This window comes from Pseudomonas sp. R45(2017), from assembly GCF_002112305.1.
Lineage (GTDB): Bacteria > Pseudomonadota > Gammaproteobacteria > Pseudomonadales > Pseudomonadaceae > Aquipseudomonas > Aquipseudomonas paraglycinae.
In genome coordinates this window covers 337,883-382,247 of sequence record NZ_NEHH01000007.1, presented here as the reverse complement: position 1 = coordinate 382,247, position 44,365 = coordinate 337,883, and the positions used below count along the sequence as shown (strand labels likewise).

48 protein-coding genes, 1 tRNA gene and 1 riboswitch (1 of these 50 only partly in view) are annotated in these 44,365 nt (G+C 60.9%); of the genes, 21 read left to right on the top strand and 28 right to left on the bottom strand.

Going from position 1 to position 44,365, the window contains the following annotated elements; translation table 11 throughout:
- The first annotated feature begins 139 nt into the window (after window positions 1-139).
- A complete protein-coding gene (locus CAF74_RS18630) occupies window positions 140-757 on the top strand; it encodes a TPM domain-containing protein (RefSeq protein WP_085605448.1) in 618 nt (205 codons plus the stop codon).
- 90 nt (window positions 758-847) lie between these two features.
- Complete coding sequence (locus CAF74_RS18625; RefSeq protein WP_085747261.1) at window positions 848-2,080, top strand: SAM-dependent methyltransferase; 1,233 nt, start codon at window positions 848-850, stop codon at window positions 2,078-2,080.
- Here the strand turns inward: CAF74_RS18625 and CAF74_RS18620 are convergent.
- A complete protein-coding gene (locus tag CAF74_RS18620) occupies window positions 2,070-2,984 on the bottom strand; it encodes a DMT family transporter (protein ID WP_085747260.1) in 915 nt (304 codons plus the stop codon). The genes CAF74_RS18625 and CAF74_RS18620 overlap by 11 nt on opposite strands.
- Before the next feature lie 169 nt (window positions 2,985-3,153).
- Between CAF74_RS18620 and CAF74_RS18615 the strand changes: the two genes are divergently transcribed.
- A complete protein-coding gene (locus CAF74_RS18615) occupies window positions 3,154-3,735 on the top strand; it encodes a DJ-1/PfpI family protein (protein ID WP_007957909.1) in 582 nt (193 codons plus the stop codon).
- A gap of 22 nt (window positions 3,736-3,757) precedes the next feature.
- Window positions 3,758-4,102, top strand: a complete 345-nt coding sequence (locus CAF74_RS18610) for a YegP family protein (RefSeq protein ID WP_085747259.1) — start codon at window positions 3,758-3,760, stop codon at window positions 4,100-4,102.
- Window positions 4,103-4,163: 61 nt separating this feature from the next.
- Here CAF74_RS18610 and CAF74_RS18605 read toward each other — a convergent pair whose 3' ends face one another.
- Both CAF74_RS18605 and CAF74_RS18600 read right to left on the bottom strand, forming a co-directional pair.
- Window positions 4,164-5,045 (bottom strand): dihydrodipicolinate synthase family protein, encoded by an 882-nt coding sequence (locus CAF74_RS18605; RefSeq protein WP_085747258.1) that lies wholly within the window; start codon window positions 5,043-5,045, stop codon window positions 4,164-4,166.
- A 26-nt stretch (window positions 5,046-5,071) separates the two neighbouring features.
- A complete protein-coding gene (locus CAF74_RS18600; protein WP_085747257.1) occupies window positions 5,072-5,854 on the bottom strand; it encodes an aldolase in 783 nt (260 codons plus the stop codon).
- Between the two features lie 108 nt (window positions 5,855-5,962).
- Between CAF74_RS18600 and CAF74_RS18595 the strand changes: the two genes are divergently transcribed.
- Window positions 5,963-6,505, top strand: a complete 543-nt coding sequence (locus tag CAF74_RS18595; protein WP_085747256.1) for a helix-turn-helix domain-containing protein — start codon at window positions 5,963-5,965, stop codon at window positions 6,503-6,505.
- Here CAF74_RS18595 and CAF74_RS18590 read toward each other — a convergent pair whose 3' ends face one another.
- Window positions 6,506-7,525: a DUF4917 family protein gene (locus CAF74_RS18590; RefSeq protein WP_085747255.1), complete on the bottom strand. Its 1,020-nt coding sequence runs from the start codon at window positions 7,523-7,525 to the stop codon at window positions 6,506-6,508. It lies immediately after the preceding gene.
- Between the two features lie 155 nt (window positions 7,526-7,680).
- On the opposite strand from CAF74_RS18590, the gene yiaY reads away from it, so the two are divergent.
- The gene (gene yiaY, locus CAF74_RS18585; protein WP_085747254.1) at window positions 7,681-8,829 is read left to right on the top strand and encodes an L-threonine dehydrogenase; all 1,149 of its coding nucleotides are present in this window, start codon (window positions 7,681-7,683) and stop codon (window positions 8,827-8,829) included.
- Here the strand turns inward: yiaY and CAF74_RS18580 are convergent.
- The 3 genes from CAF74_RS18580 to CAF74_RS18570 all read right to left on the bottom strand — a co-directional run bounded on the left by CAF74_RS18580 (window position 8,826) and on the right by CAF74_RS18570 (window position 11,943).
- Window positions 8,826-9,992, bottom strand: a complete 1,167-nt coding sequence (locus CAF74_RS18580) for an MFS transporter (protein ID WP_085747253.1) — start codon at window positions 9,990-9,992, stop codon at window positions 8,826-8,828. The two genes, yiaY and CAF74_RS18580, sit on opposite strands and share 4 nt — an antisense overlap.
- A gap of 17 nt (window positions 9,993-10,009) precedes the next feature.
- Window positions 10,010-11,245, bottom strand: a complete 1,236-nt coding sequence (locus tag CAF74_RS18575; RefSeq protein ID WP_085747252.1) for an aminotransferase class I/II-fold pyridoxal phosphate-dependent enzyme — start codon at window positions 11,243-11,245, stop codon at window positions 10,010-10,012.
- 209 nt (window positions 11,246-11,454) lie between these two features.
- Entirely contained in the window at window positions 11,455-11,943 is a 489-nt protein-coding gene (locus tag CAF74_RS18570; protein WP_085747251.1) for a DMT family transporter, read from the bottom strand.
- Window positions 11,944-12,021: 78 nt separating this feature from the next.
- Between CAF74_RS18570 and CAF74_RS18565 the strand changes: the two genes are divergently transcribed.
- The 8 genes from CAF74_RS18565 (at window position 12,022) to CAF74_RS18530 (ending at window position 17,847) form a co-directional block, all read left to right on the top strand.
- On the top strand, window positions 12,022-12,933 hold the full coding sequence (locus tag CAF74_RS18565) for a LysR family transcriptional regulator (protein WP_176240489.1): 912 nt from the start codon (window positions 12,022-12,024) through the stop codon (window positions 12,931-12,933).
- A gap of 21 nt (window positions 12,934-12,954) precedes the next feature.
- On the top strand, window positions 12,955-13,689 hold the full coding sequence (locus CAF74_RS18560; RefSeq protein ID WP_085747249.1) for a hypothetical protein: 735 nt from the start codon (window positions 12,955-12,957) through the stop codon (window positions 13,687-13,689).
- Between the two features lie 35 nt (window positions 13,690-13,724).
- Entirely contained in the window at window positions 13,725-14,447 is a 723-nt protein-coding gene (locus CAF74_RS18555) for a hypothetical protein (protein ID WP_085747248.1), read from the top strand.
- A 4-nt stretch (window positions 14,448-14,451) separates the two neighbouring features.
- Window positions 14,452-14,868: a fosfomycin resistance glutathione transferase gene (gene fos / locus CAF74_RS18550; RefSeq protein WP_085747247.1), complete on the top strand. Its 417-nt coding sequence runs from the start codon at window positions 14,452-14,454 to the stop codon at window positions 14,866-14,868.
- A 60-nt stretch (window positions 14,869-14,928) separates the two neighbouring features.
- On the top strand, window positions 14,929-15,567 hold the full coding sequence (locus CAF74_RS18545; protein ID WP_085747246.1) for a LysE family translocator: 639 nt from the start codon (window positions 14,929-14,931) through the stop codon (window positions 15,565-15,567).
- A gap of 77 nt (window positions 15,568-15,644) precedes the next feature.
- Window positions 15,645-16,994, top strand: coding sequence for a bifunctional diguanylate cyclase/phosphodiesterase (locus CAF74_RS18540; RefSeq protein ID WP_085747245.1), 1,350 nt, complete (start codon window positions 15,645-15,647; stop codon window positions 16,992-16,994).
- A gap of 118 nt (window positions 16,995-17,112) precedes the next feature.
- A complete protein-coding gene (locus CAF74_RS18535) occupies window positions 17,113-17,268 on the top strand; it encodes a KGG domain-containing protein (RefSeq protein WP_077045875.1) in 156 nt (51 codons plus the stop codon).
- A 75-nt stretch (window positions 17,269-17,343) separates the two neighbouring features.
- Window positions 17,344-17,847, top strand: coding sequence for a DUF4142 domain-containing protein (locus CAF74_RS18530; RefSeq protein ID WP_064594055.1), 504 nt, complete (start codon window positions 17,344-17,346; stop codon window positions 17,845-17,847).
- A gap of 49 nt (window positions 17,848-17,896) precedes the next feature.
- Here CAF74_RS18530 and CAF74_RS18525 read toward each other — a convergent pair whose 3' ends face one another.
- Window positions 17,897-18,307, bottom strand: coding sequence for a low affinity iron permease family protein (locus CAF74_RS18525; protein ID WP_011332870.1), 411 nt, complete (start codon window positions 18,305-18,307; stop codon window positions 17,897-17,899).
- Between the two features lie 223 nt (window positions 18,308-18,530).
- On the opposite strand from CAF74_RS18525, the gene CAF74_RS18520 reads away from it, so the two are divergent.
- Window positions 18,531-19,616, top strand: coding sequence for a type I restriction endonuclease (locus CAF74_RS18520; protein ID WP_085747244.1), 1,086 nt, complete (start codon window positions 18,531-18,533; stop codon window positions 19,614-19,616).
- A gap of 161 nt (window positions 19,617-19,777) precedes the next feature.
- On the top strand, window positions 19,778-20,548 hold the full coding sequence (gene tam, locus CAF74_RS18515; protein ID WP_085747243.1) for a trans-aconitate 2-methyltransferase: 771 nt from the start codon (window positions 19,778-19,780) through the stop codon (window positions 20,546-20,548).
- 40 nt (window positions 20,549-20,588) lie between these two features.
- Here tam and CAF74_RS18510 read toward each other — a convergent pair whose 3' ends face one another.
- Window positions 20,589-21,317: a bifunctional 2-polyprenyl-6-hydroxyphenol methylase/3-demethylubiquinol 3-O-methyltransferase UbiG gene (locus tag CAF74_RS18510; protein WP_085747242.1), complete on the bottom strand. Its 729-nt coding sequence runs from the start codon at window positions 21,315-21,317 to the stop codon at window positions 20,589-20,591.
- A 529-nt stretch (window positions 21,318-21,846) separates the two neighbouring features.
- Here CAF74_RS18510 and CAF74_RS18505 point away from each other — a divergent pair.
- Window positions 21,847-22,215 carry a DUF6124 family protein gene (locus CAF74_RS18505; RefSeq protein ID WP_085747241.1) on the top strand — a complete coding sequence of 123 codons (369 nt, stop codon included), beginning with the start codon at window positions 21,847-21,849 and terminating at the stop codon, window positions 22,213-22,215.
- A gap of 221 nt (window positions 22,216-22,436) precedes the next feature.
- Here CAF74_RS18505 and CAF74_RS18500 read toward each other — a convergent pair whose 3' ends face one another.
- From CAF74_RS18500 to CAF74_RS18430, 15 genes are all read right to left on the bottom strand, one after another.
- A complete protein-coding gene (locus tag CAF74_RS18500; RefSeq protein ID WP_007957951.1) occupies window positions 22,437-22,844 on the bottom strand; it encodes a type II toxin-antitoxin system HicB family antitoxin in 408 nt (135 codons plus the stop codon).
- Between the two features lie 34 nt (window positions 22,845-22,878).
- A complete protein-coding gene (locus CAF74_RS18495; RefSeq protein WP_007957952.1) occupies window positions 22,879-23,058 on the bottom strand; it encodes a type II toxin-antitoxin system HicA family toxin in 180 nt (59 codons plus the stop codon).
- Window positions 23,059-23,281: 223 nt separating this feature from the next.
- The gene (locus CAF74_RS18490) at window positions 23,282-23,692 is read right to left on the bottom strand and encodes a PaaI family thioesterase (RefSeq protein ID WP_039772722.1); all 411 of its coding nucleotides are present in this window, start codon (window positions 23,690-23,692) and stop codon (window positions 23,282-23,284) included.
- 288 nt (window positions 23,693-23,980) lie between these two features.
- A tRNA-Gly gene (locus CAF74_RS18485) sits at window positions 23,981-24,054 on the bottom strand.
- Between the two features lie 170 nt (window positions 24,055-24,224).
- Complete coding sequence (locus CAF74_RS18480) at window positions 24,225-25,109, bottom strand: alpha/beta fold hydrolase (RefSeq protein ID WP_085747240.1); 885 nt, start codon at window positions 25,107-25,109, stop codon at window positions 24,225-24,227.
- A gap of 316 nt (window positions 25,110-25,425) precedes the next feature.
- Window positions 25,426-26,118 (bottom strand): pseudouridine synthase, encoded by a 693-nt coding sequence (locus CAF74_RS18475; RefSeq protein WP_085747239.1) that lies wholly within the window; start codon window positions 26,116-26,118, stop codon window positions 25,426-25,428.
- A 33-nt stretch (window positions 26,119-26,151) separates the two neighbouring features.
- Window positions 26,152-26,370 carry a cysteine-rich CWC family protein gene (locus tag CAF74_RS18470; protein ID WP_085747238.1) on the bottom strand — a complete coding sequence of 73 codons (219 nt, stop codon included), beginning with the start codon at window positions 26,368-26,370 and terminating at the stop codon, window positions 26,152-26,154.
- 5 nt (window positions 26,371-26,375) lie between these two features.
- Window positions 26,376-27,863 (bottom strand): sensor domain-containing diguanylate cyclase, encoded by a 1,488-nt coding sequence (locus tag CAF74_RS18465; RefSeq protein WP_085747237.1) that lies wholly within the window; start codon window positions 27,861-27,863, stop codon window positions 26,376-26,378.
- A gap of 168 nt (window positions 27,864-28,031) precedes the next feature.
- Window positions 28,032-29,804: an allophanate hydrolase gene (gene atzF, locus CAF74_RS18460; protein ID WP_085747236.1), complete on the bottom strand. Its 1,773-nt coding sequence runs from the start codon at window positions 29,802-29,804 to the stop codon at window positions 28,032-28,034.
- A gap of 24 nt (window positions 29,805-29,828) precedes the next feature.
- On the bottom strand, window positions 29,829-33,461 hold the full coding sequence (gene uca, locus CAF74_RS18455; protein WP_085747235.1) for an urea carboxylase: 3,633 nt from the start codon (window positions 33,459-33,461) through the stop codon (window positions 29,829-29,831).
- 279 nt (window positions 33,462-33,740) lie between these two features.
- Window positions 33,741-34,382, bottom strand: a complete 642-nt coding sequence (locus tag CAF74_RS18450; RefSeq protein WP_085747234.1) for an urea amidolyase associated protein UAAP2 — start codon at window positions 34,380-34,382, stop codon at window positions 33,741-33,743.
- 11 nt (window positions 34,383-34,393) lie between these two features.
- Window positions 34,394-35,119, bottom strand: a complete 726-nt coding sequence (locus tag CAF74_RS18445; RefSeq protein ID WP_085747233.1) for an urea amidolyase associated protein UAAP1 — start codon at window positions 35,117-35,119, stop codon at window positions 34,394-34,396.
- A 13-nt stretch (window positions 35,120-35,132) separates the two neighbouring features.
- Window positions 35,133-35,921, bottom strand: coding sequence for an ABC transporter ATP-binding protein (locus CAF74_RS18440; protein WP_085747232.1), 789 nt, complete (start codon window positions 35,919-35,921; stop codon window positions 35,133-35,135).
- Window positions 35,918-36,733, bottom strand: coding sequence for an ABC transporter permease (locus tag CAF74_RS18435; RefSeq protein ID WP_085747231.1), 816 nt, complete (start codon window positions 36,731-36,733; stop codon window positions 35,918-35,920). The genes CAF74_RS18440 and CAF74_RS18435 overlap by 4 nt, the downstream gene beginning before the upstream one ends.
- An 18-nt stretch (window positions 36,734-36,751) precedes the next feature.
- Window positions 36,752-37,819: a putative urea ABC transporter substrate-binding protein gene (locus CAF74_RS18430; RefSeq protein WP_085747230.1), complete on the bottom strand. Its 1,068-nt coding sequence runs from the start codon at window positions 37,817-37,819 to the stop codon at window positions 36,752-36,754.
- A 63-nt stretch (window positions 37,820-37,882) separates the two neighbouring features.
- Window positions 37,883-37,983: riboswitch (guanidine-I (ykkC/yxkD leader) on the bottom strand.
- A 282-nt stretch (window positions 37,984-38,265) separates the two neighbouring features.
- Here CAF74_RS18430 and CAF74_RS18425 point away from each other — a divergent pair.
- Together CAF74_RS18425 and CAF74_RS18420 are read left to right on the top strand one after the other, a co-directional pair.
- Window positions 38,266-38,529, top strand: coding sequence for a hypothetical protein (locus CAF74_RS18425; RefSeq protein ID WP_064383076.1), 264 nt, complete (start codon window positions 38,266-38,268; stop codon window positions 38,527-38,529).
- Window positions 38,530-38,707: 178 nt separating this feature from the next.
- The gene (locus CAF74_RS18420) at window positions 38,708-39,109 is read left to right on the top strand and encodes a hypothetical protein (protein ID WP_074691080.1); all 402 of its coding nucleotides are present in this window, start codon (window positions 38,708-38,710) and stop codon (window positions 39,107-39,109) included.
- 53 nt (window positions 39,110-39,162) lie between these two features.
- Here the strand turns inward: CAF74_RS18420 and CAF74_RS18415 are convergent, their stop codons facing one another.
- Entirely contained in the window at window positions 39,163-40,275 is a 1,113-nt protein-coding gene (locus tag CAF74_RS18415; protein ID WP_085747229.1) for an enoyl-CoA hydratase/isomerase family protein, read from the bottom strand.
- Window positions 40,276-40,407: 132 nt separating this feature from the next.
- Between CAF74_RS18415 and ung the strand changes: the two genes are divergently transcribed.
- A complete protein-coding gene (gene ung, locus CAF74_RS18410) occupies window positions 40,408-41,103 on the top strand; it encodes a uracil-DNA glycosylase (RefSeq protein WP_085605867.1) in 696 nt (231 codons plus the stop codon).
- A 159-nt stretch (window positions 41,104-41,262) separates the two neighbouring features.
- Window positions 41,263-41,700 (top strand): hypothetical protein, encoded by a 438-nt coding sequence (locus tag CAF74_RS18405; protein WP_085747228.1) that lies wholly within the window; start codon window positions 41,263-41,265, stop codon window positions 41,698-41,700.
- Between the two features lie 66 nt (window positions 41,701-41,766).
- On the opposite strand, the gene CAF74_RS18400 is transcribed toward CAF74_RS18405, so the two are convergent.
- The 3 genes in view from CAF74_RS18400 to CAF74_RS18390 are tightly spaced (at most 1 nt apart) and all read right to left on the bottom strand, a layout consistent with a single transcriptional unit that may run on beyond the window.
- Window positions 41,767-42,807, bottom strand: a complete 1,041-nt coding sequence (locus tag CAF74_RS18400) for an AbrB family transcriptional regulator (RefSeq protein ID WP_085747227.1) — start codon at window positions 42,805-42,807, stop codon at window positions 41,767-41,769.
- A complete protein-coding gene (locus tag CAF74_RS18395; RefSeq protein WP_085747226.1) occupies window positions 42,800-44,314 on the bottom strand; it encodes a tripartite tricarboxylate transporter permease in 1,515 nt (504 codons plus the stop codon). Before CAF74_RS18395 ends, CAF74_RS18400 begins: the two co-directional genes overlap by 8 nt.
- A 1-nt stretch (window position 44,315) precedes the next feature.
- Window positions 44,316-44,365, bottom strand: the final stretch of a protein-coding gene (locus CAF74_RS18390; RefSeq protein WP_039772692.1) for a tripartite tricarboxylate transporter TctB family protein. 409 nt of this gene lie beyond the right edge of the window; 50 of the gene's 459 nt are visible here — the last part of the coding sequence; the start codon falls outside the window, past its right edge; the stop codon is at window positions 44,316-44,318.

Here is a 44,365-nt window from a genome sequence, read left to right as displayed (position 1 = left end):
TCAAACCTGGGGGGCGGCGCCGGCGAGGTGACCTGGAACGAAACCTTCGCGCCGACAGCCAACGTCAACGTGCCGACCAACCTGATCCTGCTCGACACCGGCGGCTGGTGATAACAATAATGAGCAGGCACAACACGACATGGCATTACTGACTGAACACGAACAACGCAAGGTCGCCGAGGCCATCGCCCGGGTCGAGCGCGACACCGACGCCGAACTGGTGACGGTGCTCGCGGCCCGCGCCGACGACTACGCGTACATCCCGCTGCTGTGGGCCAGTCTGCTGGCGCTGGTGGTGCCGGGGATCGTGCATTACCTGACGGGCTGGCTGACGATGCACAGCCTGTTGCTGGTGCAGTGGGTCAGTTTTGTCGTGCTGTGCCTGGTGTTTCGCCTGCCCAAGGTCACCACTCATCTGATCCCGCGCCACGTTCGGCACTGGCGCGCCTCGAACCTGGCGCGTCGGCAGTTTCTCGAACAGAACCTGCATCACACGGTGGGCAGCACCGGCATGCTGATTTTTGTCTGCGAGGCGGAGCGGTATGTGGAAATTCTGGTGGATGAGGGGATTTCCAAGAAGCTGGATAACAAGAGCTGGGACTCGATTGTCGCGGCGTTTACCGAGCAGGTACGGCAGGGGCAGACGTTGCAGGGGTTTGTCACGTGTATCGAGGCGTGCGGCGAGTTACTCAAGGTGCATGTGCCGGTGACGCAGGTGAGGAATGAGTTGCCGAATCGGTTGGTGGTGTTGGGATAAGCCGTTCGGGAAATTAGCCGTGCCCTCGAACGCCATCCCCCCTAAACTAGCGTCCATTCCCGATTTGCCCGTCCGAGGCCGCTTTTTCCCATGTCCGTTACCGCTCCTTCCGCATCTGCCAAACCGGCGCCCGATCACCACGCCCGGTTCATCGAGCTGCTGCAAACCAGCCTCGAACAGAACGGCTTCATCAAACTGGTGCTGGCCAAGTACGTCGGCGAAGAAGCGGATCTGCAGCGGATCATCATCAAGCCTGTGACGGTCAAGGCGCAGCCGTGCCTGTCGTTCGTTTATCGCTACAAGACCCGCGACATCACCAAGAACCTGCCGCTGGACGAAGCGGTGACGATGATTGCCGGATTGCTGCCGGCGGCGTTCAAAAATGCGCATTTGCTGGCGCTGACGGACGAAGCCCAGCTCGAATACAGCAAAAAGGGCAAGAGCTCGCTGTTCATGAGCAAACCCCAGCAATTGCGCGAAGTGCCGTCCGCCGAGCACAACCGCGAGAAAAACCGCTTCCTCGATCTGAACCGGCCGTTCCTCAAGGATCTGGGCGTGACCAACGCCCAGCACGAGCTGATCCCGGCGATGTCGCGCAAGTGGAAGCAAATCAACAAGTTCATCGAAGTGTTCAGCCACGCATTGACCTCGTCACCGCTGGCGCTGGATAAACCGGTGCGGGTGGCGGATTTCGGTTCGGGCAAGGGTTACCTGACGTTCGCCATTCATGACTATCTGCGCAACACCCTGAAGGCCGAGGGCGAAGTCACCGGCGTCGAACTGCGCGAAGAAATGGTCAACCTGTGCAACACCGCCGCCGCGAAGCTGGAACACCCGGGGCTGGTGTTCAAATGCGGTGATGTGCGCAGCGTGGCGCCGAGCGAGCTGGACGTGATGATCGCCCTGCATGCCTGCGACATCGCCACCGACTACGCGATCCACACCGGCATCCGCTCCGGCGCCTCGATCATCATGTGCTCGCCGTGCTGTCACAAACAGATCCGCTTGCAGATCCAGAGCCCGGCTCTGCTCAAGCCGATGTTGCAATACGGCCTGCACCTGGGCCAGCAGGCGGAAATGGTCACCGACAGCTTGCGTGCGCTGTTCCTTGAAGCCTGCGGTTACGAGACCAAGGTGTTCGAGTTCATCTCGCTGGACCACACCAACAAGAACAAGATGATCCTCGCCGTGAAGCGCGCCGAGCCGGTGGACCCGACTCAGCTGCTGGTGAAGATTCAGGAATTGAAAGCGTTCTACCAGATCAGCGAGCACTGCCTCGAAACCCTGCTGCTCGCCGATGGCCTGCTGAAGCTCAAGGCTTGAGCTGAACCCCCGCCGGTAACGTGCCTGGTTGAGCCGGGCGCACCGCGGTCTTGCGCCCGAGCATCACCGTCGCGATCACGCCGCAGGCGAACAGCCAGGTGATCGGCTCCACGTGTTCGCCGAAGAACAGCGCGGAAAACGCGATGGTGAAGAAGATCTGCAGCAACTGGATCTGACTGACCCGGGCAATGCCACCCATGGCCAGCCCGGCGTACCAGGCGAAGAACCCCAGGAACTGCGAAAACAGCGCGACGTAGCCGAAGGCCCACCAGGTTTTCGCCGACACCGCGCCCTGATGCTGGAAAGCCAGATACAGCACCGGGCCGATCAGCAGCGGCGTCGACAGCACCAGCGCCCAGCAGATCACTTGCCAGCCGCCCATCTGGCGGGCAAGACGCCCGCCCTCGGCATAACCCAGACCGCCTACCGCGATCGCACCCAACATCAACAAATCCCCGGCCTGAATGCTGCCGGCGCCGGTGTACAACGCATAACCCAGCACCAGCGCACTGCCCAACGCGGCGCAGGCCCAGAAGGCTTTCGACGGGCGTTCATGGGACAGCCACGCGGCGTACAGCGCCACGCACAGCGGCTGCAAACCGTTGACCAGCGCGCCATGGGACGCCGGCAAGGTCTGCATGGCCCACGCCGACAGCACCGGGAAACCGAGAATCACCCCGGCGATCACCAGACTCAGGCCTTTGACTTGCTTCCAGGTCGGCCACTTTTCCCGTCGCCACAACAACAGCGCCGCTGCCGGAATCGCCGCGAACAACGCGCGACCGAGGCCGTTGAGCAGCGGGTGCAGTTCCTGCACCACGATGCGGGTGAAGGGCAGGGTAAGGCTGAAAATCACCACGCCGAGCAGGCCGAGGGCCATGCCGGTGTTTTCGCGCGAAGACATGAGGGCAACCAGATTCGAGGGTGGCAGGGAGGTGTATTCATCTAGCCACAAACCACGGCAATCGGGCTGTTACAGCTGAGCGCAGAGTTATCCATACAGTTTGCGAACGCCATCGCGGTCCTTGGGCTACTGTGAATACTCCTGCGCATTCACCAGAGGAGTCCTGTCCATGGCCGCGAAAAAGATTCTGATGCTGGTCGGCGATTACGTCGAAGACTACGAAGTGATGGTGCCGTTCCAGGCTCTGCAAATGGTCGGGCACACCGTGCATGCCGTGTGCCCGGATAAAGCTGCCGGCAAGACCGTGCGCACCGCGATCCACGATTTCGAAGGCGACCAGACCTACAGCGAAAAGCCCGGTCACCAGTTCGCCCTGAACTTCGATTTCGCCAAGGTCGATGCCAAGGATTACGACGCACTGCTGGTGCCCGGTGGACGCGCTCCGGAATACCTGCGGCTGAACGAAAAAGTCCTCGAACTGGTGCGAGCTTTCGACAAGGCCGGCAAGCCAATTGCCGCTGTCTGTCACGGCGCGCAACTGCTGGCGGCGGCGGGGATTCTCGAAGGTCGCGAGTGCAGCGCCTATCCGGCCTGCGCCCCGGAAGTGCGGCTGGCCGGCGGCACCTACATCGACATCCCGGTCACGGACGGCCATGTCCAAGGCAACCTGGCCACCGCGCCCGCCTGGCCGGCGCACCCGAAATGGCTGGCCGGTTTCCTTGGTTTGCTTGGGACTAAAATCACCCTGTGACACATCGATAAGGAGAAACACCATGTCCGGATGGTATGAGTTGAGCAAAAGCAGCAGCGGTCAGTACAGGTTCGTGCTGAAAGCGGCGAATGCCGAAACCATTCTGACCAGCGAGCTGTACACCACACGCACGGCCGCCGAACACGGCATTGCCTCGGTGCAGACCAACAGCCCGCTGGATGACCGCTACGAGAAAAAATCGACGAAGGACGGCCACCCCTACTTCAACCTCAAGGCGGCCAATCACCAGATCATCGGCAGCAGCGAATCCTATTCATCGGACGCGGCGTGTGCCAAAGGCATCGCCAGCGTCAAGACCAACGGGCCGTCCAAAGTGATCAAGGACAAGACACTGCCGGTGCTTTGAATCCAACACAAAACCCTGTGGGAGCAAGCTCGCTTCCACAGGGTTGGTGTGTACCTTGAAATCAGTTCAGGCTTTTGAGAATGGCCTGCAACTGATTACGCCCGGCCTCGCTCAGCGGGAACACCGGCAAGCGTGGATCGCCGACTTCCAGGTCGGTGAGTCGCAGACCGGCCTTGATCGTCGCCGGCAAACCGCCCTTGAGGATGAAGTCCAGCAGCGGCAACTGGCGGTAGAACAGCTCCCGCGCCTTGCCGAGATCCCCTGCCAGTGTGGCTTCGTACAAATCCAGGTTGAGCTGCGGGATCAGGTTCGGTGCCGCCGTGCACCAGCCTTTGGCCCCAGCAGCGAAGGCTTCCAGCGCCAGCGGGTTGCAGCCGTTGTAGAACGGCACCCGGCCTTCGCCCAGCAGTTGCAGCTTGTGCATGCGCTGGATGTCGCCGGTGCTCTCCTTGACCATGGTCACGTTTTCCACGCCGTTGACGATGCGCAGGATCAGCTCCACCGACATGTCGGTGCCGCTGGTGGCCGGGTTGTTGTAGAGCATGATCGGCACGCCGATGCTGTCGCCGATGGCGCGGTAGTGGGCGAGGATTTCCGCCTCGGTCAGCTTCCAGTAGGACGTCGGCAGCACCATCACTACGTCGGCGCCATGGGCTTCGGCGAAACGGGCGCGGCGTACCGCTTTGGCGGTGGTCAGGTCGGACACGCTGACCACGGTCGGCACGCGTTTGGCGACGTGCTTGATGCTGAATTCGGCGACCTGGTCCCACTCCGCATCGCTCAGGTAGGCGCCTTCGCCGGTGCTGCCCAGTGGCGCAATGGCGTGGACGCCGCCGGCGATCAGACGGTCGATGGAGCGGCCGAGGGCCGGCAGGTCAACGCCTTCGCCGTTGGCGCCGAACGGGGTGATGGTGTAGCCGATGATGCCGTGAATATTGGACATAAGAGTGCTCCGCAAGGATGAGGTGTTCAGTTCAGGCAATCGGCGTGCTGACGCAGGTTCTGCCGGGCGTAGTAGTTGAAGGCTGCGGCGTGGCGCTTGGGTTTCGACACCCAGTCATGCGCCTCGCGACCCAGCTCGGGGATGATCGGCTTGATCGTCCCGGCGGCCATTGCCAGCAATTGCAGTTTGGCGGCGCGTTCGATCAGTTGCGCGATGACACAGGCTTCCTCGATGGTCGTGCCGGTCGACAGCTGCCCGTGGTGGGAAAGCAGGATCGCCCGTTTGTCGCCCAAGGCCCCGGCAATCAACTCGCCTTCTTCGTTGCCCACCGGCACACCCGGCCAGCCTTCAAGGAACGCGCAATCGTCGTACAGCGGGCACAGGTCCATGTGGGAAATCTGCAGCGGCACTTCCAGCATCGACAGCGCGGCAATGTGCGTCGGGTGAGTGTGGATGATGCAGTTCACGTCCAGCCGGGCGCGGTACACCCAGCTGTGGAAACGGTTGGCCGGGTTGGCCATGCCGTGGCCTTCGAGCACTTCCAGGTCTTCGTTGACCAGCAGCAGATTGCTCGCGGTGATTTCGTCGAAACCCAGGCCCAGTTGCTGAGTGTAGTAAGTGCCCGGCTGCGGGCCACGGGCGGTGATCTGCCCGGCGAGGCCCGAATCGTGGCCGTTCTCGAACAGGATCCGGCAGGTCAGGGCCAGCTTTTGCCGGTCTGTCCACGTATTATCCGCCAGGCTTTTTTGCATCTGGGTCAGCGCTTGCTTGACCAGTTCGTCTTTGGGTAGTGCTAATGTCTTCGCCATATCCGTGTCCTGTGGTGGTTGCCATGGATGACACTTAAGAGGCTATATGACACTTTGTGTCATTGGCAAGGACAAATCGTCTTTCCTTTGCTGGATTAATCGCTTCGCATGTCTATCCGTTTGAAATTATTGAGAAAAAAACTTGGCGTAACCCTTGAGGCGCTGGCCGAGAAATCCGGCATGACCAAGAGTTACCTGTCGAAGGTCGAGCGCGGGTTGAACACGCCGTCGATTGCCGCCGCGCTGAAACTGGCCAAGGCGCTGAACGTGAAAGTCGAAGAGCTGTTCTCCGAAGACAACGTCAGCCTCGACAGCTACAGCCTGGTGCGCAGCCACGAACGCCAGTCGCTGGCGGCCAACGACCACAGCCCAGGCTACGCGGTGCTGGCTCATCAGGTCAGCGAGCGCAGCCTGCTGCCGTTCATCATTTACCCGCCGAGCGAATTCACTGACAAAACCTTCAAGGAACACTTGGGCGAGGAGTTTCTGTTCGTCCACGAAGGTCGAGTCGAAGTGGACTTCGTGAACGAACGGGTGCTGCTGGAGCGGGGCGATGCGCTGCACTTCAATGCGCAGAAACCCCATCGCATCCGCTCAGTGGGCGAGGTGCAGGCACAGTTGCTGGTGGTGGTGCACAGCAGCGAGGAGTGATCAGACCTCGACCGGCACCGACAGCTTCGGATTCCCCAGCGCATGGCTCTTGGAATCAAAGAACCGCAACTCGACGCCCGTGCCCTCGAACAGCTTCGCGTAGTGCCGCTTCTGGTGCTGGATGAACGCCGCGCTGCGCGGGTAGATCGAGATCGCCACGGTCTTCGGTTTCGCCAGACGCAGGGCGCGCACGAGGTGACTGTCCTGTTCGGCGAGGGCGTGGCCGAAGATGCACAGGTTGTCGCCGTGACCGAGTAACTGGTCGTAGCAGAACGACAGGTAATCGGAACTGCGGATGGTCTTGAGCTTGTCGGCGCTCGGCCCTTCGTTGACGAACAGCGGCACGTCGTCGAGTGTCTTGATCGTGTTGTTGATCGCGAAACTGCCGAGCAGCGTGCCCTCGGTGGCGGTCAGTTTGCGCGCGGTGCCGTCCTGATTGCGCACCAGATGCAGACCGCCGTGCAGGTACAGCAGACGCGGTTTTTCCGTGCTGCTTTCGCACAAATCGAAACTCGCATCGGGGCCGTTGAACAGGTCGTCGATCACCTCGCCCTGATGTTGCAGGGCCCAGTAATTGAGCAGGTCGTAGTTGGTGGTGAACACCGTGCGATAGCTCGCCAGTTCACTGTTCAGGGTCGCCAAAGTCGAGGCTTCGATCAGCCGCCACGGAATGTGCACCGCGTGCACGGTGTTGATCAGCGCTTCCTTGATCGCGTAGTAGCGGTTGCGCGGCGCGGCCGAGCTGACGGCCAAAGCCTTGTTGACCCGGCTGGTGGTTTTCAGCGCGCCGAGCACCTGCTCGAAGCTGCGTGTCTGCATCGCGTCGAACACGCTCAGTTCCGACGGGCTCAGGGGCTTTTCTTCCACCGTGCGGGCGTTTTCGAACAGCGAGTCGTAGCCGAAATCGTCCCACACCGCGCGACTGGCGCCGTTGCCCAGCAGCAGACCGCTGAAGTCGGTGGTGGCGCGCAACGCGTTCCAGTCTTCGAGGGTGGCGTCGACATCCAGAAAATCGCTCATTGCAGGGCACGTCTCAAAACAAAGGGGCAGATGGACGGCGACTTTATCACGAGCGGGCATTGAGCCAGATCAACATCCGCCGTGACCGATCGGTCGATCCTTTGCGCACCCGCCGAATTGCAAGCGTCGATTCGGCCCCAGCCAGGAGACGCGCCATGAGCAGCACCTTTTTCATTCCCGCGGTAAACATCATGGGCAGCGGCTGCCTCGACGAAGCAATGAATGCGATCCGCAACTACGGTTTTCGCAAGGCGCTCATCGTCACCGACGCCGGTCTGGCCAAGGCCGGCGTGGCGACGATGATTGCCGAGAAACTGGCGATGCAGGACATCGATTCGGTGGTCTTCGACGGCGCCAAACCCAATCCGAGCATCGCCAACGTTGAGTCAGGACTGGCGCTGCTCAAGGAGAGTCGCTGCGATTTCGTGGTGTCCCTCGGCGGCGGTTCGCCCCACGACTGCGCCAAGGGCATCGCGTTGTGCGCCACCAACGGCGGGCAGATCCGCGACTACGAAGGCGTCGATCAATCGGCCAAGCCGCAACTGCCGCTGATCGCCATCAACACCACCGCCGGCACGGCCAGCGAGATGACCCGGTTCTGCATCATCACCGACGAAACCCGCCACGTGAAAATGGCCATCGTCGACCGCAACGTCACGCCGCTGCTGTCGGTCAACGACCCGGCGCTGATGGTCGCCATGCCGAAAGGCCTGACCGCCGCCACCGGCATGGACGCACTGACCCATGCAATCGAAGCCTACGTTTCCACCGCCGCCAACCCGATCACCGACGCCTGCGCGCTGAAGGCCATGACCCTGATCAGCAACAACCTGCGTCTGGCCGTGCGCGACGGCAGCGACCTGGCCGCGCGGGAAAACATGGCGTACGCGCAGTTCCTCGCGGGCATGGCGTTCAACAATGCGTCCCTCGGCTACGTGCACGCGATGGCGCACCAGTTGGGCGGTTTCTACGATCTGCCTCACGGGGTGTGCAACGCGGTGTTGTTGCCGCATGTGCAGACGTTCAACGCGCTGGTCTGCGCCGACCGCCTCACTGACGTGGCCCACGCCATGGGCGCCGATATTCGCGGGTTCAGTCCGGAGGAGGGCGCAAAAGCCGCGATTGATGCGATCCGTTGTTTGGCTAGAGACGTGGAGATTCCCGGCGGCCTGCGTGATCTGGGCGCCAAGTGCACCGACATCCCGGTGCTCGCCGCCAACGCCCTGAAAGACGCCTGCGGCTTTACCAATCCGCGCGCCGCGGATCAGCGGCAGATCGAGGAGATTTTCCGCAGCGCGTTTTAAGCGGGCTGGCGATCGGGCGTGAACCTCGTGCAGAGCACCGCGCCCAATGCAAGAACGCAGCACAGCATCGACAGCGGCCATGCCTGCGGACTGGCGAGCAGGCTGGCCACCGCACCGATCAGTGCGGCCATCAATTGGTGGATGAAACCGCTCAGGGCCATCGCGTAAGCGCCGGCGATCGGCGCGCCATCGTTGGCCCGTGACAGGCTGATCGGATAGTTCAGCGACTGACCGAACACGGCGACGCAGTAAGGCAGCCAAAGCAGCCAGGCCATCGAGCTGGCCAACAGGCTGCCAGCCAGCATCACGCCAGTGCCGGCCATCACCAGCCCGACCCCCAGTGTCATCAACCGGTGCTGACCGGTACGCAGCACAAAGCGATTGACCGCCAGCGCCCCCAGAAAATATGCGGCGCTGATCGGCCAGCCCAGCAACCCATATTCAGTCGTCGACCAGTTGAACGGGCCTTGCAGAATCAACGGCGCAGCGCTGTTGAACGCGATGATCACCCCATAACCCAGACCGCCCGCGAGCGCCGGCAGAAGAAACGCCCGATGGATCAGGATCGTTCGGTAGACCGCCCAGGGCGAAGCGGTTGTGGACGCTTCGACGAGTTTCGGAAAATTCAGGCGCGAGACAATCGCGGCCATCAACAGGCTGACCGCACCCAGCAGATAAAAGATCGCCTGCCAGCCCAGCGTCACCTGAATGAGCGAACCGGCGTATTGCCCGATCCCCAGCGCGACAACGAACGAAATCGAAATCCACGACAACGCCTTCGCCAGCAGATCGCCCCGAAAGCTGTCACGAATCAGCACCCGTGCCATCACCGAAATACCGCTGGCGCCGATCCCCTGAAGCAGTCGCAGCAACAGGAATGTCTCCAGTGTCGAGCCCAGCGGCAGTGCCAGATTCGCCAGGCCATAAATTCCCAGCGCCGCCAGCAGCACCGGTTTGCGGCCGATGCGCTGGGCCAGACTGCCCCAGAGCAGCATCGGCAGCGCCATGCCGATCAGGTACAGCGACAAGCCCCAGGCCACCTGTGTTGCATCGACATGCAAGTGCCCGGCGATCTGCGGTAACGCCGGCAGGTAGATGCTCATGCCCAACTGGGCGAGGAACACGGTGGAACAGGTGATGAGCAGGATGAGGCCGGGGTTCATAAGTCGTCCGTGAAGGTTCAGCGGTGGCGATCGCTACCGTGAGTCATTAACAGGTCGGTGATCAAATCACAGAAGTGGTGGATCAGTGTCGATTCCATGTCGGCGCGCAGCGTAACGCGGATCGCGGCTTTGCCCTGGGCTACCACCGGGAAAAACACGGCGCTGGTGAAAAAACCGTGTTCGGCCAGTTCAATGGCGATTCGATTGGCCAGGGCGGCGTCGCCACAGTTGATCAAGCGGATGGCCATGGAGCTGCCGTGCTGTTCGGTGCTCAAGAGGCTGTCGAACAGGCGAATATTGGCTTGGAGCCGAACCTGCAAGGCCCTCAGTTCTGCACTGCGATGCAGCTCGATCGACGCGAGGCCCGCACCAATGGCCGCGCAATTGAGGCTTTGCGACCAGTTGCTCGGCCCGCCGTAACGCTGGATCAATGTCTTCTGCCGCTGATTGCCGAGCATCACCAGACCGCCGCTCGCCCCGAACGATTTGGCCAGCGAAGCGACGATCAGGCAGTCCTCTTCCAGTGCCGGCATTCTTGGCCGTACAAGGCCGGCACCGTTGCTGCCCACCGCCGACACTGCGTGGGAGTCGTCCAGATAAAGAAACAGGCCGTAACGTTCTTTCAGATACAGCAGGCCGTCCAGGTTGGCGACGCCGCCCATGCTGTAGGCACCGTCGGCGATATAGGCGACGGTTGTGTGGCGCTGGCACACCGATTCGAGAAAATCCATGTCGTTGTGAGGGCCGGTCAGTACCTGGGTTTCGTCGGCGCAACTGGCTTTCAGGTGATTCATCGAATAGTGGGCCAAGCGGTCGAACACCATCACCGGCGGACGGTTGTGCGTGAACACGCCACTGGCCAGCAGCGGCAGGATCCCGGCGCTCGCGGCGCTGCAGGACAGACTGCTCAGACACACCGCGCCAAACAATTGCGACAGCTCGTTTTCGTACTGATCGAGCAGTGCCAGCTTGCAGCGGTTTTTCGAATTGGCAACGCGCAGTGTCCCGGTTTCACGCAGCGCCGCGATGGCGCCTTCAAGCAGGGCAGGGTGGTGGTCGAGACCCAGATAGGAGGTGGTGCAGAAATGATGAAGTTGGCGCCCGTGCTGATCAAGCAAGTGATTGCAGCCTTTGACCTCGACGTTGAGTGCGGCGATTTTTCCGGCTTCGGCGGCCTCCCAATCGTGGTCTGCCAAAGCGATGACTTTGCGGTAATTGGAGAAAGTGTTGGCGGATTCCGTCAGGTGATTCATAGGCAGCTCTCCTTGAGCAGGGCAATCCATGGGGTGTTGCAAATTGTGTGTGTTGCCAGACTTTACAGAGAGCTATGTAAGGTCAGAATCGGCTGCGTCCGATAGCATTGACGGCTGTTGGAGATTTACTTGTAGGGCGAAGCCTTGCCGGGCTGTGAAGCGATGAAATGCCCGACAAGTCCGGTGCTAGAGAGCCTACGCTTGAACCCTTATCCAACGGCTGTGGCGCTCTTTTCCAGCGTCGGGGAGAACTGGATCAACGCCACCCCCGCCATCAACAACACCGCGCCGAACAGGCGCGGCAATGTCAGGTGCTTCTCCACCAGCCCGAACAGGCCGAAGTGATCCAGCACGATTGACGTGATCATTTGCCCGGCCAGGGCCAGCGCCAGAAATCCCGAAGCCCCCACCTTCGGCAGCAACACCACCGCCAATGCGACGAAGCACACCCCGAACGCGCCGCCGGTCCACATCCACAACGGCAGCTTGCCGGCGAGGGCCAGCGACGGCAACGGTAGGCGCAAGGCGACAATCACCGGCAACAGCACCAGCACGCTCACCACCAGCGAGGTCAGCGTCGCCCACAGCGGATGCCCCAACCCGCGCGCCAGATTGATGTTGATCGCACTCTGAAACGGCACCACCGCCCCGGCAAATACCGCCAACAGCAGCAATCCGACCCACTGCATCGTTCCCATGATCGTTCTCCGGCAAGGTTTTGCTGGACTCTAGGGTATTCGTCGCGCAGATTTAAATTCTGTTTTTGTATCCGGAACATGCACCTAATGAATGATCTGCGCCGTATCGATCTCAATCTGCTGGTGATCCTCGACGCCTTGCTCGGCGAGCAGCACGTGACCCGCGCTGCCGAGCGCCTGCACCTGAGCCAACCGGCAGTCAGCCATGCGTTGGCGCGTCTGCGCGACTTGCTCGGTGATCCGTTGCTGGTGCGTGCCGGTTCGGGGCTGGTGCCCACCGCGCGGGCGCTGGAGCTGGCGGCACCGCTGGCCGAAACCCTGGCTCAGGTGCAATCGCTGCTGGCGCCGAACACCTTTGATCCTGCCAGCGCCCGTCGGACCTTTCGCCTCGCGATGTCGGACTACGGCGCGGCGCTCATCCTGCCCGGGCTGATTCGCACTCTGCGCGCGGAAGCGCCGGGCATCGACCTGCAAATCAGCCATGCCAGCCGCGAAGGCATGGTCGAAGGCCTGCTCAACGGCGACATCGACCTCGCCGCCGGCGTACTCCCCGAATTGCCCGGCGAACTGCGCAGCACGCCGCTGTTCGAAGAGCGCTACGTCTGCCTCCTGGATCGCCAGAGCCTTCCCGCCGGAGGTGTTCTCGACCTGCCAACCTATCTCTCCCGTCCCCATGTCTTACTGGAAATGCGCGGCAGCGGCACCCCGGAAATCGAACGCACCCTGACCGCCCTGCGCGAACGCCGTCGCGTCGCCATCAGCCTGCCGCACTGGAGCGTTGCGCCGCGGTTCATCAGCGGCACGGATCTGATCCTGACCGTGGCTTCGCGGGCGTTGAACGAGGTGGATGACGAATCGCTGATCGTCGTGCCGCCACCGTTTGAAATAGAGCCGTTCACGTTTGTATCGGCGTGGCACAAGCGGCGGGGCGGGGATCAGGCGTTGAACTGGTTGAATCGGCGAATTGAGCAGGGGATAGTGCGCGGCTGAAAAAACATCAAGGAGCGGGGCGTGACAGTGAAGTCTGGGGTCGTTGGGTGGGTGGCGCTGTGCGGGGCGTTGATGGCGGGGCAGGTGCTGGCTGATTGTGTGCCTGCGCCGGTGACGGGCGCGCGGGACTTTTCAGTGTGCAAGGCGTGGCCCGCTTATCTCGGCTTGACCCTGAATGCTGTCTCGAAGTTTGCACCCGATCCGGTGTATGGCAAGGACAATGACGTCGGCAGTTATGACCTTGGGTTGTCGGTAACGACAGATGAATCCAAAACGATTGCCACCTATCACTTGCCCTCTGCATTCATGTCCGATGCGATCGCATTGGAAAGCGTGGAGTTCGATACAGCACGTTACAAGCTCACTACCGAGCTTCGGGCTTTTGGTGTTCGTGTGAGATTCAAGGGCTCTTCCCGCGTCAATCCTATGGATCAAGTCCTGTTGTCGCTCTATGTGAAGGAGGGCGACAAGTTGCGTCCAGTGCTGGATCGACTGGTGATGTATGACTACGGTGGCGAGTGGGATGGTGGTTGTGCGGGGGAGCGTTATTACACTGATCGTACTATCGAAATCGGTAAAACCAGTTCGCACGGTTACGCCGACCTGATTGTTAAATCAGTCACTACCAGTCTTGTGGGCGAGGGGCCACCGGACACTTGCGAATTGAAGACCACGGCCGATAAACCCGTAATGACAACGCTTCGGTATGACGGAAAGTCTTACGTCCTGCCTAAAGGTTTCAAAGCCATCGAGTGATACAGAGCCAACGCGACTTATTTCAAGGAAGAACAATGCTCAGCCCAATCCGACTTTTCATCGCCCTAGGCTTTCTGGCAGTAACCGCTCCAGCCCAAGCCCAGGTTTCCTGCGTCACCAAGGATTACAACGACCAGTCAATGGCACGCTGCAAGGCATGGCCGGCGTTCAAGGATCAGGCGATTGCCCTCAAATCCACCTACGTGCCAGATGCTGGTAGTGACGATGCCGGTGTGTTTGATCTGGATCTGGCGATCATCGATACCAGCAACTGGAAGACGCTGGCGACGTATGCGAAACCCGGTGCCTACAATTCCGATGCCATTCGTTTCACTGATCTGCTGGTCGATACCGCTCGCTATCGCCTGGCCCCGGATGTTCGCGCGTTCGGGCTGCGGTCAAAGTTCTCGCACAATTCAAGCGCCATCCCCTACGAAAAAACCGACCTGACACTCTATGTGCGCGAGGGTAATAAACTGCGCCCGGTACTTGATGGCCTGGTGGTCTACAAGAATAACGGTGAGTGGCTGGAAAACTGTGTGGGTGAAGGTCTGCAAATTCGCCGAACCGTGGAAATAGGCCCGGTCAGCCACAACGGCTATTCCGACCTGATCGTCACCTCAAGCGGCACGGCGATGAAAACCGTCAAGGCCGGCAAGGAATGCGTTTCTCAGGATTCCCCGCTGAAGAAAACCCAAATCACCCTGACCTACGACGGCAAGCAATACACCCTCCCCGAAGACCTCAGAGGTTACTGACCCGATGCTCACCGGCCTCAACCACCTGACCCTCGCCGTCACCGACCTGGATCGCAGTCTCGGGTTCTACCGCGACGTGCTGAAGCTGCGGGTCGAAGCCACCTGGGACGCCGGTGCCTATCTGTCGCTCCCGGGCCTGTGGTTGTGCCTGTCCCTCGATCCGAAGCACCATCCCGAGCCCGCCGCCGACTACACCCACTACGCCTTCAGCCTCGGAGCGGCGGATTTCCCGCGGTTCGTGCAACAGCTGCGCGCCGCCAACGTGGAGGAATGGCGTGACAACCGCAGCGAAGGCGCGTCGTTCTACTTCCTCGACCCGGACGGGCACAAACTCGAAGCCCACGTCGGTGATCTGGCCTCGCGACTGGCCGCGTGTCGGCAAAAGCCCTACGCGGGGATGCGTTTTTTCAACGAGTCGTGAATATTCACAAACCGCTGGGATAGACTGGCGGCCACGTTTTCCGGGACTTGCAGGTTTTCCATGACTCCATCATTGCTAATGGCCGTGCTGGCCTCCGGTTTCATCTACGGCATCACGCCGGGGCCGGGCGTACTGGCGGTGTTCGGCATCGGCGCCGCACGTGGGCGGCGGGCCGGGGCGGGTTTTCTGTGCGGGCATCTGCTGGGCGATGTGATCTGGTGCAGCACCGCGCTGATCGCGATTGTCGGCGCCCGGGAAATCGGCAGCACCGCGTTCGACGTGCTCGGTGTACTCAGCGGCCTGTACCTGTTCTGGCTCGGCTGGCGTGCGGTGCGGGCCAAGCGCAGCAACGTCGAGCAGCCCCAGGGCGCGGCGCGTCAGCCGTTCTGGCACGGCATCCTGTTCGGCCTGACCAACCCCAAGGCTTACCCGGTGGCGGTGGCGACATTCACTGCGCTGCTGTCGAGCCGCGCCGAACTGCTCAACTGGTCGATGCTGCCGATGCTGATCGCCTTGAGCTTCCTCGGCGGATTGCTCGCCTACGCTATCCTCATTGGCATCGTCGGAGCGCGCCAGGTGCGTACGTTGTACCAGCGTCACGAACTGGCGATCACCCGGTTGTGCGGGATCATGTTCATCGGTTTTGCCATCAACGCGCTGGTGCATGCGCTGCCGGGGTTGATGCCGAACAAGGCTTGAAAACAGTCGCTGGGATGCGAGGTCGAGGTCATGGATGGTTGAACAGTGCTGCATTGCCCGGACACCCACGCTGAACCATGGAAAGCCGAAATTCCGCGCCGCTGGCGAGTTACATCGATCTGTTGCTGGATGCCGTCTGTGCCGTGGACAAGCAGGGTCGTTTCGTTTTTGTCAGCGCGGCCTGCGAGCGGATTCTCGGCTACACGCCTGACGAACTGATCGGCCAGTCGATGATCGACTACGTCTACCCGGCCGACCGTGAGCGCACCCTGGCCGCCGCGAACGACATCATGGGCGGCGAACCCAAGCACAACTTCGAAAACCGCTACGTGCGCAAGGACGGCAGCGTCGTGCACATTCTGTGGTCGGCGCGCTGGTCGGAAGTCGATCAACTGCGTATCGCCGTGGCCCGGGACATCACCGAGCGCAAACTCGCCGAATCCCGTCAGGCGGCGTTGTACGCGATCTCCGAAGCGGCCCATGCGGCGGAGGATCTGCTGGCGCTGTTCAAGCGCATCCACATGATTATTGGCGAGTGGCTGCCGGCGCTGAATTTCTCGGTGGCGCTGTACGACGAACACTGCGCGCAGCTGAATTTTCCCTATCACGTCGACGATGATGAGTTGCAACCGGAACAACCCGGCACCGTCACCGGACGCCTGTGCGCCGAGGTGATCCGCAGCGGTCAGCCAATTCTGCTGACCCCGGATTGCCCCCACGCGCCGCAGGAGTTCGCCGCGCTGGTGGTCGGCCAGCAATCGCCATGCTGGCTGGGCGTGCCGCTGAGTTCGAAAGACCGCACCATCGGCGCGCTGATTGTCAAAAGCCTGGCCGGTGGCGAGCGCTACACCGAACGCGACAAGGAACTGCTGCAATACGTCTGCGCCCAGGTCGCCACGGCCATCGAACGCCAGCAATTGCACGCCCGCCTGCGGCGCATGGCGCAGTATGACCAACTGACCCAGTTGCCCAACCGCGAACTGCTGCGTGATCGGCTCAAGGCTGCGCTGAACCATGCGAGGGAACGGGCAGGGCACATGGCGCTGCTATACGTCGATCTGGATCGTTTCAAACAGGTCAACGACACCTTTGGCCATGGGGTCGGCGACATGCTGTTGCAGGCGGTGGCCAACCGGCTCAAGGGCTGCGTGCGCGAGACCGACACGGTGGCGCGGATCGGCGGCGACGAGTTCGTGGTGCTGTTGCACAGCGTCCACGCCGCCGACGATGCCGACAGTGTCGCGGAAAAAATCCGACAGGTACTGGTGCAACCCATGCGCCTGGACGGGCACAACCTGCACATCGAACCGAGCATCGGCGTGGCCCGTTATCCCGAGCATGGTGATGAGGAACAGCAACTGTTTCGTCACGCCGATCAAGTGATGTACGCCGCCAAACGACAGAATCATAAAAGGCTGGACAGCTGATCGACGGGTCACCGTTCGTCGCGGCGACGGCAACTTTTCTAAACCTTTGGCAGTCAGGAAATTCTCAATCTAGGCGGGCACCTGCTCGCTTACGATCAATGCCAAGAGGTAGAGAATCATGCCTAACTCAAGAAACTCGAACTCGGGAAACTTCGCCAACGATCGAACGAAGGCGTCTGAAGCCGGTCGCAAAGGTGGGAAAACCACCACCACGACTGTCGACAAAGAGCCAAAAACCGACATGGGCCGCAAGCCTGCTCAGAAATCGAAGTAGTCGGCGAAGGTTGTTTTGATTGAGAGGCGGGGGCGCAAGCTCCCGCTTGAATCTGCACAGAAGGAGGGCGCGACCATGAGCCGGATGGCCACCCGAGTACGCCACATCAGTTTTGTCAGCCTGCTGGGGTTGTTCGCCAGCAGCGCTTTTGCCCAGTCGCCCGCCGACTTCATCAACGAGGCCTCGGCCAAAGGCATGGCCGACATCGAGGCCAGTCGTCTGGCGCACAGCAAGGCTGAATCCAAAGAGGTCAAGGATTACACCATCGTCGTCATCAACGACCGCACCACCGCCAACCAGCACCTGGCGAAAATCGCCAAGAAACTGGATCTCCCGGTGGCGCCACGCGAAGAAGTCGCCGACAAGGCCAAAGCGTTGATGCCGGAAGTCAAAGAAGGCGCCAGCTTCGATCAGGCCTACGCCGCCAGCCAGGTCAAAGCCACGGAAGAGGCCATTCAGCAGATCCAGCAGGAAGCCCAGACCACCGACGTGCCCGAGATCAAGGCGTTTGCCGACGAGACCCTGCCGAAACTGCAGAGTCATCTGGAAATGGCTCGGGCTCTTCAGGCCAGTCGCTGAATCCGCAGCAATAAAAACGGCGCTTTTTTAGCGCCGTTTTTATTGCCTGTCAGCATTCATTCAGATCCTGCTTCGGCTTGCTCTTGTCCCCCAGACCTTCCAGGTCAAACACCTCGTTCTCGCCCATGGCCCGGTAATGCCGGCGCAGCGCTTCCAGCTGCTTGAGATCCAGCGACTCCAGCCCGAGCATCGCGTTCTGCGCCTCCTTGTTCACCCGCAGCAGCTCATCGAGTTTCAAATGCAGGATGTCGGTGTCGCGGTTCTGGGTGTTCTGGATCAGGAACACCATCAGGAACGTGATGATCGTGGTCGAGGTGTTGATGATCAGTTGCCAGGTGTCGTTGTAATCGAAAATCGGCCCGCTCAACCCCCAGAGCCCGATCAGAATCAAAGCCCCCATGAACGTCTTGGGGCTGCCGGCCCAGAGGGCGAGCGTCTGGGAGATTTTTGCGAATTTCATGGCTGTGTTCCTTGTGGGGGCGCTTGAAATTCAGACATCGGAGGGGGGCGGAAAATTCTACTTACAGAGACTTGCTGTCTTTGAAACTTGATTGTTCCAGGTCACGGTTTTGAACGCTTTTGGAAGTGGGAACTTTCTTTGTGTGGGTTTGCGTCTAGGATCAAATGGCAGTCAATTTGCCAGCATGCGAGTGCACGGATAGAAACCCAGTCAGAGGCCGCTCATGGAATTCTTCGAAAAGTTAACCAGTCTTGCCGCCAAAGTCCGGTTGCAGAGCGCTGCAATCCAGACAGAAGAGGCGACAAAAAACGCGTTTGTCATGCCCTTCATCAGTACTGTTCTGGGTTACGACGTATTCGACCCGACAGAGGTGACGCCGGAATTTGTTTGCGATATCGGCACGAAGAAGGGCGAAAAAATCGATTACGCCATCATGAAAGAGGGCGAAGTGCAGATCCTCATCGAGTGCAAGAAAATCGGCGAGCCACTGCACATCAATCACGCCTCGCAGCTGTTCCGTTATTTCCACGTAACCAGCGCTCGAATCTCCATCCTCACCAACGGCCAGGTCTACAAGTTCTTCACTGACCTGGATGCGCCGAACAAGATGGATGAAAAACCCTTCCTTGAACTGGACCTTCTGGACATTGATGAATATTCGGTGCCAGAACTTATCAAGCTCACCAAGTCTGCGTTCGACGTTGATTCGATCATCAACGCGGCGGGTGAGCTGAAGTACGTAAGCCAGATCAAAAAAGTTATCGTCTCGCAAGTCAGCAAGCCGGATGACGATTTCGTCAAAGTGTTTGCTTCGCGAGTCTACGACGGAGTCATTACGCAGAAGGTGCGGGATCAGTTTCACGAACTGACGAGAAAAGCGGTCGTTCAATTTCTCAATGACCAGATCAATGACCGCCTCAAGTCAGCCATGAGTGGTGCGATCCAGCCTGCTCTGGCGTCTATTCCCGCTGCATCTGGTGGGACGGATCCGGTGGATCCCCGTGACGAGTCCGACGATAAGGTTTTGACCACTCTGGAGGAACTGGAGGGGTATCACATTGTTCGGGCGGTCGTTCGATCGATTGTCGATGCCAAACGAATCGTTCAGCGTGACACGCAGAGCTACTTTGGGATCCTGCTCGATGACAACAACCGAAAACCGATCTGTCGTCTGCACTTCAATCGTTCGCAGAAGTACATCGGCATTTTCGACGAGGAGAAAAACGAAACCCGCCATCCCATTAACTCCGTGGATGATATCTACGAGTATTCAGATCAGTTGAAAAAGACCGTGGGCTATTACGACTAGTGTGGGATTTTCCAAAGAACCGGCCATCGGCCGGTTTTTTTATGCAAGCGAGGTCCGCGAAAAAGGTGCTTGCCGCCGTCACGTCTTAAGTCGGATAGGGGATGCGCAGGGAGTCGATGTATCGTAGCGAACCACTGCAAAAGTCCTGACAGGAGAGCGCAATGACCTGGTCCGCCAAGCAATACGTCACTTTCGAAGATGAACGCACCCGCCCGGCCCGCGACTTGCTGGCGGCGATTCCCACGCCCGAGGCACGTTCTGTGGTCGATATCGGATGTGGCCCCGGCAATTCGACCGAGTTGTTGGTGGAGCGTTTTCCGGGGGCGAAAGTGCAGGGGCTCGACAGTTCGCCGGACATGATCGACGCCGCGCGCAAGCGTCTGCCGCAGTTGCAGTTCGAGGTGGCGGACATCGATAAATGGGCGGATGCAGGGCCATTCGATGTGATCTTTGCCAACGCCGTTTTGCAGTGGGTGCCGGATCACGCGACGTTGTTGCCGGCACTGGCGGGCAAGTTGGCGCAGGGTGGCAGTCTGGCGATTCAGATGCCGGACAACCTCAACGAGCCGTCCCACCGGTTGATGCGTGAAGTGGCGGCCAACGGGCCGTGGGCCAGCAAACTGGCCGGTGCGGCGGGGCAGCGGACGGAAATGGCGGATGCCAGTGCTTATTTCTCGATGCTGCGGCCGCATTGCGCGCGGGTCGATGTGTGGCGCACCACCTATCACCATCAGTTGGCGGGCGGGGCTTCAGGCGTTGTCGAGTGGTTCAAGGGTAGCGGTCTGATTCCGTTTCTCAGTCCGTTGACGGAAGCCGAGCGGGCGGACTATCTGGCGCAATATCTGGCGGAGGTTGCGAAGGCTTATCCGGCGCTGGCGGATGGTTCGGTGTTGTTGCCGTTTCCGCGGTTGTTCATTGTCGCCACACGTTGAAATGAAAAAGGGCCGACTTGATCGGCCCTTTCTTTTGGAGTCAGCGTTGTACGGCGACCAGCATCATCATCGGCCGCTCACGCTCTTCAGCGAGCGCCGGTTGCGCGGCCACTTCGGCATCGCTCGGGCCCCATTCATTGACGTGTTGAATCGTGAATCCGGCGCCTATCAACGCGTTGAGTAGCGTGCCGACCGTGCGATGCTGCTTGATCACGCCATCGGCCAGCCAGTTGGTCACCCGCTCGCCCTCCATTTGATAACTGTCCAGCGGCCAGCGCTTGTGGCCCTCGCTGTCGATCAGCCAGCCCGGATTGCGCGGCGCCATGAAGATCGGGTGCTCGATGGAAAACACAAAATGCGCACCGGGTTTAAGCGCCGTATGCAGTTTGGCAAACAGCCCTGAGAGATCCTTGATGTAGTGCAGGGCCAGTGAGCTGTAGGCCAGATCGTAAGTGCACGCAGGCAAGTCGAGGTGTTCCAGGTCGGCACGTTCGTAGCGGATGTTCGCGGCCGAGGTGGTTTCCTTCGCCCGCTTGAGCATTTTCTCCGAGACATCCAGCCCCAGCACTTGGGCAGCGCCGTTTTCGCTCGCCCAGCGGCAGAACCAGCCGTAGCCGCAGCCCAGATCCACTACCTGCAAACCGTGCAGGGAGGGCAACAAGGCTTTCAGCACCGGCCATTCCGGCGCGGCATCGAGGCCGCCGATGGAGCGGTTCATCTGGCTGTAGCCCTGGAAAAACTCGGGGTCGTCGTAGATGTTCTGGGTCATGGATTTGATGCTCTTTTGAATTTGATTTGGGTGGCTCGCAGGCCACGGTTTTGAATCCCTCGAAACGTGATGGCGTGTATTCGTCGATGGCCGCGCAGGGGGAGGGTGGTGGGCGATGGGGAAATGCTAGCGGGTCGTGGCGAGTGTGAGAACCGGGGGAGTGTTGGGGATCTGTAAACGCGGTTTTTCGATACGGGATGTTTAAAGAGTTGGCCCTGTTTACTGAACCTTCCCACAAGGTTTTCAGGTTGTCCGTCGGAAGTGCGGACTCTAGCCTGTGAGGGTCGCTGATGAATCGGCGATCGGGATTGGAACCCCGGCGACTTCTCAAAAAAGCAAAAGCAGCTTTCATGACGTATGCTTGCCCGCCTTCATGGTGTGCACTCTGTTATGGCGGCTGTGCGCGAGAGACTTCGAGTCTGTCGGGCTTTTGGCTTTTTTCGCCCGGGTTCCAACTCGTGTACAGCTGCCACCTCTTCGATTGGAACCGAGTAGGTCAGCTCCACCTATCGACTAGAAAGAAGCCATTATGAAGAAGCCAACCCCGAATCCCCCAGAAGTCGAAACCGACCCAACGTCCCCCTACAGCTCAATCGACTGCAGAAAACTCCACGACGCCGCCAACCGCGCCCTCGATCATTACCTCTGCCCCGGCGCCCATGTCATGGGCGCGACCAAACAACCCGAACCGATGTACTTCGCCAACCCGGCCTACGACACCGAATCCCTGCTGGCCAACGCCAGCGAGTCCCTGGGCTCGGCCTGCGAGATGCTCAACAACTTCGCCGCCACCCTCGACCCCACCTACCGCAGAACCGCGATAGGCATTGCGCAGTTGGTGATGCTGGGGGAATTGGCGGTGAATCAGGCGCTGGATCATGTTGAGGTGAAAGGCTGATGCTTTGTTTTGGTGAAAAGGCTGAGCCGGATAAGAGCAAAATATAGTGAAACCTAACGGTATATAGGGACACCCGTTATACGTCGGTAGATTTATGTAGAAACAAGCAATTGTGAAGCTGTCTTAAATCCCGGCGTCGCTGAATCGAACAAGTAACTACGCCGATGCGACGTTTCAGCGGGCAAGAAAAAACCGGTCTTCAAGACCGGTTTTTATTCGCTTCAACGTTGCTGCAAAACCTTGAGCGCCGCCGAGGCCAGGAATCCGGAGCGGCTTTTCTCTTCCGGATGGTGCAACACGTATTCATCGATACGGTTGAGCAAATAGCCGGGCAATGTGATGTTGAGTTTCTGAGCTTTGCCCAGGTATTTGGTCACATCGATATCAACCACCGCCCACGTGCAGCCAGCGTATTTGGGGTTGGCTGCATGCAGTGTGACCTTGTTGGCCGGCGGGATGGGCGAGCCGTCTTCGGCCAGAATCTCGAAATGGCCTTCGATGGCTTCGCGGGCCATCGCCATCGCGTCATCCAGATCATCTCCAGCGGAGAAGCAGCCCGGAATATCCGGCACCTCCACTCCCCAGGCATGTCCTTCATCACCCACTGAAATCGCGATCGGGTAAAGCATGTGTCGTCCTCCACGGCGCAATTGACCTGATGAGTCAGAGCAGCGCCTGCTGCAAAATACTGATGGCCGTTTTCTTGAGCAGATCCTTCTTCGGGTGAGGCACTGTGACCAGACCAGGTTTGGTCGGATGCTTGAAGTGATGATGACTGCCCCTGACCCGCACCAGATACCAACCGTCTGCGACGAGCTGGCCAATTAGAAAACGGCTATTCACAACACCTCCCTGTGGTGTGCTTGGTGGGTACTATACCCACGATTTTTTATCGATCAACACTATAACCACCGAGCGGTCATCGTCCTTTGGTGGGGCTGGTGTTCGCGAAGGAGTCTAGGCGGGAATACTTCAGCGGAATGGGGAGTGTATTGCGGGCCGTTGCTGCGAAATGAAACGGGCACAAAAAACCGGTCATCAAGACCGGTTGGATGCAGGGGGGATACTACTGCGGCACCGCGAACACCGCACTGGCACGGGCAACCATTCGATCACCGACATGCAACCCAACAGTGGCAAACGCCAGCTGCCGTCCTTTTTTGGAGTGCTCAACGCGTACCTCAAGCCACTCATTGATCTGCACCGCGCTGAGATAGTCCAGGGTCATACTCGCCGTGATCAATGGCAGGGGAGGGTCGCTGGAGAATGCCATGGCGTAACCCATGCCGACATCCGCCAAAGTCGCCAATACACCGCCATGCAACGTGCCCCGTCCGTTGGCATGTCGTGAGTCTGTCCGCAGACCGATTTCAAGTTGCAAGCCACTGCCTCTGGTATAGATCGGGCCAAGCAAGTCGAGCAGCGGACTGCTGCGGGTCAGCGGAGTGAAGCCCTCGGGGATAGCGGTGTCGTTCATGGTCGATCCCTCTTCCGGTTGGTTACCAGCTTATTTAGCCTGGATACGGAGCGTAGCTTAGAGGGTTTAATCCTGATTTCGCCGTCGGAGAAGGATCATGCGTATGGGGAATTTGCAGCGATAAGCTGATCACGATGGAGCAGTAGGGGCAGGGTTGTTTCGACGGTAGCGATCTTTGGATTTACTAATGAAAACTCAAATCCCGGACACAAAAAAACCGGCCATCAAGGCCGGTTTTTTCTGTTTGCGCATCCCCCGTCAAACCACGACGCAGGACATAAATTCGATTGGAGCGGGTGAAGGGAATCGAACCCTCGTTATCAGCTTGGGAAGCTGGAGTAATGCCATTATACGACACCCGCTCAGAGCGGCTGACTTTGTACCAGACTCGGCCACGGATTTGAAGTTTTCTTTGCACGCGAACTACGGAAAGTCCTGAAACAGAGCCGAAATCGGTCAATCGCGGGCAAGCGCTGCGGGCTGGAGGACGGCTTAATCTCAGCCTCGCAGGCTTGCTCGCGACGACACTGTTTCAAATGGCCAATGCATGGTGATCCTGGACAAACTGGTAACGCGTTCGGCTGACCTGTTGCGTCGGTTTCAGGAAACCGAGCAGGGCGTTCTGGCTGTCCCGGCAGGCGGATTTGTGTTCCATGTCGAGGAAGTGCCCGGTGGCCTGCAGGGTGGTGAAGGTGCTCTGCGCGACGTGGTTGCCGAACAGTCGGGCGTCTTCGGCGGCGGTGTATTCGTCCCATTCGCCGTTCATGAACAGCACCGGTACGTTGATTTTCTTCGCCGCATTCAAATAGCACTGACGGTCGCTGTGCAGCACGTCGTTGATGTGGAAATGCATCTGCCCGTATTCGTGCTCGGCCAGGCTGCTGACGTGGCGATAGTTGAAGCGCTTGAACAGCGACGGCAGGTGTTTGCCGATGGTGTCGTTGACGAGGTGGCCGACCCGATCGCCGTCGCGTTTGCCGAGGCATTCGACGCCGCGTTCGAGGTAATCGAGCATGTGCGCGTTGATTACTGGCGAGAACGAGCTGATCACGGCTTTTTCGATGCGCCGAGGCTGATGAGCGAGGGCGACCATGGTCGCGGCGCCACCCCAGGAGAACGACAAAACGTGCTCGGCCGCGAAGTGATCGATCAGCTCCAGCAGGATCAGACCTTCGACTTCTTTCGTCAGATGTTTCTCGTGGCGGTTGTGGACTTTCGACTTGCCCGCGTAGGGCTGGTCGTAGCAGACCACGTTGAATTGCGGGTGCAGATTTTTCACGGTTTGTGCAAACGACGCAGTCGTGGCCATCGAGCCGTTGACCAGGATGATGGTCTTTTCTGCGGCGTCTGCGCGATAGAACTCCGTGTAAACCCGATACTGACCCTGTATATCCAGCACAGCGATTTCTGGCCTCATGTCATAAGACTCCTGGCAAGCAAGCGGGTATGCGCGCAAATGAGATTGCACGAGCTTTGTGACAGGTAGGCATATGCCTGGAATTTTGTGGCCCATGTCGATCCGGTACGGCAGGTCGACGGGTGTTGTTATTGGCGGGCAATCTGCCGGCTGAGGCGCAGCCCTTGAAGGCTGTCTACCGGCAAAAAGTTTCTTAGAAGTTATGTGTGACTCATCGGTCACAATTTGGCCGACGTCCTGATTCAAGCAGGGGGATCCGGATCGCGCAAGTGCCGTTAGTAAATTGTTCGACAACTTCTGCTGAGCGGTCGGCTGCTTAGAACAAATGAATCTCTTCGGTGCGCAAAGCGCGGTACTCGCCCGGTTTTAGCGCGTGATCGAGCGGCAGCGGGCCCATGGATTCGCGGTGCAGGCGCAGCACTTTGTTGTTGAAGTGGCCGAACATGCGCTTCACCTGATGGTAACGACCTTCGACGATGCTCAACCGCGCCGTTCGCGGGCCGAGCACTTGCAGCTGCGCCGGTTGGGTGGTCAGGTCCTCGAAGGCGAAGTAGATCCCCTCTGCGAACTTGATCGCATATTCCGGGCCGATCTCCTGTTCGGTCTCGACGTAATAGACCTTTGGCAGTTTGGTCTGCGGCTGGGTCAGGCGCCGCGACCAACTGCCGTCGTTGGTGATCAGCATCAGTCCGGTGGTGTTGAAGTCGAGGCGCCCGGCGATGTGCAGGTCGTCCTTGTCCGGCTCGTGGATCAGGTCGAGCACGGTCGGATGCTCGGGATCGCGGGTGGCGCTGACGCAGCCTTGCGGTTTGTACAGCATGAAATAGCGCGCCGGTTTGCCGGGTTGCAGCACTTCGTCGTCGACTTCGACGCGGCTGAATTCCAGGACTTCGCTGTGGGGATCGCTGACGACTTTTCCGTCAATGCTCACGCGCTTTTCCACCAGCAGCAGGCGAACCTGCTTGCGGTTGTAGCGGGGCAGGTTACTGAGGAAACGGTCGACGCGCATGATCAGGAATCGGCAGGAAGCGGGGCGCGCATCTTACGGGATCGACGGCTTGGCCGCTTGCAGTTGCGCCTCGACCTGGGCGCAGCGCGGGCACAGGCAGGATTGGTCGCGCAGTTCCGCCGGCAGGGCTTCGAGCACTGCCGGATCGATGGAAACGCCGTAGCACCAGCAGGCGCGGTCGGCGGTGCGCGGGTCGGCCAGGGTGCAGTCGTTGCGGGCGCCGCAGGCCGGGCAGAGGTCAGGTTTGGTCATGAGTGTCAGGCATAGGTCGAGTGAGGCATTTCCACGCAGGTGCGGTTACGGCCGGTCTGTTTGGCCCGGTACATCGCATGATCGGCCCGGGACAGCAGACTGTGCAAGGTGTCATCCGGTTGCAGGGTGGTGGCGCCGATGCTGACAGTCAGATTCAGGCTGTGACCGTTGTAGGCATATTCATGCTGTTCGACGTGCTGACGGATCTTCTCGGCAATCTTCTGACCGGTCTCGCCGTCGGTGTCCTTCAGCAGAACGATAAATTCCTCACCGCCCCAACGACAGACGATGTCGGAATGCCGAAGGCAACTTTGCAGATCCCGGGCGAATCCGATCAGCACCTGATCGCCGGCCATGTGCCCGTAGGTGTCGTTCAAGGCCTTGAAGTGATCCAGATCCAGCAGCAGCGCGGTCAGCGGTTTCGGCTCACGGTGCGCTTCGTGCAGCGCTTGCACGGCGAGCAGGTCGAAGCCGCGGCGGTTGGGCAGTTCGGTGAGGCTGTCGAGGGTGGCCTGAGCGTGGATCTTGTCCTGATAGCGCTTGATCAATCGATTGACCAGGGCCAGCACGATCAGCGTCACCAGCAGGCAGATCAGCAGGTTGAGATAGAGCGACTGGCGGATTTCACTCAGCGCGCCGTCTTCGCGTTTGTCGACGAACAGGTACCAGTTCAGCTCTGGAATAAACCGCACGTTGAGGAAATGTCCTTGGCCGTGGGTGGAATATTCATAGCTGCCGCTGTGGGGTTTGGGCAATTGGCTGACCAGGCTTTTCATGCTCTCGAGGTCGTTCAGGCTTTTCCCGACTGGCGCCCCCTCCGGCCCGCCCTCGGCGCCGGTCAAGACCAGTCGGCCGAAGGTGTCGACGAAGTAAACGCTGCGTTGATAGCGCTGCTGGTACTTGTCGATCAGCTTGATCACCGCGTCCACCGTCAGCCCTACGCCGGCGGCGCCGATGAAGCGATCGTTGTAGTCGTAGACCTTGTAGTTGATGAAGAAGGTCATGTTGTCTTTGTTGGCCAGGTCCGGGTCGACGTTGATCTCGTACGGATCCTTCATGTCGCGCACGCGGAAGTACCAGGCGTCACGCGGTTCGTCGATTTTCACCTGCTTGAGCACACCTTTGGCGTGGTAGTAAGTGTGGGTGCTGTTGGAGACGAAAAACGCGGTGTAGGCACCGTAGTGGGTCATGACCTCGTCGAGGTAGCGGGTCATCTGGTCGCTGTCTTTCTCGCCGTTCACCACCCAGTCGCGCATGAAGGTGTCGCGGGACATCATCGAGGAAATCAGGATCGGTCTGACGAGGTCTTTCTGGATTTCCGAGTACACCGTGTCGGAAGTCAGCGGCAGTTCGGTGTTGACGATGTTGTCGCGGATCGACGCCCGCGAGGCGTAGTAGCTGAGCAGCGAGGTGGCGAGAAAACCTGCGCCGAGCAGGGCGATCAGGGTCAGTACCAGCGAACGTTGGGAGTGAAACGCAGATCTGAGCGGCATTGGCAATTCCGTTGACAGTGACCCGATGGGCAGCATTCTAGTGGCACGGCGGGGAAAAGACTGCGGGATTTGTGCCTGAAATGCGGGGGGATCAGCCGGGCAGGGGTGTCTGGAGAATGGCTCGCTCATCCAGCCCCCTCCCGGAAGGAGAAGGGGCCGGTTTTCGGATCAGTTTCCGGTTTGCAGATACGCGCGCCACCCACCCAAGTGGCTGATATCGATTGCTCCTTCCAGGCCGTAGGGTTCGCAGATGAAACCGCTCTCCCAGCGGCCATCCGCCAGTTGCACCTTGCCCAGGCCCAGCGGCGCCGGGATGCCGGTCAGGAACGAGCCCAGCTCACGGCTCGGCAACTCCCAGACTTCCACCTCGATGGCCACGCCACCTTCGGCCACGCGCAGCATGCCCGGGCGCAACGGCGGGCCGCCGGCCAGGGCATAGAGTTTGTAGTCCTTCGAGCTGTAGGTGGTCTCGATCAGGCGTGCGCCGCGCTGGCGCAGTTGCCAGTTCAGGGCCAGTCCGTCCAGATGCGCGCCGCAGACCACCAGTCGTGCACGGTCATGGCGCGCCGGGTTGTTCGGCGTCGGCAGCGCGGGATCCTGCTGGCGCTGCAAGGCATCGGCAACACCCAGCAAGTACTGATCGGTGAACACCCGGCCAAACAGCGTCACGCCCCACGGCAGCCCGTTGGCCATGAAACCGCTGGGCACGGCGACGGCGGCGTAATCGAGCAGGTTCATGAAGTTGGTGTAGTAGCCCAGTTCGGAATTGCGCAGCACCGGTTCGGCGTCCAGTTCCTCCAGCGTCACCGGACGACCGATGGTGGGCGTGAGCACGCAGTCGAGTTCTTCCAGTGCTTTATCGCAAACGGCTTTCAGCGCTTGCAGGCGATATTGCGCGCGGAACGTCTGCACGCCGCTGACGGCCGGTGCTTTGGCCAGCACCGCGCGGATCACCGGCAGCACCGATGCGGGATTTTCTTCCATCAATTCGCCGGCCACGCTGTAGCGCTCCGCCACCCAAGGCCCTTCATAAAGTAACCGCGCCGCTTCGAGGAACGGCGACAAGTCCAGCTCGACCGCTTCACCGCCCAGAGCTTTCAGACGGTCGATGGCGTCGCCGAACAGCTGCGGGCCTTCTTCACAGCCGAAAAATTCCAGGTCTTGCGCACGCGGTACACCGAAGCGAAACGGCCGTGGCGCACCGAACGCGGAGCCGTCGTTCCATGACGGATTGCTGCGGCTGTATTCGTCCCGTGGATCGAGGCGCGCGGTCAGCGCCAGTAGCTGACTGGCTTCCCGCGCCGTTGCGGTGAACGTGGTGACGCAATCGAGCGTGCGACAGGCCGGCAGCACGCCGGCGGTGGAGATCAGGCCTTTGCTGGCCTTCAATCCAACCAGATTGTTCAACGCCGCCGGCACCCGGCCGGAGCCGGCGGTGTCGGTGCCCAGCGCGAAACTGGCAACGCCGAGCGCCACGGCCAGCGACGAACCGGCACTCGAACCGCCGGACGGATACTCCGGCAACACGCTGTTCGGGCAAGCGCCATAGGGCGAACGGCTGCCGTTGAGGCCGGTGGCGAATTGGTCGAGGTTGGTCTTGCCCAGCGGGATCGCCCCCAGCGCCAGCAGTTGCTCGACGATGGTCGCCGAACGCTCCGGCACATAGGCGAACGCCGGGCACGCGGCGGTGGTGGGAATGCCGGCGAGGTCGATGTTGTCCTTGATCGCAAACGGCACGCCATACAGCGGCAGGCTGTCGAGGTCGCGACCGTCGAGGGCGGCCAGATACGGTTCCAGTTCTTCGGCGCTGAGCAGATGGATGAACAGGTGATAGTCCGGGTTCAGCGCCGCCGCTTTGTCCCGCAGCGCCAGCAGCAATTGCCGCGGTGTGGTGTCGCCATTGCGGTAGGCCTGGCGCAGGGCATCGAGTTGCAGATTCATGGGTTGATCCTTTGGCAAATGGTTTCAGTCGAGTTCCAGCACCACGACCCGTTGTCCGGCACGCACCGCCGATCCCGGCTGCACGCGAATGTCCTGCACCACCCCGGCCATGGGCGCGAGCACGGGGATTTCCATCTTCATCGACTCCAGAATCACCAGCACATCACCGGCCGCCACGCGGCTGCCGACCTCGACCTGCACCTGCCAGAGGTTGCCGGCAATGTGGCTGTCGATACTCTGCTGGCCGCTGGTCAGCGGTGTGTCTTCGCTGCTGTCCGGCACGGCTTCTTCGCTGTCGAAGTGCGCCTGGCCACTGGCGATCCAGCGTTCGCGCTCAGCCTGGAACGCACCCTGTTGCTGCGTCCGGAAAGCGTCGATGCTCTCGGCTTCGCGTTGCAGAAAGGCCTGGTAGTCGGCGAGGTTGAGCTGGCTCTGTTCGATGTTCAGGTCGAAACGCCCGAGTGGAAAATCCCGGCGGATGCGCAGCAATTCGTCAGCGCTGACCGGGTAGAAGCGGATCTGGTCGAAGAAGCGCAGCAGCCACGGTTTGCCTTCGAACGCGGCGACTGCGCGATAGCGGTTCCACATCTGCAAGGTACGCCCGACGAACTGATAACCGCCCGGGCCTTCCATGCCGTAGACGCACATGTAGGCGCCGCCGATGCCCACCGAGTTCTCGGCGGTCCAGGTGCGCGCCGGGTTGTACTTGGTGGTCACCAGCCGATGGCGCGGGTCGAGCGGCGTGGCGACCGGTGCGCCGAGATACACATCACCGAGGCCCATCACCAGATAGCTCGCGTCGAACACCGTGCGCTGCACCTCGTCGAGGTTCGGCAGGTCGTTGATGCGGCGGATGAACTCCAGGTTGCTCGGGCACCACGGCGCGTCCTTGCGCACGGTGGTCATGTATTTCTCGATCGCCAACTGGCAGGCCGGATCGTCCCACGACAGGGGCAAGTGGACGATTCGCGACGGCACTTGCAAGTCCTGGGCGGCGCACACCGCATCCCATTCACCGGCGACGATGCCGAGCAGATCGGCCAGCGGCAATTGTTCGGGCTGGTAGTGGATCTGCAAAGAACGAATGCCCGGTGTCAGGTCGATTACGCCGTGCAGGTTTTTGCCTTCCAGCGCCTGCATCAGGGCATGGGCGCGAAAGCGCAGGACCAGATCCAGTTCCGGCGCGCCGATTTCCAGCAGCAGATGGGTATCGCCGGACACACGCCCGACCAGCCGCTTGTCGTCCTGACCCAATTCCAGAACCACAGGCGAAACCAGGGCCTGTGGGAGCTGGCTTGCCAGCGATGAGGCCCGAGCAGACACCGCGTCAACTTCATCGCTGGCAGGCCAGCTCCCACAGGTCTCCCATCTCAGGGCGAGATCGCGGGCAGTCTTGAGATCGACCGGCTCAAACTGCACCTTGTCCCCGGCCTTCAGTTGCCCGAGCTGCCAGAGATCCGCCTCGATCACCGTCACCGGGCAGACAAACCCGCCAAGACTCGGGCCATCCGGGCCGAGGATCACCGGCATGTCGCCGGTGAAGTCCACGGCGCCAATGGCGTAGGGGTTGTCGTGGATGTTCGAGGGATGCAGCCCGGCCTCGCCGCCGTCGGCGCGCACCCACTCTGGTTTCGGCCCGATCAGGCGCACGCCGGTGCGGCTGGAGTTGAAATGCACTTCCCATTGCGTGGCGAAAAAGGTGCCGATGTAGTTTTCAGTGAAGTATTCCGGCGCGCCGTGGGGGCCGTAGATCACCCGGATCCGGCGCACGGCGGGCAGTTCTCTGACGTGATGCGGGGCCAGCGTCTGCGCGGCGCTTCGGTCGCTCAGTGGGGCCAGGTGCAACACGTCCCCGGCACGCAGGGCTCGCCCGCCATGACCGCCGAACTGACCGAGGGTGAAGGTGCTTTTGCTGCCCAGATAGTTCGGCACCTGCAGGCCGCCGCGCAGGCACAGGTAGCTGCGGGCGCCGGCGCCCGGCAGATTGCCCAGATGCAATTGACTGCCCGCCGGGATCAGCAGGGCGGTGTTCATCGCCTGCGGCTGGCCGTCGAGTGTCAGGGCAATCGGTGCGCCGGTCACGGCCACCACCGCATCGCAATTGAAGCGCAGCAACGGCCCGCTCATGGTGATTTCCAGCGCCGCCAGGCCTTCATCGTTGCCCAGTAAACGATTGCCCAGACGCAACGCGCGACTGTCCATCGGCCCCGAAGGTGGCACGCCGACCGCCCAGTAGCCGAGGCGACCGGGGTAGTCCTGGACGCTGGTCTGGGTGCCGGCGCTCAGCACTTCAAACGTGTTGGCCCGGTACACCAGGCCTTCCAGGCAACGGGTCCAGGGCTGGCCGCTGGCAAACGGCGTATCGAGCAGAATCTGCCGCAGGTAATCGCGGTTGGTTTCCACGCCGTACAGCAGGCTGTCGCCGAGCGCCTGATGCAGATCGGCGCGGGCCTGTTCGCGGGTCGGCGCCCAGCTGATGACTTTGGCGATCATCGGATCGAAGTAGGGCGGGATCTCGCAACCGGCCTCGACCCAGGTGTCGATGCGCAGATGCCGGCCATCGGCGACGGGGAAATCGACCGCTGTCAGCAAGCCTGGGCTGGGCTGGAAATCGCGGCCCGGATCCTCGGCATACAGCCGCGCCTGAATCGCATGGCCCTGCGGTTGCAGGCCTGCAAACAACTCGGCCAGCGGCGGCAAGTCACCGGCCGCCAACTCGACCATCCAGCGCACCAGATCGACGCCCCACACCTGTTCGGTAACGCCGTGTTCGACCTGCAACCGGGTGTTCACTTCCAGAAAATAGAAGCGCTGCGCATCGCTGTCGAAAACGAATTCGACGGTGCCGGCGCTGCGGTAATTCACTGCTTTGGCCAGTTTGATCGCCGCCGCACACAGCTCATCCGCCATGCCTTCGGGCAGGTTCGGTGCCGGGGTTTCTTCGAGGACTTTCTGATTGCGCCGCTGCACCGAGCAGTCGCGCACACCGAGGGCGATCACTTCGCCATGGCCATCGCCGAATACTTGCACTTCCAGATGCCGCGCACGCTGGATGTACTTCTCGATGAACACCCCGGCGTCGCTGAAGTTGTTCTGCCCGAGGCGCTTCACCGCCTCGAACGACTCGCTCAGTTCGCTGGCGTTACGGCACACGCGCATGCCGATGCCACCGCCACCGGCGGTGCTTTTGAGCATCACCGGATAACCGACGCGCGCGCCGGCAATCAGCGCGGCGTCGAGGCTGTCGAGCAGTTCGGTGCCTTCGAGCATCGGCACGCCGTGCTGTTTGGCCAGGGCCCGTGCGGTGTGCTTGAGGCCGAACACTCGCAGTTGCTCCGGTGTCGGGCCGATGAAGGCAATGCCATGGTTTGCGCAGGCTTCGGCGAACGCGGCGTTTTCCGAGAGGAAGCCGTAGCCGGGGTGGATCGCGGTGGCGCCAGTGGCTTTGGCGATGGCGAGAATCTTGTCCACGGCCAGATAGGTGCCGGCCGCTGCGCCTTCGCCGAGGCTGTGGGCTTCCTCGGCTTGCAGGATGTGCAGGCTGGCGGCATCGGCTTCGGAGTACACCGCGACGCCTTCGACGTGCAGTTCACGCAAGGTGCGCAGAATGCGGCAGGCAATCGCGCCACGGTTGGCAATCAGGACTTTTTTGAACATGGCAAAACCCCTGAAGGGGATGCGGGCCGTCCCGCAGTTTTTCGATGAGCGCCGGGGTCGTCCCCGACGGCAAAATCACAATTCGAAAGTCACCATTGACCTTGTGGGAGCGGGCTTGCCCGCGATGGCGGTGTGTCAGTCATCATCAATGTTGGCTGTGCCGACGCCATCGCTGGCAAGCCAGCTCCCACAGGGTTCAGGGGTGTTTTGGGGATTTCAGACACTGGCCGGAACGGGCCTGGCACAGGGCAAAAAGCCAACGGCGCAGACGGACGAATTTCAGTTCCATACCAGTAGCTCCGCAGGTGTCGGGTTGTAGGCGTTGCACGGGTTGTTCAGTTGCGGGCAGTTGGAGATCAGCACGATCACGTCCATCTCCGCGCGCAGGTCGACGTATTTGCCGGGGGCGGAAATCCCGTCTTCGAAGGTCAGGCCACCCTCGGCAGTCACCGGCACGTTCATGAAGAAATTGATGTTCGGCCCGATGTCACCTTTGCCCAGGCGCCCGTCGTGGGCGCAGGCGCGCAGGTAATTGTCGCGGCAGCTGTGCATGTAGCGTTTTTCCAGGGCGTAGCGCACGGTGTTGCTCTCTTGCGCGCAGGCGCCGCCGAGGGTGTCGTGGCGGCCGCAGGTGTCGGCGATGATCGTCAGCATCGGTTTGCCAAGGTTGGAATACAACACGCTGCCGGTGCTCAGGTACACGCTGTTCTGCCGGCGCAATGTGCGTTGCACGTCGTAGCGTTCACGGGGATTGGCGAGGCTGTAGAACAGCGTATCGACCGCCTGATTGCCTTCCAGGTCGAGGATGCGCAGGGTCTGGCCGGCCTTGACCTCCATCAGCCAGGGTTCGCCGGCGGGAATGGTGGCGCGGTACACCGCAGCGTCGGGGTGTTTTTGCGAAGTGGCGATAGCAACTGACATGGCGACGATCCTCAGGCGAACAAACGGTCGGTGTTGATAAAGCCGCGCTCGTTTTCCGGGCGCGAGGTACGGCAGTGCTCGGCGACGCTCGGGTCGGCGTTCATCCAACTCAGCTTCAGCGGTTTGGGGGCGTATTGCGGCGACGGATCCAGCGGATGTTGCAGGGCGGTGAGCACAACCAGGGTGTCCATCGGTGCATACAGTTCGATGTAGTCACCGGCCTGCGAGTGGCCTTCGACGAAGTGCAAACGCCCGCTGTCATCGACGTTGACCCGGCTGAACAGGTTGAGGGTCATCAGCAGGTCGGACAGGCCCAGCCCCCACTTGCCCAGTTCTACCAGCAGGTTGTCGGTGCCGTCGCGAAAGAAGCCGTTGCGCAATTCCTGATAGCGGCCCTGGCCGTATTTTTCCGCGACCTCTTCAGCGCACAGCACACCGCCGAGGCTGTCGCTCCAGCCGCAGGTATCCGCCGTGATCGCCGCCAGCACGCGGCCCATGTCCGAGTACAGGCAATGGCCGGCGGTCAGCTTGGCGGTGTGTTGGCATTTGAGGCTGTCGGGTAGGTTCAGGCGTTCGGTTTTCTCGTTGGCGTTGAGCAGGGTCAGGCTGACGTTGGCCCCGCCGCGCAGGTCGGTCAGGCGCAGCAGTTGCCCGCGCTTCAAGACGAAGGAACGGTGGCCGCCGCCGGGCAGGGTTTCTTCGGCGAAGGGTGGAAACAGTTGGGTCGAATCAGTCATGGGAGCAGTCCTCTCAGGCAATACGAAGCGTGCCGGCCAACGCGGCGGGCAGGGCGTCGACGGCGGCGCGTTGGGCGCGACGGTCGCTGTTCAAAGGGATGTCGTAGGTGATGCGGGCGCCATAGGCGCCGGGGGCGTGCGGGTCGAGGCGGACCTTGTCGAACACCAGCAGGCGAGTGCCGAGGCTGAAACCTTCGGACAGGTCGTGGGTGACCATGAACACGGTCAGTTGCGTCTCGCGCCACAGCGACAGCAGCAGCGCGTGCATGTCCTTGCGAATGCCCGGATCGAGCGCGCCGAACGGTTCGTCGAGCAGCAGCACGCGCGGTTTCATGATCAACGCCTGGGCGATCGCCAGCCGCTGTTGCATGCCGCCGGACAGTTGCGCCGGGTACTTGTCCAGCGCATGGCCGAGGCCGACTTTTTGCAGCAGCGCCGAGGCTTGTTCGCGGGCGTCCTGTTTGGCACTGCCGAACAGACGCCCGAGCAGCGGCGCACGCGGCAGCTCCAGGCCGATCGCAACGTTGTCCAGCACGCTCAGGTGCGGGAACACCGAGTAGCGCTGGAACACCACGCCACGGCTCGCATCCGGCTCGCGCGCCAGTGGCTGACCGTCGAGCAGAATCTCGCCGCGACTGGCGGTTTCCTGACCGAGCAGCAGGCGCAGGAAGGTCGACTTGCCGCAGCCCGAGGCACCGACCAGCGTGCAGAACTCGCCCTCGTTGACGCTGAGGTTCAAGCCTTCGAGCACCACTTGGTCGGCGTATTGCTGCCAGACGTTTTTGACCGTGATGAAGCTCATTTGGCCGCCCCCTCATACCAGGGGAATGCGCGCCGGGTCAGGCGCTTGAGGCCCCAATCCATCAGCCAGGCAAGCAGGGTGATCCACACCACGTACGGCAGGATCACGTCCATCGCCAGGTAACGGCGCACAAGGAAAATCCGGTAGCCCAGACCGTCGGTGGAGGCGATGGCTTCGGCGGCGATCAGGAACAGCCACGCCGAACCGAGCATCAGCCGCAGCGAGATCAGCAGACGCGGCAACAGTTGCGGCAGCACCACGCGCAGCATCAGGGTCCAGGTCGAGGCGCCGAGGGTCTGCGCCTTGATCAGCAGTTCGACCGGAATGTCCCGCGCGCGCTGTTCCAGATCACGGGCGAGTGCCGGTGTGATACCGATCACGATCAGCATTACCTTCGACAGCTCGCCGAGGCCGAAGACGATGAACAGAATCGGCAGGATCGCCAGCGGCGGCACCATCGACAGCACCGTCAGCATCGGCGACAACGGTGCGCCGAACAGCGGCAGGGTGCCGGCCGCCATGCCCAGGCACAACCCGGCCAGCGCCGCGATGCCGAGGCCGATGGCCAGGCGTCCGAGGCTCGACGCGGTGTCCTGCCAGAGCAGGTATTCGCCGGTGCGAGTGTCGGCATTGAATGCCAGGCGTTTGACCGCATCGCTCATCTGCACCGCACTGGGCAGCAGTTTGTCGTTGGGGTTGTCCGCCAGGCGCTCGGCCGAGCCCATGAAGTAGGCGAACAGCACCAGGGCGAAAGGCAGGATCACCAGCAGCAGGCGACTCGGTCGATCCGGGTGACGATTGATCAGGCGCATGGCCAAATCCTCCGTGGCTTACAGCTTGGCGTCGGCGGCCAGCTGCACGTAAGTCGGATCGAAACGCAGCTTGAGATTGCCTGTGTCACCGCTGGTCACGCCGTTGGCGAAGGACATGCCGACGGCGCTGGTGTCCTTGGCGCCTTCGCCGAGCAAGCCGTGCTGGAACGAGAACTCGGCAACTTTGCGCATGGTTTCCGGCAGTTGCTTGCTGGTGGCGAACGCCAGGGCTTCTTTCGGTGTGGCGAACAGTTTGGTGGTGTCCAGTTGCGCCTGGAATCCGGCCAGATCGGTGCCCGAAGCTTTGGCCATGTGCTCAAGCGCGGCTTTGCCGGCGGCGTTTCTGGCGTTCATCAAATCGACCACTTCGAACCACGCGCCGGTCAACGCCTTGCCCAGCGCCGGGTTGTCTTTGAGGGTGGCGCTGTTGACCACCATCATGTCCATGATTTCGCCGGGGATCTGGCTGGAGTTGAAGACTTCGGTCACGCCGGGTTTGGCCTTGATGTCCGACAGCATCGGGTTCCAGGTGGTGACGGCGTTGACCTGCTCGGTGTTGAACGCGGCGGAAATGTCGGCGTCGGAGGTGTTGACCACTTTCAGGTCTTTCTCGGTCAGGTCCACCGAGTCCAGCGCGCGGGCCAGCAGGTAATGCGAGACCGACAGTTCGACCAGGTTGACATCCATGCCCTTCAGGTCGGCAACTTTTTTGCCTTCGCCCTTGAGGATGATGCCGTCGTTGCCGTTGGAGAAATCGCTGACGATCAGCGCGGTGCTGTCGACGCCACCGGCGGCCGGAATGGTCAGCGCATCCATGTTGGTCATGGTGCAGCCATCGAACTGACCGGCGGTGTATTGATTGATCGATTCGACGTAGTCGTTGAGCTGGACCACGTCGATCTTGATCCCGTATTTCTTCGCCCATTTATCGACGATGCCCTGGCTGCCGGCGTATTCCCATGGCATCCAGCCGGCATAGATCGTCCAGCACACGCTGAAATGGTCTTTCTGCGCGGCGGAGGATTGAGTGCTGATGAGCGCGGCGAACGCGGCGGCGAGCAGGGCGGGCAAACGTAGTCGGGACATGGTGGCTTCTCCAGTTGATCGAGGGCGGACAGGAAGGCAACGCGGCACCGCGAACGGTGGCTTGTCTCCCGGGCTTTTGTCCCGCCGTGTAACCTCAACTGGAGGTCGCCAACTCTCGGACCAGCCACTCGCAGATGCGAGCCGGAACCCTAGTCAGCCATTGCAAATTGTGGTGCCGCGAACCTGTGATGACTCCTGCACGGGTTTGCTAAAGCGAGAGGCGTGCCAAGTCGGGTCGGGCGCTCTGTTACGGGCTTCGTGACGTTGCGGCGGATGGCAAACGCCTGTGGGCGCTTTGTGTTGGTGCGCGGTTGCACCGTCATGCAGCGTCCGCTGCCGCTGATCCGATGCCCGAGAGGATTGGGCACTCGGTGCCGGCCAGCCAGTCAAATCTGGTGTCAGCCGGTCTGTGCCGACTGCTGTCACAGGTCTTTCAGGAGGCCGCCATGCGTATTTCAAAATTGCTGCGTCGGGTGCTGCTGGGAGCAGTGCTCGGTCTAGGGCTGTCCGGTTGTTACTACTACGCCGGCGGCTACGATGTTTACTCCACGCCCTATTACTATCCCGGCTATTACTCACCCTATTACTACGGTGGTTATTACGGCCCGCGTTACTACGGCGGCGCCCGCTATTACTACGGCGGCCATGGCTATCGCGGCGGGTACGGACGGGGTTATCACGGCGGCGGATACCACGGTGGGCACCACTAATCAGCGGCTGAATGACGGAGTTTCTGCATGAACAAGGTTTCATGAATCACTTGTTTCAAGTTGTTGCAGAAACGCACCGGATGCCGAAAACGCTGTCAGATATTTCGTCAGTCGCCGAATGAAAGACTGACGCCTGCCAGCGTCGCTGGTGTGGCTACCCGCGGTCCAGGAGGCCGCCATGTATCGCCGAATTCTTCTGTTTACCGTGATGCTTTTTTCCCTTGGCGGATGCGTCCCTTATTCCTACGGAGATGGCTACTACAGCTCAGAGGTCTACACATCGCAGGCACCTTCGTATTACAGCGGTGGCACCTATTACAGCGGCGGCAGCACGTATTATTCGGCGCCGCGCTACTACCAGCCAGCACCACGCTATTACCAACCGGCTCCACGCTATTACTCGGCGCCTCGTTACTACCAACCGGCTCCGCGTTACTACGAGAACCGTCGCTGGCACGGTCATGATCGCGGACGCTGGGACGACCACCGTCGCGGCGGCTGGGATGATCGCCGGGGTCGTGGCAACTACGACCGTCACAGTGGACGCGGCGATTACAACCGACACGGCAACCGCTGGTAACCCCCCCGCAAAAAAGCGGCGCATTGAGCGCCGCTTTTTTTTGTGCCCGGATTTCAGTAACTGGAGAGATCCGCCAACGGATGCCGCCCCTCCCAGACCTTGTGAAAGTGCGCCTCGACCACCGCGTCCGGCACCCGGGCGATGTCCGGCCAGTGCCAGTGCGGTTTGTGATCCTTGTCGATCAGCCGCGCCCGGACCCCTTCGCTGAATTCCGGATGCCGGCAGCAATTGAGGCTCAGGGTGTACTCCATCTGAAAGACTTCGGCCAGCGACAAGTGGCGGGCGCGAATGATCTGTTCCCAGACCAGATGCGCCGTCAATGGCGAGCCTTCGCTCATGGTCTTCGCCGCACGGGCAATCAACAGATCGCTGCTGTCCCGATGCAGGCTGATGGCTTTCCAGGCGCAGGTCACGTCGCTGACATCCAACAGCTCATCAATCTGCCGACGGCGCGGTAACCATTGCGCTTCCGGCATCTGCGCCACGGCTTCCTGCTGCAATGCCTTGAGCAGGCTGTTGAGCTGCATGGCGGTCTGTTCCTGCCAGTTCAACTGCAACAAGCCGTCGATCAGTTCCTGCTGCTGTTCGTCGAGCAGGAAGCGGTCGGCCAGGTCCAGATCGATCGCATCGCGGCCGTTCATGTGCGCGCCGGTCAAACCAAGGAACAGACCGAGCTTGCCCGGCAGACGCGACAGGAACCAACTGGCGCCGACGTCCGGGTACAGGCCGATGCTGATTTCCGGCATCGCCAGACGACTGCTCGGCGTGACGATCCGGATGCTCGCGCCTTGCAGCAGGCCCATGCCTCCGCCGAGCACATATCCATGGCCCCAGCAGATCAACGGTTTCGGGTAAGTGTGCAGGCTGTAATCCAGCCGATATTCAGCGTTGAAGAACTGTGCGGCCAGCGGTGGCACTTCGCCGGGATGGGCTCGGCAGGCTTCCACCAGGCTGCGCACTTCGCCGCCGGCGCAGAAGGCCTTGGCGCCGTTGCCGCGCAGCAGCACGCAGACGATTTGCGGATCCTTGGCCCAGGCGTTCAATTTGTCACTCAGGGCGTGGATCATCGGCAGGGACAGCGCATTGAGCGACTTTTCGGCATCCAGCGTGGCCACGCCGATGCGCGCGCCGTCGGTGCCGGTGAGTTCTTCGAAGTGCAGATTCATCGTGACCTCGATCGGGAAATTGAACGATCAGTATGATCGCTGTGTGGGAAAGTGCCGGATCTGCGTCAGATCAATTGACAAGCGTGGTCGGCTTTCCTAGGGTTCGCCCCATTGTTTTTGCCGGGTATGACCATGACTGCTGACGACCGTATCAAACTCGAACCGAGCTGGAAGGAGGCACTGCGTGCCGAATTCGACCAGCCCTACATGGCAGAGTTGCGCACTTTTCTGCAGCAGGAGCGGGCGGCCGGCAAGGAAATCTATCCGCCGGGCCCGATGATCTTCAATGCGCTGAACTCGACGCCGCTGGACAAGGTGAAAGTGGTCATCCTCGGCCAGGATCCGTACCACGGCCCGGGCCAGGCTCATGGCTTGTGCTTCTCGGTGCAACCGGGCGTGCCGGCGCCGCCGTCGCTGGTCAACATCTATAAAGAGCTGAAGCGCGACCTGAACATCGACATCCCCAACCACGGCTACTTGCAGAGCTGGGCCGATCAGGGCGTGTTGATGCTCAACACCACCATGACCGTCGAACGCGCCAATGCCAACGCGCACAAGGACAAGGGCTGGCAGTTCTTTACGGACCGGATCATTGAGGTGGTCAGCCAGCAGCAACCGCATCTGGTGTTCATGCTTTGGGGCGCTCATGCGCAGAGCAAACAGAAGCTGATCGACGCCACCAAGCATCTGGTGCTGACGTCGGTACATCCGTCGCCGCTGTCGGCCTATCGTGGCTTTCTCGGTTGCGGGCACTTCAGCCGCACCAACAAATTCCTGGAGCAGAACGGCGAAGCGCCGATCGAATGGCGCCTGCCGTCGGTTGTTTAATTAATCTTCTGAAGTCTCTCGGGTGGTGAGAGCCGCCCGTCGGATTGCTTCATCGACCTGTTATTTCTGACAGTAGATATAAAAGCGAAACCCGCGTTTAGTTATGCAGTCGGCGTCCACAGTCGAGTGCGCTGTTAAACATTGGAGCGGGAGATCGTCATGACAGATTTGAGAATCAAGGATGTAAAGTCCTTTCCGAAGGCGTCGGGAAGTCTTTTTGCAAGAACTACGCGGTTTGATTCAAATGACCCACGAAACGTTATCGACACTCAAGATGTTTTTCTCCACGATGACGACAACTATTTCGCTGCAGGTGGTCGTATCGATACCGATGGATATTTTACGTCGCTTATTTTTAAGCTTCCAAAAGGCCTCGCGAGTGGCAAGCACGCTCTCGGGCCCGGCAGTATTGACGTAGATTTCTTCGTTGATGTGGGTAATGGCGAAGAGTACTACCGAGCGATTGGTGGAGAGATTACGCTCACTGAAGTCGTCGAAGGTACCCGTTATAAAGCCTCGGAGTTTCGATTGACAGGCCGCATCGGCGCGTCTGGTAAAACGGTAGAAGTGATGATGGGGAAATTCGATATTTCCTGATTGGGCTAAGAATACGCTTCAAGTCATGTTCCTCCGGTCTTGAAGCGTATTGGGCGTCTACATGACTTACGGACATTCCCCGTTTCTATTCCAATACTTGAACAACGGTTCCGCCAGAAACAACACGAACAACAACCGCATCACCTGCATCGCCGTCACCAGCGGCACCGACAGTTGCAGGGTTTCCGCCGTCAGGCTCATCTCGGCGATCCCACCGGGCATCATGCCCAGGGTCAGAGAACGCAGATCCAGATGCGTCATTGCGCTCAGCCCCAACGCCGCCAGGGTCGCGATCAACATGGTCAGCGCCGTGCCGATCAACGTGCGTCCCATGAACGATGGTGCGCGGCGGAAGAACTGCCGGTTGAAGTGGCAACCCAGGCCGCTGCCGATCAACCACTGGCCAATCTGACTGCCGCCATTGGGCAAACCGATGTGCAGATCCCAGCCGATGCTCACCGCCGCGCTGACCAGCAGCGGGCCGAACAGCCATGGGTTGGGTTGACGCAGGCGTTGCCAGATCCAGGCGAGCAGGCCACCCGCCGGAAAAAGAATCGCCAGCCAGCGCCAATCGACGCTGCCGGCGTGTGAAATCGGGGTGCCGTCACCCAGCAGATACTTGAACGCCGCCGGAACACACAACACCACCACCAGCACCCGTAGACTCTGCCCGGCCGCGACATGGCTGAGCAGCGCGCCGTTGCGGGCGCCGAGGTTGACCATCTCGCCGGAGCCGCCGGGCATGCTGGAGAAAAATGCCGTGGCGCGATCCTCGCCGGTGCGGCGCATCAGCCACACGCCGACCACCGCCGAGAGGCTGGTGACCAGTGCGCCGAAGAAGATCAGGCCGAAGTGGCCGAGTACCTGCTCCATCACCAGCGGGGTGAAGTGCAGGCCGATACCGATGCCGACGATCCACTGGCCGCACTTGCGGCCGCCAGGGATTTCTGTCAATTGCCACGGGGTCAGGCAGCGCACCAGGATGATCGCCAGCAACGAGCCGACCATCCACGGCAGCGGCCAGCCGATCTGGCTGGCGATGAAACCGCCAAGCAGACCGACCAGCGGGGTTCCCCACCAGGTTTTGAGGGAGAGCCGATCAGACATCGGCAACGGCGCGTTGCGCGGCCGAGCGTTTGCGCCAGATGCGCAGCAGCGGCATCAGCAACATGATCGCGGTCAGCACCCAGACGCCGAAGGTGATCGGGCTCGACCAGAGAATCTCCAGCGCACCGTTGGAAATCGACAGCGCCCGGCGCAGGTTCTGCTCCATCAGGCCGCCGAGGATGAACCCCAGCAGGACTGGCGACAGCGGGAAATCCAGTTTGCGCAGGATGTAGCCGAAGATGCCGATGCCGACCATCAGGAACAGGTCGAATGTGGTCGCGTGTACGGCGTACACACCGATCCCGGTGATGATCGCGATCACCGGCACCAGAGCCCAGTTCGGCACGGCGAGGATACGGGTGAAGATGCGGATCATCGGGATGTTCAGGATCACCAGCATGATGTTGGCGATGAACAGCGAAGCGATCAGGCCCCAGACGATGTCCGGCTGTTGCTGGAACAGCAGCGGGCCGGGAGTGATGTTGTACAGCGACAGGGCGCCGATCATCACCGCCGTGGTGCCCGAACCCGGAACGCCGAGGGTCAGCATCGGCACCAGCGCGCCGCAAGCGGAGGCACCGATGGCGGTTTCCGGTGCGGCGAGGCCGCGGGCGTCGCCCTGACCAAACTTGCCGCTGGCGCCGGCGATGCGTTTCTCGGTCATGTAGGCCACGGCGCTGGCCAGGGTCGCGCCGGCACCCGGCAACACGCCCATGATGAAACCGAGCAGGCCGCAACGGATGTTCACCACGAACACCGACGCCGCTTCCTTGAAGTTGAACATCATCCGCCCGGTGGCTTTCACCGCTTCCTGGCCGCGATGGGTTTTCTCCAGCAGCAGAAGGATTTCGCTGATCGAGAACAGGCCCAGTACCAGCACCACGAACTGAATGCCGTCAGTCAGGTGAATGTTGTCGCCGGTGAAACGGTAAACGCCGCTGTTGGCGTCGATGCCGACGCTGGACAGGAACAGACCGATCAACGCCGCGATAAAGGTTTTCACCGGTCGGTCACCGGCCATGCCGCCGAGACAGACAATCGCGAACACCATCAACACGAAGTATTCCGCCGGCCCGAAGGCAATCGCCCATTTCGCTAGTAGCGGGGCGAACAGCACCATGCCGCAGGTGGCGATGAAGGCGCCGATGAACGAACTCCACGCCGACAACGACAACGCCACACCGGCCAGGCCTTTGCGGGCCATCGGGTAACCGTCGAGGGTGGTCATCACGGTGGAGGCTTCGCCCGGAATGTTCAGCAGGATCGAGCTGATCCGGCCGCCGTATTCGCAGCCCAGATAGACCGCCGCCAGCAGGATCAGTGCCGATTCCGGCGGCAGCCCGAGGGCGAACGCGATCGGGATCAGCAACGCCACACCATTGATCGGGCCCAGGCCCGGCAACAAGCCGACCACGGTGCCGATCAACGTGCCGGTCAGGGCCGTGACCAGGTTGTACGGACTCAGCGCGACGCCGAAGCCCTGACCCAAATAACCGAGAGTATCCATATCAGTTCTCCAGAACGTCGAGCAGGCCGAGGGGCAGCGGTACGTCCATCA

Excerpts from the sequence above, each read along its gene's own strand:
- CAF74_RS18630 (WP_085605448.1), top strand. The coding sequence starts at position 140 with ATGGCATTACTGACTGAACACGAACAACGCAAGGTCGCCGAGGCCATC.
- CAF74_RS18625 (WP_085747261.1), top strand. The coding sequence starts at position 848 with ATGTCCGTTACCGCTCCTTCCGCATCTGCCAAACCGGCGCCCGATCAC.
- CAF74_RS18620 (WP_085747260.1), bottom strand. The coding sequence starts at position 2,984 with ATGTCTTCGCGCGAAAACACCGGCATGGCCCTCGGCCTGCTCGGCGTG.
- CAF74_RS18615 (WP_007957909.1), top strand. The coding sequence starts at position 3,154 with ATGGCCGCGAAAAAGATTCTGATGCTGGTCGGCGATTACGTCGAAGAC.
- CAF74_RS18610 (WP_085747259.1), top strand. The coding sequence starts at position 3,758 with ATGTCCGGATGGTATGAGTTGAGCAAAAGCAGCAGCGGTCAGTACAGG.
- CAF74_RS18605 (WP_085747258.1), bottom strand. The coding sequence starts at position 5,045 with ATGTCCAATATTCACGGCATCATCGGCTACACCATCACCCCGTTCGGC.
- CAF74_RS18600 (WP_085747257.1), bottom strand. The coding sequence starts at position 5,854 with ATGGCGAAGACATTAGCACTACCCAAAGACGAACTGGTCAAGCAAGCG.
- CAF74_RS18595 (WP_085747256.1), top strand. The coding sequence starts at position 5,963 with ATGTCTATCCGTTTGAAATTATTGAGAAAAAAACTTGGCGTAACCCTT.
- CAF74_RS18590 (WP_085747255.1), bottom strand. The coding sequence starts at position 7,525 with ATGAGCGATTTTCTGGATGTCGACGCCACCCTCGAAGACTGGAACGCG.
- yiaY (WP_085747254.1), top strand. The coding sequence starts at position 7,681 with ATGAGCAGCACCTTTTTCATTCCCGCGGTAAACATCATGGGCAGCGGC.
- CAF74_RS18580 (WP_085747253.1), bottom strand. The coding sequence starts at position 9,992 with ATGAACCCCGGCCTCATCCTGCTCATCACCTGTTCCACCGTGTTCCTC.
- CAF74_RS18575 (WP_085747252.1), bottom strand. The coding sequence starts at position 11,245 with ATGAATCACCTGACGGAATCCGCCAACACTTTCTCCAATTACCGCAAA.
- CAF74_RS18570 (WP_085747251.1), bottom strand. The coding sequence starts at position 11,943 with ATGGGAACGATGCAGTGGGTCGGATTGCTGCTGTTGGCGGTATTTGCC.
- CAF74_RS18565 (WP_176240489.1), top strand. The coding sequence starts at position 12,022 with ATGCACCTAATGAATGATCTGCGCCGTATCGATCTCAATCTGCTGGTG.
- CAF74_RS18555 (WP_085747248.1), top strand. The coding sequence starts at position 13,725 with ATGCTCAGCCCAATCCGACTTTTCATCGCCCTAGGCTTTCTGGCAGTA.
- fos (WP_085747247.1), top strand. The coding sequence starts at position 14,452 with ATGCTCACCGGCCTCAACCACCTGACCCTCGCCGTCACCGACCTGGAT.
- CAF74_RS18545 (WP_085747246.1), top strand. The coding sequence starts at position 14,929 with ATGACTCCATCATTGCTAATGGCCGTGCTGGCCTCCGGTTTCATCTAC.
- CAF74_RS18540 (WP_085747245.1), top strand. The coding sequence starts at position 15,645 with ATGGAAAGCCGAAATTCCGCGCCGCTGGCGAGTTACATCGATCTGTTG.
- CAF74_RS18535 (WP_077045875.1), top strand. The coding sequence starts at position 17,113 with ATGCCTAACTCAAGAAACTCGAACTCGGGAAACTTCGCCAACGATCGA.
- CAF74_RS18530 (WP_064594055.1), top strand. The coding sequence starts at position 17,344 with ATGAGCCGGATGGCCACCCGAGTACGCCACATCAGTTTTGTCAGCCTG.
- CAF74_RS18525 (WP_011332870.1), bottom strand. The coding sequence starts at position 18,307 with ATGAAATTCGCAAAAATCTCCCAGACGCTCGCCCTCTGGGCCGGCAGC.
- CAF74_RS18520 (WP_085747244.1), top strand. The coding sequence starts at position 18,531 with ATGGAATTCTTCGAAAAGTTAACCAGTCTTGCCGCCAAAGTCCGGTTG.
- tam (WP_085747243.1), top strand. The coding sequence starts at position 19,778 with ATGACCTGGTCCGCCAAGCAATACGTCACTTTCGAAGATGAACGCACC.
- CAF74_RS18510 (WP_085747242.1), bottom strand. The coding sequence starts at position 21,317 with ATGACCCAGAACATCTACGACGACCCCGAGTTTTTCCAGGGCTACAGC.
- CAF74_RS18505 (WP_085747241.1), top strand. The coding sequence starts at position 21,847 with ATGAAGAAGCCAACCCCGAATCCCCCAGAAGTCGAAACCGACCCAACG.
- CAF74_RS18500 (WP_007957951.1), bottom strand. The coding sequence starts at position 22,844 with ATGCTTTACCCGATCGCGATTTCAGTGGGTGATGAAGGACATGCCTGG.
- CAF74_RS18490 (WP_039772722.1), bottom strand. The coding sequence starts at position 23,692 with ATGAACGACACCGCTATCCCCGAGGGCTTCACTCCGCTGACCCGCAGC.
- CAF74_RS18480 (WP_085747240.1), bottom strand. The coding sequence starts at position 25,109 with ATGAGGCCAGAAATCGCTGTGCTGGATATACAGGGTCAGTATCGGGTT.
- CAF74_RS18475 (WP_085747239.1), bottom strand. The coding sequence starts at position 26,118 with ATGCGCGTCGACCGTTTCCTCAGTAACCTGCCCCGCTACAACCGCAAG.
- CAF74_RS18470 (WP_085747238.1), bottom strand. The coding sequence starts at position 26,370 with ATGACCAAACCTGACCTCTGCCCGGCCTGCGGCGCCCGCAACGACTGC.
- CAF74_RS18465 (WP_085747237.1), bottom strand. The coding sequence starts at position 27,863 with ATGCCGCTCAGATCTGCGTTTCACTCCCAACGTTCGCTGGTACTGACC.
- atzF (WP_085747236.1), bottom strand. The coding sequence starts at position 29,804 with ATGAATCTGCAACTCGATGCCCTGCGCCAGGCCTACCGCAATGGCGAC.
- uca (WP_085747235.1), bottom strand. The coding sequence starts at position 33,461 with ATGTTCAAAAAAGTCCTGATTGCCAACCGTGGCGCGATTGCCTGCCGC.
- CAF74_RS18450 (WP_085747234.1), bottom strand. The coding sequence starts at position 34,382 with ATGTCAGTTGCTATCGCCACTTCGCAAAAACACCCCGACGCTGCGGTG.
- CAF74_RS18445 (WP_085747233.1), bottom strand. The coding sequence starts at position 35,119 with ATGACTGATTCGACCCAACTGTTTCCACCCTTCGCCGAAGAAACCCTG.
- CAF74_RS18440 (WP_085747232.1), bottom strand. The coding sequence starts at position 35,921 with ATGAGCTTCATCACGGTCAAAAACGTCTGGCAGCAATACGCCGACCAA.
- CAF74_RS18435 (WP_085747231.1), bottom strand. The coding sequence starts at position 36,733 with ATGCGCCTGATCAATCGTCACCCGGATCGACCGAGTCGCCTGCTGCTG.
- CAF74_RS18430 (WP_085747230.1), bottom strand. The coding sequence starts at position 37,819 with ATGTCCCGACTACGTTTGCCCGCCCTGCTCGCCGCCGCGTTCGCCGCG.
- CAF74_RS18425 (WP_064383076.1), top strand. The coding sequence starts at position 38,266 with ATGCGTATTTCAAAATTGCTGCGTCGGGTGCTGCTGGGAGCAGTGCTC.
- CAF74_RS18420 (WP_074691080.1), top strand. The coding sequence starts at position 38,708 with ATGTATCGCCGAATTCTTCTGTTTACCGTGATGCTTTTTTCCCTTGGC.
- CAF74_RS18415 (WP_085747229.1), bottom strand. The coding sequence starts at position 40,275 with ATGAATCTGCACTTCGAAGAACTCACCGGCACCGACGGCGCGCGCATC.
- ung (WP_085605867.1), top strand. The coding sequence starts at position 40,408 with ATGACTGCTGACGACCGTATCAAACTCGAACCGAGCTGGAAGGAGGCA.
- CAF74_RS18405 (WP_085747228.1), top strand. The coding sequence starts at position 41,263 with ATGACAGATTTGAGAATCAAGGATGTAAAGTCCTTTCCGAAGGCGTCG.
- CAF74_RS18400 (WP_085747227.1), bottom strand. The coding sequence starts at position 42,807 with ATGTCTGATCGGCTCTCCCTCAAAACCTGGTGGGGAACCCCGCTGGTC.
- CAF74_RS18395 (WP_085747226.1), bottom strand. The coding sequence starts at position 44,314 with ATGGATACTCTCGGTTATTTGGGTCAGGGCTTCGGCGTCGCGCTGAGT.